Genomic DNA, 57,671 nt, shown 5'->3' with positions numbered 1-57,671 from the left:
TGGCTCAGCGATTGAATGGATACATCTAGCGACAAGGATGTCGTAGCAAATGTGGAAATTAACCAGAAAATAAGAAACAAAGACTCGAGTCTTTCGAAAAACTCTCCTGGCACACTGACCTCCCTGGCTATCTCAATGGTCGGATACAGGATGTTTTGCGTAACTTCATAAGAGAAAATGCCAATTGAAAAGATATAAACAAATACATACAAGATCGTGGCGATGAGTACCGCAAATATAGCCATTCTAGGAGCTTTGGATCGTTGGCGCAATAATCCCGAATAAAAGAGTACGATCTCAAAACCGAGAAAAGAAAAGATCGACTGCTTTGAACCCTCTAAGATTTGGCTCCAACTGGAGGAGAATATCGGGAATAACTTGCTCAATTGAAACAGATTCGTGCCCAGCAATAAAAAAACAGCTGTAACGAACACAACCACCGGAAGAAATATGACGGCTAATCGGACAAGACCTACTCTTGATCCCGACACTGCAAAAATAACGACAAGCAGAAAGCTTAATGAAATAAACTCTAGAGGTGTCTGATCGAATAGAAACTGTTTCGCAAGCTCGGCAACGGATCTCGTGATGTATGCCGTGAACGAGCAATAATATATAACATAGAAGAATGCCAAAACTACACCTGTAGGTTTGCCGCCAACATGAGCGGCAAACTCTAGATACGTGCGGTTGTGAAACTTTGTCGAAAGTCGGGCGGCCAGCCATGCGAACAACATCCCTGCAATGCCTGCTAACAGAATAGACATCCATCCGTCGGATGATTGAGTAGTTAACGCGACCGTTCTAGGCAATGTAAGAACACCGACGCCGATAATGATTGTACTAATAACGAATACGAGCTCCTTCTGACCAATCAGCTCATCACCATATTCCCATCGGTTTAAACTCATGCCCTATCCCCCTTTCTAGGTGCCATCTTCGTTTTATCCTCAGTCTGAAGCGTCCTAGGACGTTTCCTTAAATTCGTGACAGGTGCTCGCAGAATAAGATCCTTCCAGTCCTCCATGAACATCGGAGAGATAGGTGTCAAATAAGGAACGCCAAAGCTCTTTAAATTGACCAAATGGATAAATATCACGATAAACATTAGCACGATCCCAAATAAACCAAACACGGATGCGGCTATCATAATTAAAAACCGCAAAATCCGAGTTACAATCCCGAATGTATATGACGGAAGTGTGAAGGATGCGATCGCAGTAACCGCAACAATGATGACCATTACGGGACTCACTATGCCAGCAGAAACTGCGGCCTCGCCGATAACTAGACCACCTACGATTCCGATCGTCTGCCCAATTGGCTTCGGCAGCCTGACGCCCGCTTCTCTTAATATTTCGAGTGTGGACTCCATTAATATCGCCTCTATAAACACTGGAAACGGAACGCCTTCGCGCGCAGATGCGATCGAAAAAGCAATATTGGACGGAATCATGCCATGATGATATTCTGCTAGCGCAATATAGAAACCAGGCATAAACGTGGCGATAAATATGGATACGAATCGAAGGGCTCGAACCAAACTGGAAATGAGCCAATGCTGGTAATAATCCTCCGGAGAATTAAAGGCCGCAGCGATCGTAATGGGCATCACGAGTTGGAAAGGCGTACCTTCAACAAGCAAACCTACCTTTCCTTGCATCAATGCCCCGGCAAACTTATCTGGCCGCTCCGTTTCCAATATCTGTGGAAAAGGTGATAAGTAGCTATCGGCAATCCATTGCTCGATAAAACCGGAGCCTTCTGCATCATCTACGTCGATCGTAAACAATCTTCGTTTCACTTCCGCCACTAGCTTCGGATTAACGATTCCGTCCATATATGCAATCATGATTTCTTTTTTTGCTCTGGTGCCAAGGAACCACGAATCCATCCGGAGAGCCGGATCTTTAATTCTTCTGCGAATGAGCGAGCTATTGATTCGAATATCCTCCGTAAACCCGTCTTTCGGTCCCCGAATGAGTGATTCCGTCTGAGGCTCGTCTATTTGGCGTCGCATCCATCCTTTGCTTCCGACGGCTATTGCATGTTCTGTTCCCTCCAGCATTAATAATGTATCTCCGCACAAGATGACCTGCAAAGCGTTGTACATATCAAAGACGGAATGAATTTCTTCTAGCGGCAATACTTCATTCTTAAGTTTTTTGATCCATTCATCGGCATTTGGCGTCTGCTCCGACGCATGTAAGGAGGCATAGGCAACTATGGGCTTCATAAGATGTTCGTGTACAAGTGTCTTGTCGATCATGCCATCCAAATTCATAAGAACACAGCGAAACCCATTTGAACCAAGCTCAATCTCTTTGACCATCAAATCGCCTGGTGAATGCAATCGATAATAGATACAATTAACGTTTTCCTGAAGCTGTTTCGAAAGTGCTCTCGAATCCTTGCTCGTCGGATCGTCGTTAGCTTGATAATTAATCGTGGAGTTCTGCTGCGCGTAACTATTTCGCTTCAAGCTTCTTCACCGCTTTCGATGGCATTAACTACAGTTATTGCCTAGGCCGTGCACTTTGAAACGCTAATGTTCGAGCAAATCCTATATGATTCGACAAATATTTTAATATTTCTAAACGTAAAAAAAACAAACACAAACGGTCATTATGCTAACCATTCGTATTTGCCTCTTTGTTCGTGCAGGTACAGCGTTTTGTTAGTATCCCAGTTCCTTAAGCAAACGTGACAATCGGCTAAGCCGCTCGCCGTTAAGCTCTCCGTCTTCGCTCAAGGCTTGACTGAATAACTTCATATCTTCTTTGATATGATCATTATCTGTACATACAGCTACCGTCATCGCATCGCCCTGTAGTCCGATTCGTTCGATCACGGGATTCTCAGGATCATACAGATCCTTATAACGATAAGCTTCTCTGAAATGGACCATGCCGCTGCAAGCAAGGATGGCAAGATCCAGAACTCGATGGATTGGCAATTCTTCGGATTGTCTGGACCACTTCTCTCCTGTGTGCCTCCATACTTTTGCCGAAACGTCTACCTTCCCCCGATCGTTCCACTGTGCAAGACCAAGAGAAAGCCCCTTCGCATCGGACTCTCCCGCATAACGACCATCGACTTTATCGTAATCTTCCGTCACAATGACTGGCTTATGTTTTAATGTTGTTGGAATTTTCATATTATAGTTCTCCATTTCCAGTGTATTCATTTAGTCATTTACTCATTTACTCATTTACTAAATATACTATCGCAAATGATACCCTATCCATTTGTCCAAGTCAATATATTATAAATATTCCTTTACAGGAATATTCTCAATATGGTATATTGCATGTATCAACAAACAAAGGCCTACTGGAACGGAAAGGATGGCGGACGCGGATGGACATCGCAACCTTCAGCGCACTTGCAGAAGTAAACCGGTTGCGTATCGTCGAACTGCTCGCATATGGCCCGCTTACCGTAGGAGAAATTGCAGATCGACTGAGCATTCGCCAGCCGCAAGCTTCCAAGCATCTTCGTATTCTTCTTGAAGCCGGACTGCTCGAAGTTCAGCCTGACGCGAACCGTCGGCACTACCGATTGCGGTTCGATCCGCTTCAAGAGATGGATATTTGGTTAAACCATTATCGACGAATGTGGAGCGAACGGTACGACAACTTAGACGATTACTTAATGAAACTCCAGCAAGACCAACACAAATAAAACCTAATTCTTAGGAGGAATGAACAATGACAACGGCAATGACATCGAAAGTAGAAGGCAATGTATTAACTCTGGAGCGTGTGTTTGATGCCCCACCTTCCCTCGTATTCCAAGTATTCTCACAAGCCGAACATCTCAAGCACTGGTGGGGACCACGCGGCTGGGAGCTTACCTATTGTACGGTCGATTTCCGACCTGGCGGCGAGTGGCACTATTGTATGACTTGCCAGGATAAGGAGCAGGGCGACTTCTATGGCATGGAGTCATGGGGCAAAACAATCTACAGCGAGATTAAAGAAAACGAAGAGATCGTATACGTTGATTATTTCTCAGACAAAGATGGAAATATATCGCAAGAAATGCCATCTTCAAAAACGACGCTCCGTTTCGAGCCGTTTGAAGGCAAAACTAAACTAGTCAGCGTATCTGTATACGATACAGCCGCTGCGCTTCAAACCGTAATCGACATGGGCATGGAGCAAGGTATTGCCGAAACTTGGGATCGACTGGCTGATCATTTGTCTAACCTTCAACAATAAGAATCGGAATGCGTACACGCCGAACAAGGAAACTTGTTCGGCGTATTTCTGTTTATAAGCGCGCGCAAGGTGAAACGGCTACGCCGTCCTTTGGCGGCGGGGCGCGTTTCATTCCGAGAATTCTAAGTCCAGATAAGGTGCGAAACTTATAAATTCTTAGAATTCAAGGTGAAACGGCTATCGCCGTCTTTGGCGGCGCAGCGCGTTTCATTCCGAGAATTCTAAGCTCAGATAAGATGCAAAAACTTATAAATTCTTAGAATTCGAAAAAAGGCATCCTTCTGTTATCTTGAGATAACAGAAGGATGCCCCTATCTATTCATAATTTAAAATTCGTTCATACCAAGATTGAATTGCCATTGTACGCCAAATTTATCCGTCAGACTTCCATAGAGCGGAGCCCAGAAAGTCTCTTGAAGCTCCATCATTACACTACCGCCTTCCTTAAGACGATTGAATGTCGATTCGAGCACATCACGGTCATCCGTAACCACCGAAAGCGAGAAATTTGTTCCAGCCGTGAATGGCATACCAGGGAACACATCGGAAAACATCACGATACTTCCGAGAATTTCCATACGCGAATGCATGACCATGTCTTTAGCTTGTGGAGGGAGCGGATGATTCGGATCAGCAGGCACTTCCCCGAATGTCATGATTTTGGGAACTTCCTGATTAAAGGCCACAGAATAAAACTCGATAGCTTCACGCGTGTTACCATTAAAGTTTAAGTATGCATTAATTGGCATCTTCGACTCTCCTTCATTTTACCGAGATTTGAACAAAGTATAACATGTCCATATGGATAATATCTACTACTCGACGTCAAAAAAAGAAACAAATGTTCTCTTTTTTTCGGACTTCTGATTTTTCACAATCCTCGGATGGCCGTTTGCCTTGAAATTGTCGAAGCTTAACATTCTTCCTCTAATCGCTTATGGTACAATATCCAACGAAAGGTGGTAAACATTATGACGGAGAACATCTCACGCAAACTCGAACAATATATGGATAACTATATAGCCAAATGGCCATTCAGCGGTACCCTCTTAGTCGCTCGTCGAGGAGAGATTTTATTACGCGAGGCATATGGACAAGCCAATCTTGAACATGAGGTAATCAACCGGACAGACACTAAATTTGGAATCTGGTCGATCACAAAGTCCTTTACCGCTCTTGCCATTGCGATGCTCGAGCGCGAAGGCAAATTAAAGCTTGATGACCTCATCAGCACCTACATACCCGAGATGAAGTCTATGCCGCAGGTTACCATCCGGCAGGCTATGCATCATGTAACAGGGCTTCCGAATTTGACAAGCATGAAAGGGTATAACTTCGGGCTTAATAAATTGCCTTTGACCCGAGAAGAAGCCTTCGCCCTTTTGCGTGACCAACCCATTCAGTTTCACGCTGGTTCTCGATTCGAATATAACAATACGGGCTATTATTTATTAGGGCTTATCGTCGAATCAGTCGGGGGCGTTTCATATGAGCAATGGATGACGGAACGAATTCTCAAGCCTCTTGGTATGCTGAATACGGGGATATTAACGAATCGAAGCCTCATCCCAGCTTTGGCATCCGCTTATCATGCGTCTGATGATGGCTCTATTCCCGCTCCATACGTGGACATGGGTTTGCTGTTTTCCACTGGAGGTATGTATTCGTCCATTGACGATTTGTATAAATGGGCATTATCGTTTGAAACTGGCGAGCTGCTTTCGAGAGAACAGCTAAGTGGCTTCTTCGACGAACCGGAGGCGACATATGGCTTAGGCTGGTTCCTTGGTCAACAGCATGGCCGTAAGAGGATCCATCATGGCGGCGCCTATTGCGGCTTCCGCACCGAGCTGCATCGTTATCCTGAAGACGGAGTTACGATTATTGTGCTAACGAATTATGACTATGTTCCCGTGACAAAGCTCGCGGATACCCTTGCGGGAATTATGTTTGGAGAAGAATTTTCCGTTCCTGTGCTTCCTCCAACGTTCGAATTGTCTCAGGAGCAATTACAGTCATATATCGGCACCTACGAAGGTTTCGGCTGTAAGGCTGTTGTCTCTCAGGACGAAAGAGGGATTTTCTTCGAATGGAACAATCGTGAGATTCTGAGAATGTACCCCATCGGCCCCGATACCTTCCATCACCATTGGTTTCAGAGCCAATATGCGTTCAAGCGAAATGAAAACGGTGAATTAAAGTTTCTAGGCATGGAACGAACGGAGCATTAGTGCTCCATTCGTTTAGTACTTGTGCTGCTAGTCAATCCAAATAGAAATCAGGAGCAAACGATGAACATCACAACAATCAGTCACACCCTCTATACGGAAGCCGCCCAATTTCTTTCCATTTGTTACCGAGAGTTAGGTCGGAGCGATGGAGAATTACAAGCTCGTCTGGAATCTGTAATGGATGAGATAAATATCCGCGGCACATACACGCATACTGCGGCAGAGCTTGAACATGGAGCTAAGCTGGCTTGGCGCAATAGCAACAAATGTATCGGTCGTTTATTCTGGGATACGTTGACTGTAGTGGATGCCCGTGAAACGATAACCGAAGAAGCGTTCGCTGAAATGTTATTTTCGCATATAGAGAAAGCCACCGACGGTGGTTCGATCCGTCCATATATCACGATATTTGCTCCATTAATTGATCAACATGCCACTACATCTGGGCCTCGAATCTGGAATCACCAATTTATCCGATATGCCGGCTATCAAGCGGATGACGGTGTTGTTATCGGGGATCCCTCTTCAATCCTTTTTACGAAGTTCTGTGAATCCTTGGGATGGCAAAGTGCGGGTACTCCTTTTGACGTTCTACCGCTTGTATTTCAACTGCCGGGTCATGCTCCTGCGCTTCGTAAAATCCCTGAGCGGTTTCTTCTTGAAGTCCCGATCCGCCATGCTGGGTACCCTGACTTCGATAAACATGAGGTCAAGTGGTATGCGGTACCGTTCTTATCCGATATGACGTTAGAGATCGGGGGCATCCATTATTCTGCCGCACCCTTTAACGGTTGGTATATGGGGACCGAGATCGGAGCGCGCAATTTGGCCGACGAGAACCGTTATAATCTATTACCGGCAATGGCACGCGCAATGGGACAGGAGATTTCGAAATCCAATCCACTCTGGAAGGATCGAGCGTTAGTTGAGTTAAACGCCGCTGTGCTCGACTCCTTCCGCGAGCGTGGCGTCACAATCGTCGATCACCACACTGCTGCGCTTCAATTCGGCAGATTCGAGAAAAATGAACATAACGCTGGACGCGAATTAACTGGTAGATGGTCATGGCTAGTTCCTCCGCTATCACCTGCAACGACTGCAATCTTCCATTCCAGTTACAACGATACAGAACATGCGCCTCGGTTTTATGCCAGAGAAACATGCTTACCCTGACCATAGCGCAACCTAGTGCGTATCTGAAATTCTGCTACCACGGAGTATTCAGACATGCTTAACTAGACTATTTTGATAAAAATATATATATTTCTGGTCATTCCCCGTTTACACATCTGGTTCCACATGATAAATTCTTTATTGAGAACACTCTTGTTCTCTTTATCCTGTTAAAGGGAGGGGATCTCTCGTGGTTAAGTGGAAACGGGTTCTCGGTCTGACCTTGTTACTTGCGCTGCTTGCATTCCCCGCTTCTGCGTTCGCTTCCAGCTATTCGAGCAGCAAAGACAACAAAGGTAGTCCATCCTTTTTGTCAAGTTTGTTCTCGTTTTTTGGCGGCAATTCGAGCGGTTCGAGTCAATCGAGTAATTCGAATAACTCGAGTTACAACAGCGGGAACGACAAGTACAACAATGATTACAAAAACAACAAGGACTACAAAGACAACAAAGACAACAAGAACAACTACAACAATGGAAAAGACAAGGACAAGGACAAAGGAAACTTCTGGAATTGGTGCGATGATCTTTGGAACGACGACTGGTGGGAGGATTACTGCTGGTGGGAAGACAACAAAGATGATTCGCAAAAGATTTGGGAAAAATATTATTGTTATTAAACCACGATCGAGCCGTTCTCAAGCGATTATCGCATGGGAACGGCTCGATCGTTCTTAGTCGAACGGCGCAAACTTCTTAAGCCGGTATTGATAGCCGCAGAATTTGCAGCGGAAGACAATGCTATCTTCTCCGATCTCGAAGGTAAATAAGTCATCATCCTCTAGTTCAATGAACTCGCGTCCTAGCTCATCTCTGTCGCCTGTCGCGAATAAGCCCGTACGGTTGCCGCATTCGCATTCTAATACCATCTTCATTTACGTATGTTCTCCTTCCGGGTGGCTCGTCTAGCACTTCCACCAGCGAGGTTATGTTAAATATAAATCTATCTGTACGATTAACATCTTGCCTATTCAGACCACCATGCGACAAACGTTGATCATGTACTTGTGAAATAATCATACCTTTACCTGCTTGCATTCGTTGCTTACTCTTCCCCGCTTCGTTATAATAAGCGATGATATGTTAACTTTACAAGACTTTCAATAGATAAGGAATGGTTAAACTTGATGTATGTAGCGAATCAATGGTCCGATTACGAAGTGATTGATACGGGGGATGGGGATAAGCTTGAACGTTGGGGTCAATATGTGCTTCGACGCCCGGATCCTCAGATTATTTGGCCCATAACGGACGAGAACATCGAATGGAAAAGTGCGGACGGTCATTATCATCGCAGCAACTCCGGAGGCGGGCAATGGGCGATGCGCGATAGCTTGCCTGAGCGCTGGACCATCGCTTACGGCGATCTGAAATTTCATATCAAACCAACCAATTTCAAACATACTGGATTATTCCCAGAGCAAGCCGTTAACTGGAGCTGGATGATGGACAAAATCCGGAATGCTGGCAGACCGATTCGTGTATTGAATTTGTTTGCTTATTCGGGAGGAGCAACAGTTGCAGCTGCAGCTGCTGGTGCTGAGGTCTGCCACGTCGACGCTGCCAAAGGAATGGTGCAATGGGCAAAGGAAAATGCAACCTTGTCCGGCCTCGAATCTGCGCCGATTCGTTACATTACGGATGACGTTTTTAAGTTTGTTCAGCGCGAGCAGCGCCGAGGACGTCAATACGACGCGATTATTATGGATCCACCATCTTACGGCCGCGGTCCTAATGGCGAGACATGGAAGCTGGAAGAAAATCTTTATCCCTTCTTGCAGAGCTGCACAACGATCTTATCCGACAACCCCCTGTTCTTGCTAATCAACTCATATACAACTGGCTTGTCGCCGAGCGTCCTGCATAATTTATTGCATATGTCCATGAAAAATAAATATGGCGGAGCTATCCATTGCGGCGAAATCGGCTTGCCCATTACACGTTCGGGTCTCAATCTGCCATGCGGCATCTTGGGGCGCTGGGAGTCCGAATAATGTCAATCGAAGTACTGTTTGAGGACAACCATGTTCTAGTCGTCGTCAAGCCCCCTGGGATTCCGTCCCAAGAGGATGAAACCAGAGATCCTGATATGCTGACACTGCTGAAACAAGATTTGAAGATTCGTCATAACAAACCTGGCAATGTATTTCTGGGGCTCGTTCACCGCCTGGATCGTCCTGTTGGCGGTGCCATGGTTTTTGCACGCACATCCAAAGCAGCGTCGAGACTATCTGAATCGGTACGAAGCCGTGCATTTGGCAAAACGTATATGTGTATCGTGCAAGGCAGACCTTCCGTGCAATCAGCTACGTTAAAGCACTATATCCGTAAGGATACTCAGCGGAACCAAGTGACGGTCTATGATTATCAGGCACCAGAGGCGAAGGAAGCAATTCTCGAGTATTCAGTGACAGCTTCTAATCGTGACTACAGTCTTATTGCTGTTAAACTGCATACAGGTAGACCACATCAAATAAGGGCGCAGCTTGCACATATCGGTTGTGCTCTAATTGGGGATCTAAAGTACGGCGCATCAAAGCGAACAGAAGTGTCAGATATTATGTTATGGTCCACCTCGGTCTCTTTTCCCCACCCTACTACCAAAGAGACTCTGACTTTCCGTTCCCTTCCTAAGCGCAGCTCAGCCTGGGCTTGGTGGACGCAAGAGGAGCTGATATCTGCTTCTACCGCCATGCTGGAAGTCAATAATTAAAGGAAAACCCAATTGTAGTGGCAGTTCAATGAGAGGACGTCATGAACGTTGAAGCAAACTCGATCAGCTAAATCACTGTTGTATATCCTATTTATCACGTTGACTTTACTCGCGCTTGTCTTCGCAAGTATTTGGGCGTATCCCCTCCTGACCGGAGAGTCGGGAGCTTCGTCCAATGGAGCCAGCAATCTCGCAGCAGAAGCAACAGAACCAGTCGAAGCAACGCCTGCATCTACACTTGCTCCTACTCCAGAGCCGACTCCGCCTCCTCCTGTATACAACGAAGCGGTCTGGATTGGCGTAGGAGATATTATGAGCCACTCCCCTCAACTGCCCGGATCATATGATGTCGCTACGGGCAAATATGACTTCACACCTTTCTTTGAGCATGTGAAGCCGATCCTAAGCGAGGGCGATTGGGTCATGGCAAATTTGGAGACGCCGATTGCCGGTCCGGATTTCGGATACTCCGGCTATCCGACATTTAATGCGCCTACCGAGCTTGCAGAAGCACTCCGTAACGCAGGATTTAACCTCCTCTCCACCGCCAATAATCATTCGCTCGACAAAGGAGAGAAAGGACTTCTGAAGACGCTTGAGCATGTCCATGCGCTCGGATTCAAGACCGTTGGGACAGCAGCTTCGCAAGCCGATGCGGATGCTCACATCATTGTGGAACAGAATGGCATTCGAATGGGATTGTTATCCTACACCTACGGCACCAATGGAATCCCCATTCCACAAGGCAAACCTTATCTTGTCAACTTGATTGATGAAGTAAAGATCAAGAGCGATATCAAAAAGCTGCGCGAGGCCGGAGCGGATCTCGTGACAGTAGCCCTTCACTTCGGGACGGAATACCAGTTTGTACCTAACGAAACGCAGACGACGCTGGCCAGGTCTCTCGCCGCTGCAGGAGCTGATATCATTGCAGGATCCCATCCGCATGTTGTGCAGCCGTATGAGGTCGTAGAAGCGTTAGATGAGCAAGGAAGATCAAAGCAAGCACTTATCATTTATTCAATGGGCAACTTTATCTCTAACCAGCGTGGAGATTCAAAGGATTACGGTGTCATCTTTAAGGTAGGTATCAAGAAAAACATGACGGATGGTTTCACGGAGCTTACAGAAATCGAAGCGATCCCGACTTGGGTTCATCGCTACCGTCCGAATAAGTCGTACCTGTATCGGGTTCTACCAGTAGAAGCTACGATCTCCGCGCGCAATGACCAACTGCTTAGTCAAAACGATTATGCAGCATTAACAAAAGACTTCGAAATGTTATCTAAACGATTGGAATCCATGCGAGAGCAATAATCACAATACAAATGAAGGGCAGTATGGTTCGCTTCGCGCGACGCCACACTGCCCTTGTTCTTTGTATTCCAATATTTAATGATTAGCAACCTTCCCTAGCAGCAACACTAGCAATTGTTGATTATGCGCGGAGATCCGGTCCAGCGATTCCGCGATGAGCGTGCTTCTAACGGCTCTACCCCGTTCTGCTTCAGATATCCCTTGCTCAGACACCGTAATCCAGACAATTCTTCTATCCTGATTATCACGTGATCGCACGATCAGTCCGTTGCGCTCCATTCGGTCTAACAATGTTGTAACCGCCGCTGGCGTGGTGGACAAATACGGAATGAGATCGGATGGTTTCATCGGTTCCGAGTCTAATAACAGCTCCAACACGTTAAGCTGTCCTTCGGTAAGCGGAGCAAGCGATTGCTCCAGATTAATCTTCCACTCGCGCGTCAGCTTCGTCCATACCTTCGTAAAGTCCTCGGAAATCATTTCCCCACCCGCTTCCATCCAATTCGTTTCTCTTAACTCTATTATACCTATCTGCGATGTCGAATAAAAGGTTAACCCGATTAATAGTTTACGCGCTTGCTCGTCATCATTTCGAACCGTTTGACAGAAATAGACATATAATGAGGCGATAGCCCAGCAAACCGGGCTTAATCGTTCCAGTCGTCGGAGTGCTTAAGAGGGGCGTGGTTCAAGTGGAGGAGAGAAAGTCGGAAGTGATTCGAAGAATTAGATCATATGGAATCATCAAAGACCCACAATGGTTGGAACGCCCTGACGAGCTAGTGCCATTGTGGGTCATGCTGGAAGCCATGTTAGAAATTATCGAACGATTTAATCCACCGGATCAGCCTTATGATTGATGTATGGCGGATGGGGATCGAGTAAAGGTTGTTGTAATATAATCCGGTTTCTCAATTGGGAAAATAGATTTGCCCACTGATTTCCGCTCTTCGATCTGCGCCTTCTCCGAATCGGCGGTATATCTCGCGCCGGAAGATGTAAGCGCCACAATTTCGAGCGGTTTGGTACAATAATAAGCGGCCACTAGTGAGGAGCCGTTAGGTCTGACTCGCTTACCTTCTTTGAACTCAAACGTTGGCAGACCTTTGCCACCTCTGCCCTGGATCGGGTAATCAAGCAGCAGCGTTCGTTTCGCATAACCAAGATCTGAGATGACCAGCACTTCGCCTTCGTCATCGGAAACCCATAATGCCGCTGTCAGCTCATCATAGTCCTTCAGAGAGATGCCTTTGACGCCAGTTGACACTCTACCCATCGGATTTACTTCATTCTCATCAAATCGAATACTCATGCCGCTTTTCGTCACCAATACGATATGCTTGGAGCCTCCGGACTGAGTCACATTAATGATTTCGTCCCCTTCGCCAACTTTGCAGGCTGCAACAGCTGTTGAACGAGTCGTCGCGTATTCCTTTAGTTCAGTCCGCTTGACTTGTCCTCGCTTTGTCACGAAGACGAGCGACTGACCAGGCTCGTTGAGATCTTTGACCGGGAGCACACTCACAATACTGTCATCCTTGGGCAGCTGAATAATATTAACGATGGCTGTACCCGTGTCCTTCCACTTGAATTCCGGAATCTGATGAACCGGCAACAAATAGAATTGTCCTTTTCGCGTAAACAATAACAAACTCTCGATCGTATTTACGAGCAGCATGTCACGGATGACGTCTCCATCCTTCACGCCCGAGTTATCCAGCTCTCCTCCGGAACGAGTAAACGACAGCATACTTGTGCGCTTCACATAACCATCCTTGCTCAGCGTTACGAGCACATCCTCCGGCGTTACCATAACCTCAAGATTAACCTTCAGCTCTTCAACCTCACCTTGAATATCCGATCTGCGATCTAGGCCATACTTATCTCGAATTTCTGTTAATTCATCACGAATGACACCAATCAGCTTTTTCTCACTTTCCAGAATAGAACGAAGATAAGCGATTTTGCGCTGAGCTTCCTTCAATTCCTTTTCCAAAGAGGTAATTTCTAGATTGGTTAGTCTGTATAGCTGCAACGTCAAGATTGCGTCTGCTTGGCGCTCCGTGAACCCAAACTTCGCAACGAGATTGTCTTGGGCATCTCCACGGTTCTTGGAGGCTTTAATCGTCGCAATGACTTCGTCGAGCAAATTAAGCGCCTTTACGAGACCTTCGACGACATGCGCACGGTCTTCGGCCTTCTCCAGCTCATATTTGGTGCGGTGTGTGACAACTTCCTTCTGATGCTCAACGTAGGCTGCCAGCATAGGCAAGAGACCTAACTGCTGCGGCGCCTTATTAACGATCGCGACCATATTGAAGTTATAGGTTACTTGCAGATCCGTTTTCTTAAGCAGATAGGCGAGGATCCCGTTTGCATCTGCATCCTTCTTCAGCTCGACGACTATGCGTAGACCGTTGCGTCCACTCTCGTCGCGCACTTCCGCTATACCCTCGACCTTTTTCTCCAATCGAATGGTTTCCATCGCTGTAACAAGACGCGATTTGACCACTTGATATGGGATTTCGGTAATCACGATCTGTTGCTTGCCCCCGCGCATATCCTCAATAGCCGTCTTGGAGCGGATATAAATGCGCCCTTTTCCTGTTGAATACGCTTCCCGAATGCCCTCTTCGCCCATAATTAGACCGCCTGTTGGGAAGTCCGGTCCCTTTACGATCTTCATCAAATCTTCGAGAGAAACATTCGAATTGCCCATATAGGCAATACAGGCATCAATGACCTCGCGCAAATTATGAGGTGGAATCTCCGTCGCGAAGCCGGAAGAAATGCCGCTGACTCCATTCACGAGCAAGTTTGGGTAACGTGAAGGCAATACAACGGGTTCTTTGGTCGTATTGTCAAAGTTGTCCTTAAACAAGACAGTACGTTTGTCGATATCACGAAGCAGCTCCATTGCGATCTTGGACAATCTTGCTTCGGTATATCGCATTGCCGCTGCAGGATCATCGTCTTGCGAGCCCCAGTTGCCGTGACCGTCAACAAGCGGATGTCCCATCTTCCATGGCTGTGCCATCCGCACCATGCCCTCATAGATCGAGGAGTCGCCATGAGGATGGTAGTTCCCCATCACATCACCGACCGTCTTGGCGGACTTCCGGTACGGCTTGTCCGGCGTATTGCCGGCATCATACATAGCGTATAGAATTCGCCTCTGTACAGGTTTCAGACCGTCTCTCACGTCAGGAATAGCGCGGTCTTGAATAATGTATTTCGAATAACGTCCGAAGCGGTCTCCCACGACCTCCTCCAGGAACGCAGGCAGGAACTGTTCCAGGATACTCATGCGGATCCCCCCTTATTCTTCATATTCCGTAAAGTCTACATTTTCGATGATCCACCGTTTGCGAGGGTCGACCTTATCGCCCATCAACGTGGACACTCTCCGCTCAGCTTTGGCCGCGTCTTCGATCTGTACCTGCAGCAATGTACGGGATTCCGGATTCATCGTCGTTTCCCACAGCTGATCCGGATTCATCTCGCCAAGACCTTTATAACGCTGCAGCTCGTAGCCTTTGCCATTACCGTACTCTTTGAGATAATTCTGCAATTGCTCGTCCGTCCACGCATAACGCACCGTCTCCAGCTTGCCGGACTTACGTGTAATCTTGAAGAGCGGCGGCTGTGCAATGTAGATCCGACCAGTGTCTATGAGTGGTTTCATATACCGATAGAAGAACGTCAGCAGAAGCACCTGAATATGTGCGCCATCTGTATCCGCGTCGGTCATGATGATGATTTTGTTATAGTTGCTTTCATCCGCTTCGAATTCAGGACCTACACCTGCCCCAATAGCCGATATAATCGCTTTATATTCGTCATTCTTGAGGATATCGATGAGCTTAGCCTTTTCCGGATTCATCGGTTTGCCCTTGAGCGGCAAAATAGCTTGATGCTTGGAATCACGGCCTTGCTTGGCAGATCCGCCCGCGGAGTCCCCTTCGACGATAAACAGCTCGTTGCGCGTGTAGTCCTTTGACTGAGCCGGTGTCAGCTTGCCGCCAAGGTTGGAGCTTTCGCTCTTTTTCTTGCCGCTGCGAATTTCTTCGCGCGCCTTACGCGCTGCTTCGCGAGCTTTGGAAGCTTGAACAGCCTTCTTAAGTAGCGACTGGGCAACCTGAGGATTTTCTTCCAAGAATACCTGCATTTTCTCGGCGACTACAGCGTCTACTGCGCTTCGCGCCGATGCGCTGCCAAGCTGATCCTTTGTCTGGCCGACAAATTCCACCTCGGACATCTTGATATTAATGACCGCCATCATGCCTTCGCGGAGATCATTACCTTCAAGGTTTTTTTCTTTTTCCTTGATTAGTGCCGCCTTACGGGCGTAATCGTTCATGACACGGGTATATGCGGTTTTGAAGCCGGTCTCATGCGTGCCGCCGCCGCGTGTCGGAATCGAGTTAACGAACGAAGCAATCGTCTCGGTATAACCGTCATTGTATTGCAGGGCAACCTCAACCTCGATGTCGTCACGTTCGCCTGCAAAGTGGACAACATCATGCAGAACCGTCTTTCCTTCGTTCAAGAATCGAACAAATTCGCTGGCTCCGCCCTCATAATGGAAGATGTCGGACTTGCCGCTGCGATCATCCTTGATCGTCACCTTCAGACCAGAGTTCAAGAAGGCGATCTCTTGCAGTCGTTCTGCCAATGTATCGTAGTTAAACGATGTGCCGTTCTGGAATACTCTGCTGTCAGGTTTGAAGGTAACCTTTGTGCCTGTGCGGTTTGTATTGCCGACCACATCGAGCCCCGTAACAGGTTCACCCACATGCTCTTTGCCGTTATTGTCGATCCAATATTCGAATCTCATTTTATGTATCTTGCCATCGCGATAGATCTCGACTTCAAGCCACTCCGACAGCGCGTTCGTTACCGATGCGCCAACGCCATGGAGACCGCCTGATTTCTTGTATCCGCCGCCGCCAAACTTGCCGCCTGCGTGCAGAATCGTGAAGACGACTTGCGGAGTCGGAATTCCTGTCTTATGCATGCCAGTCGGAATGCCGCGACCATTATCATGAATCGTGATGGAACCATTCTTATGGAGTGTAACCTCGATTGCAGAGCAAAATTTCGCCAGATGCTCGTCCACTGCATTATCGACGATCTCCCAGACGAGATGATGCAGGCCTGATACACTCGTGCTGCCAATGTACATGCCCGGACGCTTACGAACGGCTGTCAATCCTTCAAGCACTTGTATGTCGTCAGCCTCATAATTGCGATCAGAGGCCGTTCCGTTTACGAATAAATCCATTTGCTCAGCCATGAGCTTCCCCCAGTCCGTAAAACTCGTTATATCTTCAAGCTATTTTAAAGCAAGTCTATCCTTTCGTAAAGTCAATTAGATATTTAACCATTTTATCAAATCGAACGAACGTTCGCAAAAGAAATGATTTTGGCGCTAATGCCGCTTGCAGAAGTTGTTACCATGGTGCGCAATTCCGCTCTCCCTTATGCCGTCAAGACAAAAATAACATACGATGAATTACAAAAAATGCGCCAAACAACTAACATAGTTTATTGACTATATCGGCAATTTATCGGTCGAACATCAGCCGTTTACATGAATCAGGACCGTTCAAAATAGAAAAAGGATGCCATGAAAGCATCCTTTCCTCACAAATACCATCTTCTGCCAACAATACCGCCGATTACATATATAACGCTGCGAGCATAATACCCAGCGCCGCACTGTATATCTCTTCGTATTGCGTAAGCGGCAGAGGGTTGACTCCACTTCCAAGCTCTATCGTAAATCCAGGCTCGCGGAAATCTTGTATGAACCAATCCTTGTATCCGGCAGTACTGTTAACATTACGGATGGCCTCATAGCCGCTTACCGCGGCAAATTCATTGGCCAATACTTCGGATTGTGGCGGCTCAAGACCTTGAAAGCCCCAATAAATCACCTGACCTTGCGTATGGAAAGCAAGTACGCTCTGGAATCCGGCATTTCTCGTCAACTCCGCGAGCGCAATCACCTCAGGCTCTGTTAATGGTGCCGTTCCCGAATAATCGCGAGGAGCAGGCCCCTGAGGGCCCTGCACGGCATCCTGTTCCCACAATGCAGGGAATTGCTTATTGAGATCGACACCTCGGATATTAGCTTTCCATCCAGAGAAATCATCGTCGCCCCCGTTTATGGCAAGCGTGTCGCTCCGGTAGGGCTCGTAAGTCGGAGGGCCGTTCACAACAAGATCCACGCCATCCGGATTCACCAACGGGATGATTGATAACTGCGTCGTCAAATATTGCGGATACATTGCAAGACCGCCAAGATCTTTGCTGTTTGTTAGTGCAAGCAAATAATCATTCAGAAACTGAATGAGTACCGGTGTCGTGATCCATTCATTGGCATGCATGGATCCACTAAATCCAATTTTCTTACTCCCGCTTCCGATTTTCACCTCTGGAATAGATTTGCCCATCACCGACGTACCGATCTCGGAGCGGATCAAAAAGGGGTATATGTTCAGCAGACGGTTCAAGTCCTGCAAGAGCGCACTATATCCGTACGACCTTCTGGGCTCCACAACACGGCTCGTTACACGTCTTGGCACCGCTATCTTCGTACCTATGGATAACATTTCGCCTTGCAAACCAGGATTGCTTTGCAGCAACAAATCTACAGACACGCCGTTCATCGTCGCAATTCGCCATAACGAATCGCCGGCAATGATCGTATGGTTCGCCCACACATAACCCGGTATTTGGACAGTATCGCCTACGACTAACGCTGATGGGTCTCGATCGCGGTTCGAATCCAGAATTAGCTGGTATGGGACCCCGAACAATATGCTGAATTTCCATAAGGTGTCCCCTTGCCTGACCTTCACTTGCATGCTTACGCCTCCCTATGAGTAAGCAGCACATCGCACAGCTGTTGCTGCTTGCGCATTCTAACACATCGTATGGCGAAGTTTGGCGTGAGGTTCGGCAATCCTTATTTTCTTATTTGTATTTGCTCCAGTTCGGATCGCTGTTGTCAAGAAGATAAGAGAAGTCGCTTTCCTTCTGCTTCTGCTCCCGTTTCTTCATCTCCTCGGCTTCTTTGCGATCGCGTTCCTTGCGGTCAGCTTCATCCTGCTTCATTTGATCGGATTGTGCCTTTAATTTGCACAACACATCCGCTCCGAGCAGCTCCCCGAGTGTCGCACCTTGTTGATCAGAAGTTTCGGATGAACGGTTGCCCTGTTTTTTGGGAGGCTGTCCTTTATTTTTTTTCCCCATCTTTTCGTCTCCTACTGATTATTGCCGTATTCAATATACAGTGCTTCCGCAGCTGTCCGTGCAAGATCTCTTGCCGCTTCGACGTCCGCCGCGCTCGTTAGCGCCACGGCCATACGACGCCCTACCTTTGTTTCCGGCTTGCTGAACAATCTGACCTGTGTATTCGGTACCGACAACGCTTCCTCAATGCCGCCAATAACGAATTCTGTTGCTTCTCGGTCGGCTTTGAGTGTCCGCGAAGCGCCTGGTGTTAGTAGCCTTATTGTCGGGATTGGGAATCCGAGAATGGCGCGTACATGCAGTGCAAATTCAGACAAATCCTGGGTCCCCATTGTCACCATGCCAGTGTCGTGCGGCCTTGGCGATACCTCGCTGAACAATACGCCATCCTGCGTAATAAACAGCTCTACGCCATAGATGCCGTAACCTCCAAGTTCTTCTGTAATACGAAGCGCGATCTCTTCCGCTTGGCGAATATGGGCGTCTGACATGGCATGGGGCTGCCAGGATTCGATATAGTCACCGTCCTTCTGAACATGACCTATCGGTGGACAGAAGCTCGTCCCCGACACGGAGCGTACCGTCAATAATGTAATCTCCGATTCGAAGGTAACGAAACCTTCCACGATAATTCTCGTTTTTTTGGCGCGACCGCCTTCCATTGCATATTCCCAGCAGCTTGTCAGCTCAGCTTCAGATCGACAGACGCTTTGTCCTTTTCCTGATGAACTCATAATAGGTTTGATCACACACGGGAATCCGAGTGCGGCTGCAGCCTCGCGGAGCTCCTCTAGCGAATCTGCGAAGCGGTACGGCGCTGTTGGCAGACCAAGTGTTTCTGCCGCAAGTCTGCGGATACCTTCACGATCCATCGTCAATCGAGCAGCGCGTGCCGTCGGGATGACACGATGTCCTTCTCCTTCAAGCTCAAGGAGAGTCTCTGTTGCAATGGCTTCGATTTCAGGTACGATTAAGTCGGGGCGTTCCTTCTCAATAATGGCTCGAATGGACTCACCGTCCAGCATATCTGTTACATATTTGCGGTGTGCAACTCCCATAGCTGGAGCGTTGTCGTACCGATCAACTGCAATCGTTTCTACCCCTAATCGCTGTGCCTCGATCACTACTTCCTTGCCGAGCTCTCCTGAACCTAACAACATGATTTTGCGCGCTTGCGTCGAAAAAGGTGATCCATACATAACTAAAGAACCTCCTGAGAACATGATAGTTCCCATTGTGGAGGTTCTTCACTCAAAAATCAATATGATTAGACAAACTTATATTGAGCTTCGATAAGACCGTTATAGACGCCTTGTTTTTTGACAAGCTCGGCATGATTGCCCTGTTCGACAATGACGCCATGATCGAGCACGATAATGTCGTCTGCATGACGAATAGTCGATAGCCTGTGGGCAATCATAAACGATGTTCTGTCCTTGAGCAGCGCTTTGAGCGCTTCCTGAATCTTAAGTTCCGTCTCGGTATCGATGCTCGCTGTAGCCTCATCCAGAATTAGAATTTTCGGATCTGCCAGCAATGCCCGAGCGAACGAAAGCAATTGGCGTTGACCCATGGATAAGACGTTGCCCCGCTCCTCTACTTGCGTATCGTAGCCATCAGGCAAATTCATAATGAAGTCATGAGCATGTACAGCTTGCGCAGCCTTTACGACTTCGGAATCCGTTGCATCCAGACGACCGTACCGAATGTTATCCCGAATTGAGCCCGAGAAAATAAACGTGTCTTGTAAGACGATACCCACCTGAGAGCGCAAACTCTCGATCGTAATATCACGAATATCAATGCCGTCTATTAATACGCGGCCCTGCACAGGGTCATAGAAGCGGCATAACAAGTTGATAATGGTACTCTTACCTGAGCCGGTATGACCCACTAAGGCAATGGATTGACCCGCTTTGACGGAAATACTGACATTCTTCAGCGCCGGCCTGTTTTTCTCATATTCGAACACCAGTTGATCGAACTCGACATCTCCCCGAATTGCGGGCAGCTTCTTGGCATTCTCTGCTTCAGCTACCGTCGGCTCTTCATCGATAAACTCGAAGATCCGCTCTGATGACGCCATAGCGATTAGGAGCTGTGAGTACATTTGGCCAAGACGGTTGATCGGATCCCAGAAGTTGCCGATATAGTTCGCGAATGCAACTAACAAACCAACCGTAATCGCTTTATCTTGGATCAACACGGAACCATACCAGAACAAGATACAAGTACCGATGGCAGCCGTTACTTCGATGATTGGACCAAATGCCTGGTTGAGCATAGAGGCTTTGTTCCATGATTTGATATTGTCAGTGTTCATGTTGTCGAAGAAGCCCATATTGTCCTTCTCTTGGACGTAAGCTTGTGTGACCTTCATCCCTTGAATACTTTCGTTCAAGTGGGCATTAATGCGTGATTGCTTCATCCGAACCGACTGCCATGCAAACCGAATCCGCTTCCTAAGTGACGAGGAGACAAGGAACATAAGCGGTACGGTAAGCATAACCGCCAGTCCGAGCTTCACATTGAGAGCAAGCAGAATAATGACGATTCCGACAAGCTGGATACAATCCATCAGTAAGTTGACTACGCCATTCGTGAACAGCTCTTGAAGCGCATTTACGTCATTCGTTACGCGAACAAGCACAGAACCCGCAGGCCGTTTGTCATAGAAGCGGAACGACAGCTTCTGGATATGCTGGAATAGATGTTTGCGCAGATCATAGATGACCTTTTGTCCTATGATATTCGTATATTTGATCCGATACGTATTGGACATCCACTGAATCGCATATAGAGCAAGCATGCCTGCGGCAATTAAGATCAGCTCGCCAGAGCTGCCGGAACCTTTGTCAGGATCAAGTACGTTATCGATTGCAAAATACATCAGAAGCGGATTCGTCAATCGAGTCAGCGTTCCGATAATCATCATGACAATGACAGGCATGAGTTGGCGATTATATGGTTTCATGTATTGATAAAGTCTTCTTAGCTGCGACCAGTTAAACGGTTTTTCGATTTCTTCGTCGTCCTGATAGACGAAACGTTCGTTTCTGTTTCTTGCATTCATCCCCGTTTTTGCGCTCATTACACCGAACTCCTCCGTGCTTCGTAGACTCCCGGAATTGGCGACTTGCCGCCTTCCTTCTGTAGCTTCTCGATATAATCAGCGTATTGAATGCGGTACGTATCCAAATATGGACCCCGCTGAGCAATCAATTGCTCATGTGTTCCTCGTTGAACGACACGTCCTTCATCCAGAACGATGATTTCGTCAGCGTGGCGCAGAGAGGATATCCGATGGGCAATAATAAACGTCGTACGTCCTGCCATCAGTTCTTTAAATCCAGCCTGAATTTCATGTTCCGTTTCCATGTCGACCGCACTTGTCGCATCATCAAGAATTAGAATACGCGGGTTTTTGATCAGCGCCCTGGCAATCGCGATCCTCTGCTTCTGACCGCCGGATAAGCCCATCCCTCTTTCGCCTACCACGGTGTCATATCCAAGCGGCATCTCCATGATGAAGTCATGCGCTTTGGCAAGCTTAGCTGCACGGATGATTTCCTCGTCCGATACGTCGCCCATACCGTATGCAATATTGTCTCGAATAGCTGCCGAGAACAAAAACGTTTCTTGGAAGACAGGAGCGATCTGCCGTCTCAGAGAACGCACATCAAGATTCCGGATATCCATGCCATCGAGACTGATGCTGCCCTTCTTAATGTTGTAAGCGCGCATTAGCAATTGGATAACCGTAGATTTGCCAGATCCCGTTCCGCCGAGGAATCCGATAACCGAGCCAGCAGGCGCATTCAGATTCAAGTCTATAATAGCTGGAGCTTTATCTGGATAATTGAAGGTTACACTCTCGAATTGAACATGACCCTTCACTTGGCTTTCATCGAGCTCAACAGCATCTGGAATGCTCTTAACATGAACATGTTCGTTGAGCAGGTTCAGCACACGTTCGCCAGAAGCCTTGAATTGCGTGTACGCATTAATGTGGAAACCTAATCCCCACATAGGACCGATAATGTACCATATCATACTGAAAAATGCGACGAATTGACCGAGCTTCAGCTGTTCATTAATGACCATCAATCCGCCGGCTACAAGCAGGATTACCGCGCATAAGTTAGCCGTTACCTCCATCGCCGGGAAAAATCTCGCCCAAGTGGACGACGCCCTGACTTGATTCTGCTGGTAGGCATCACTGCGGATCGCAAACTTGGATACTTCATGGCTTTCCCTAGCGAATGACTTAACGGTGCGTACGCCCGTTATATTTTCTTGCACCGCGGTTGTCAGGTCACTCATCGCTTGACGCATTTCACGGAACGCAGGATGGATAAGTCTCTCAAACTTCAAGGCTAAGAAAATCAGAATCGGAATCGGCAGCAAGACGATTAACGTCAACTGCCAGCTGTAGTACATCATCATGGCGCCGCCAAACACAACCATTAGCACCATGTTAAGAATTTGTGCGAATCCAAATCCGATAAATTGGCGAATGCCCTCTAGATCGGCCGTCAATCGGGACATGAGATCTCCCGTTTTTGCTTTGTCATAATATTGGAAGGATAAGGTCTGCAGCTTGTCGTACAAAGCATTCCGTAAACGATAAGCGATTTTGTTGCCTAATCTGCCTCCCAGAAACCCATGCAGAAATTGATTTAATGCTTTGAGTGAAATGACGCCAACAACGGTCATTGCAAGACCTGGCACAAGATCGAATCGTTCCGGTTTAATCACGTCGTCGATCAGGTAAGCAAGCAGATTCGGATATACCAGTCCAAGTGCGGTTGCAATAATCAAGAACAGAATAGAACCGAACAGAAACTTTTTATCCGGCCAATAGTAGGCCTTTAGCTGCCTCAGTACGTCCAAGTAAATCCATCTCCCTATTTAATTTCTTTAAGTATGAGTGCATATTACCAGCATCGGTATGGAGGAGCAAATTCGATAATTTTGCGAATTATTGAGTGTATCCGCTAATTATGGCGATACCGGAAATGGAAACCAACATACCTCCTAAATCATCACAAATAGATGCCATTATGTGCGTATTGCTCCATTTTTGCACATATGCACACAAAACAAAAAAATGCTTTTGCCGATTCGTAAGACATCGGCAAAAGCATTAAGCGAATAGTGATATAGATGAAACAAAAGATCAGACGTTTTGGATATGGATTAATCCGTCTCGCAGTTCCTTCAGCTGATCAACTGTCGAGCCGCCGGAGAGAGATTGACGCTTTCCTTCCGCATACGCGGAAACATCTTCACGCAAACGGAGTGTTGTCTTCTTCGCTGCCGCCGACCATTCGAGACCATAATGAAACTGCCACGCCTTGCTAGCCGAGGAGGTCCATTGCTGAATGGATGGTACGACGATGGCTTCCAGTTCTTTGCGCAGCTGCGCCTTCCCTTCGCCTTCGAAGAACTGGCGGGGCGACTTAAATCGGCTCCATAACCATTTGGCCTCCACGCTGCCTTCTTCCCATGGGGTACCTTCCGCAGGAGGCAGCAACGACATCAACTCGAATGCAGCCGCTTCGTATTCGCCAAGCAGCGCATTCAGCTGGGCTGAGCTGCTCGCATAACCTTGTTTTAGCGAACCGTTAATAGCGCGCTCGACGCGAAGCGAGGTCGCTTGCAACTCTTGCGAGAGCTCACGCTGCACCAATCGCTGGAGCTCCAGCCACGACGTCCATACGACTCGCTTCAAATCGCGCCCATCATCTTGCAGCGATGCGGGATTAAAGGCCAAATGATAAAAGTCGCCCAATCGGAATTGCAATCGCTGAGCAACATAATAAAGCAATTCGTTCATTTCCTGTTTTAGCCCTTCAGATAATGGCGTCTCGGAGAGTAGAGAGATTGGTCCCTCTACGCTTGCTAGCGCAGACTCCAGCTTAGCGAGTTCTGCTACGCGAGCCGCTTCATCGCCTTGGGCACCGCGAATCCATCCCTCGAGCTGCTGTATCGTCCGCCTGAGCTCCTGTTCAGCGGAATCGCTCGCAAGAGCGCCAAGGTCGGTTGCGATGAATGACAAGAAGTCTTGCTCGAATGCACGAATGCGCGAACGTTCCAGCATTGCTGGATTACCGTCCGCCTTGCCATCCAACGCTTCGATACTCGAGACTGGATACAAACGAGGGTGGCGGATCGAATGCTGCAGCAGGTTATGCTCGACGTGCATAAGCACATGCTGCAGCTCCTCTTCGTCTGCCGCAAGATCCGAAGCGTTAACGATAAAGAACATTTTATCTAGCTCGAATTGATCCTTAACCCGTCCCAGTTGATCTAGGAATTGTCGGTCAGCTTGAGAGAATGCATGGTTGTAATACGTGACAAAAAGAACGGCATCCGCATTCTTGATATAGTTAAAGGACACCCCGGTATGCCTTGCGTTCACCGAATCCGCACCAGGCGTATCGACGAGTACGATTCCTTCCGCAGTCAATGGACAGTTGTAGTGGAAGTCGATTTCGTTAACGAAACAAGATCGAGATTCATCCGCTACGAACTGTGCGTAAGCTTCACGATCCACATGCAGCTCTTGACCTAACAGCGCCTCATGCTCCTTCCAGCCGTTTCTCGCAGCACGAAGGAAGCTGTAATGCGGTCTTCCCCCGGCTCCAATCGCATCTGGAGAGAGTCGATCAATGACTGTCAGGATCGATGCGCCATCGGGCAACGTTTCCTTTGTCGCTCGTTCACCTAGCAGGGATAACGAATATCGCAGATCGTCCAGCATCGCTTCAGTCGATTTCATCGACACGCGTGCCGTGCCATGACCGTACTGCTCCGTTGGCGGCATTAGACGGTTGATGGCGGCTGTCGTGGGATTAGGCGATACCGGAAGAACAGCTTCTCCTATCAGCGCGTTTGCCAATGATGACTTACCCGCGCTGAATGCTCCGAATAAAGCAATCGTAAACCGGCTGTCGGATAACCGATCAGCCTTCTCGCTGAGCGATGCGGCAGAATTCTTAAGCATCCCATACGGCGCAAGCAGCTCCGCAGCTTTACGCATACGTTTTGCTGAAGCCTGCTGCTTCATGCGAATCGATGATGCCTCTCCGGCAATTGATAGCGGATCTTCAGTCGCAGCAAGCGACGTTGCTGCAACCTCACGGCTTACATGTCTAGACGTTTCTTTGTCTACAGGATTAGCAGCTAACGCCTCTATTGCAACAGCAGCTGAATCATTAGCTGTAACCGCAACATCATCTGGATGAGGCAGACGAGGTGATTCCAATGGCGCAGGCAACACGCTGTTCAGCGCTGCTTGCCTCTCTAACATCGCTTGGTCTAGTCCTCTCAGCGCATCTACCGCTGCTGTCTTCCCGCTCAGCGCGACAAGTGATTGCCTAGCTTCTACTACTGCTGCTTCACTCGAAGCCGATACGAATTCGCTCAGCACATCAATGATTGCAAGCGCGCGTCTCCGATATTCGCCTTTCACATCAGCAGCCATATCTTTGCTATAAATCATCGTGTATTCGTTACCGAATACGGCGCCTTGTTTAACACGAGACAGCAACCATTCTCCATCGGGCAGCCAACCAAGCTCTTCAGTAAGAATGGGCTCTAGCTTGTCGCTTGCGTATCCGGAATTTGAGGCAGCGCCTCTGAGCAGCTGCTTGACGTGCCAATCGATTGATGCGATGGTCAAGCTGCCAAGCTCTGTCTTAAACGTCTCCAGACGCCGTTCTTGCTCCGCAGCCGTTTTGGCGCCTGAGAACAACAAACCCGCCTTGTATCCAGGGCGACGGCTCTCTAGAAACGAATGTGCAAGATCTCGAAGCGAAGCCGGAGTAATGTTGGCATTATCTAATATGGACTGCAGCTCGATACGAAGCTTAGTGCGATATTGCTCCATTCCATGTACCAATGATTGAATAAGTCCTTCAAGACGGCTTTCTTCTGCCTTTGCGCCAGCTAACGCTTCTTCGCCTCCAGCTTCTGCAATCCAGCGTTCACGTTCCGGCATTAGGCGTTCTTCTTCCCATTTGGCATGACTATGAACCAAATGGCGAAGCGAAGCATCTACGCTGTACGCGCACAGCTCCTCCCGGTTTTGTTTCAACTCCTCGATCAAACCCAGCAACACATTCCATTGATGATGAGGATGCTCCGGTTGGCGAAGCGACAGGTAGAGAATGCCTGCCGGCTCCAAATGCCAAGCATGGAATGCCTCTTCCACACTATGCTTATAATTCTCAAAACTTAGCTCGCGGTCTCTGTGCTTATCGATCTGATTGACGATGAAATAGAGGGGCTTGCCCCAATCCTTCAAACTTTTTGCAAAAGCGAAATTAATTTCGGATTGCACATGATTATAATCCATGACGTAGAACACAACGTCAGCCAGATGCAGTGCAGACTCAGTCGCCATTCTGTGCGCATCATCTGTCGAGTCGATACCTGGCGTATCTAGCAGTGTCACCTCGAATCCTAATAGCTTGCTAGGATATTCGATGGATACGGAGAGGAATCGTTCGCCATCCTTGCAATACGTGTCCAGTTCGTCGATTGGCACCTCATGGTGAGAGATCATACCATCCGCTTCCATCTCAACTGTTGCAACAGCACGCTCGCCGCCTCGAATCGAAACGACGTTCGCGCTTGTCGGGATAGGACTTGACGGCAGCAGCTTTGCGCCGCATAGCGCATTAATGAGTGTTGATTTACCTGCCGAGAAATGTCCGCATAAAGCAACAGTAAGCCGACCCTCGGTCAGCTTACTGTTAAGCTCATGCGCTTGTACGGCTCTGACATGATCGCCTGAGGCTCCCAGTTCATTACCGATATGTTGTAACGCTTCAGCTATGTTTTGCACTTTCATTACCGTCATCTCCGATGATATTCTAATTAACTTTAACAGATTTAAGCCCATCAAGCTCGCCCATTCTTACAAGCAATGGAGTCGAGCATGATGGGCGTTTTATTAAACAGCTTTTTCTTCGTCAGTGGAAGGCAAACAAATTTCGAATACATTACCGTGCTGAAGAATCATAATATTACGTTCTTTTTCTTTCATAACGACAACTTCAGGCTTCACGCGCATACGGTCGATATATTGATCAGGCACATCTCCAGAACCACTCACCGTTACGCCTTCGATTACAATATCTTCGTTCTCTTGCGGAGGGGATTCAAGCACTTGCTCATAAATATCGGAAAACAGTTCAAAGTTATTTGTGTATACAGAGATACATTTCATCTTCATCATCCTTCAGCTCTTAATTTGGTTTTCTTCTCTTTATGTTTGGTCTTTGCCGCTGGCTTCATACGTAACTTACCTTCTTTGCATAACTCGAGCAGCGGACAGACCGGACATTGCGGATTCTGTGCCTTGCAAAAGTATCGACCGAAAAAAATTAAACGATGATGCGTCAAGGTCCACTCATCTCTTGGCACCAGCTTCATCAGTTTATGCTCAACCTCGAGGACGTTGTCATCTGACTTTGCAATGGAGAGTCTCTTCGAAACACGTTCCACATGTGTATCCACTGCGATGGCCGGTACACCAAATGCATTGGACATGACGACATTCGCTGTTTTCCTGCCTACGCCTGGAAGTTCGGTTAATCCTTCGTGAGTTCGAGGGACATCCCCGTCGTACTTGTCGATCAGTATTCGACTAAGCTTCTGAATATTCGAAGCCTTGCTGCGGAATAAACCAATTCGCCTAATGTCTTGTTCAAGCTCTTCCAGTGGTACACTTAGATAATGTTCGGGACGCTTGTATTTGCGGAACAGTTCAGCCGTCACTTTATTTACGGTTTCATCCGTGCACTGCGCCGATAGTAACACGGCAATGGTCAACTCGAACGGATTGTCGTGGTGCAGCTCGCAATGAGCATCAGGGTACATCTCGGCGATTACGTCTAATATATGACGCATCTTCTGTTTCGCATTCATCATTGGCCTCCGGTATTAACACTATCGTTCAAAGTGTAGCGAAATTTGACACGCTTCGCAACTACAAATACGCAATTTTCCATAAAAAAACTGCCCATTGGGGCAGTTTTTTCACAAATTGTTCCCGCATAGCCGCATCCTAAAGCGTCCAATCAACAATTAGCCGTTAGAAACAGTGCTAGTCGCCACTTCTCGTACCTGGATAGCAGAGCTTCCGATATAGGTCACTTCAACCTTATCCCCAGACCGGAACGCCGAAGAAAGCGCAGCTGTTCCATCCGGCTTCAGCAACTTAACACTCGAAAGTGAAACCATTACCGACTCGTTGCTGCTCGTCTTAAGTGTCATCCGTTTATTAATCAAATCGGTTGATACCACTTCATACGAGAATACCTTGTGTACGCGAATAGCGGATGCTTCAACCTTGTCGAGCTTCAGCGAAACAGATATCGTATCACCCGTTTTCAGGTCAGCTGGAACCGCATTCGGACGGCTATACCATTCGACTGTCGTGATCGCATACGGCAGCTTAACCGAATAACCTTCCGAAGTTAGAAGTGTAATGGTTTTTGCTTTGGCATCGATTTCAGTAATTGTACCCGAATAATCAAGCACAAAGTCCATAGATACCGCATTATTGCCTGTATAACGAATTAATACGTTTTTGTTCATATTGATCATGGATAAAGCAGCGTCCATTTCCAGTGTCGTGCCGCTGTAACGGAAAGTAGTTTTGTCCGTTAAGTTCAAAGCGAGAGGCTGACCGTCATTGACCTTTACAAAAATAAATTTCTCCGCTTTATCGTAAGATAGAATTTGAGCCCCCGCCAACACTTTCACATCGCGGTTCAGCACTTTGATCTTCGTGACTTGACCTTGGTCGTTCAGACTAATCTCGAGCTGATCTTCATCTTGAATGAGATCGCCCAATGTAGAATTGCTTAATCCCGAAATCTCAACGGTTACCCCAACGGCCAATGGCTTTGTCACGTATTCGTTATCAGAGATAAACCGGATTGTTTTGGCGTCATAATCATAGAAGCTGCCCTTCATCGAAGTAACCGCCTCTTTGGCCTGCACAACCATACTAATAGCTTGCGGATCATCGCCGAAGTTTTCCTGAGTTAAAGTTACGACAGCATCTGCGGGCACATCGCCAATCGCAAGCGTCTTGCCATCCGTATCCTTAATGGTCATCGCTTCGGAGTAATCGATTCCGAGCGGTTCATTGTTCACCCAGAGATAAAAGACTTTGGACGACGCATTGTATTGGGCAAATGTACCGTTAATCGTTTGGGTATGCTGGACATCGCCTTGCACTTCGATATAAAGCGCTTTGCCATCCTTACCGATGACTGTCACATCGCCATATTCTAGCAGTTGGTCTCTAGTAATCGGTTTGTCGGTGTTGAAATGATAATATAATGTATTATCGTCCAACGTGTAAGTCAAATACTCGCCAGAATCATAAACGGTAACGGAATCTGCACTCATATTTGTTGCAATACCGCTCACTTGATTCGGATAGTCAACCGGGAAACTGGATTGCGCCCTGCTGAACAGTGTCGCGAGACTTGCACGATTCACATTGCTTTTGGGAGCAAATTCGGTTTCTGTCACACCTTTGATGAGTCCAAGCTGATATGCAGCATTGACGAAGCCTAAGTAACGGCTTTGAATATCGTCCGCATCCTCGAATGTAGAAGGTGCATCCTCCAGCTGAGAAGCAGCGGCTTCTTGCCCAATCGCTTTGACGATCAGCTTGGTTACCCACTCGCGGCTGGCTGGCTTCGATCCCCACGCCGTAGACGGATCAGCTGCTGCAATCTGATATTCCTCTTCACTATCTAACAAACCTTCTGAGAACGCTAAATCGATGTATGCTTTAAAAAATTCGTCTACATTAAAACCTTCTCCGAACACGATCAGTGTATCATGATCTACTTTGTCTACCAATCCAGCGAATCGAAGCGCTAACAGAACGGCCTCTTGCTGACTAATACTTTTCTCTGGACTGAACGCAAAGGTACCGTCAGCAGGATTCTGATATCCAGTAATAATGCCTTGAAGTGAAAGCTTGGCCACATGTTTCTCCGCCCAGTGACCGTTCGGCATATCCGTGAACGGCGTCGTTCGTGCAGTTACAGCAACATCGGCCGATACGGGAACCGGGTTCGTCAGTAGGGTGGTTCCACTTCCCGCTATTAACGAAAACACGAGTGCACCGGTCATGATTTTTTTCCAAGTTTGATGCAAAACCATTATTCATTTCCCCTTCGTGTCCTAACGTTATGTATGCATAATTTCGATTTGATTGTTACTCTATTCGGCATACGACGACAGATTTCCTCTAAATCTACTACTCTCTAACCATGGGATGATCCAGCTCAACATGACCCATCACGCTTTCCACTGTTTCTCCATTCACAAGCAGCTGAATACCGTCAACAAACGAGAACTGGAACATCGATTGTTGTAGCGACTCAATCAGCATCAGTTCGCCAGGAGCGCCCAACCGCGTTTCGTCAGCAAATGAAATATCAATTGTGGCGATTCCATCTTCTAATTTGATCGATTCGACAGTAATGTCGTGCCACAGGGATACATTCGTGCCTTCGTTCTCCTGCAGCGAGCTCATCGTCTTAGCAATGAGATCTTCATCGCTTGCAAATGAAATGGTTACTTTGCGTTCGATCAACTCGGTCAACTGGCTGTCCGTAAGGAAAATCGACACCTCCTGTTCTTGCAACTGAGGTTCCGGTTCGGGCGTCTCGCTTGGTATGGGACTCGGAGTAACCGTTGGCTCGCTCTCAGGAGAAGCCGTAACTGTGGCTCCTCCGTTATGATTATCGTGTGTGTCGTTGCCGCAACCAGCCAGCAATAATGCAAATACCGAAGCTACTACGATTGTTCGAATTTTCCAAGTCGTTGTACTCATGAGGTACCTCGCTTTCTAATTCAACTTCAGATAGGCTTTAATACCTTTAGTAAGCTCTACTGCCAGCCTATCTTGTGTCTTCGCATCAAACAGTGCTGCAGCATCCGTTGTGTTCGACATATATCCCGCTTCGATCAGAATGGCGGGCATTGTTGTTTCTTTAATGACCTTATACGCAGCTTTCTTGACACCTCTGTCACGCAAGCCCATACCTGCCAGTACATGTTTGTGCATCGCATCTGCGAAAGCCTTACTGTCCGCGCGCTCGTAATACGTTTCCGAACCGCTCACGCTGGTGTTATCGTAGCTATTGGCATGGACGGAAATAAACAAGTCCGCTTTGACGGATTCAGCAAATTTAACTCGATCAAGCAGCTCTACAAATGTATCGTCGGAACGCGTCAGATGAACGCGTATTCTTGAATCCTTCTCTAGCTCGGCTTTCAATTTGAGTACGACCGACAAATTAAAATCCTTTTCCCATCGGTTCATAGGTTTGCTGAATGCGCCTGGATCTTTGGCACCGTGGCCTGCATCAAGTACGATATCATACACATTCGCCGATGGATCTGGCGGTGTTGTCGGGTTGGGATCAACAGGCACTTCTGGCTCGACAGGTTTTACTGGTTCTTCAGGTTCAGCAGGAACCTCAGCACTAGGCATTAAGGCAATTGCGATTTCGTTATCTGTCGAGGACAGCACATAGCCGGTATCTTCGCCGACTACAATAACAATTCGAGCCGTGAGCGGACTCGTCGAGAACTGCGAATAACGATATGCCGTCAGCAACTCATTATCCGTTACAGTTGTCTCGAATTGACCTTTTACGAATAAGTCCGTTAATTGTGGAATGAAAGTGGTGTAAGGAAAATTGAACACTAATCTTCTTGGATTATCGAGAATCATCGGCTTGCCAGGAAGATGTCCTCCAGCATGAGCGATTCGGATCACCGATTGTTCGTCCATCGATACAGCTGTGATGTATCCTACTTCCGGAACCTCTGGCACTTCCGGCTGCGGCTCTTCTTTTTCTTCGAACATATGTACTTCCCTGGTGTCCGCTTTCCATTCGAATGTAAGGCCGAGCAATTCTCCAACAAGTCTGACTGGTACAATTGTTCTGTTGTTAAAAATGACGGGTTTCGTATCCGTCTCTTGCGGAACGCCATTGACCCTGATTGTCGATTGATCGATGATCAACTCGATGATGGTCTGCTCCTTTTTGACGGTTACCTTTCTTAGATCAGGTTCCCATTCGACCTCATAACCCAATCCTTCTGACAGAATGGCGAGCGGCACGAGTGTTAGATTATTAACGATTCGTGGTTCAACATCCGAGTGAAGTTCAATTCCGTTCAGGAACAACTTGGGCGAATCGTTGGCGGCATGTCCTACGGACCCGAACAGCGTGAACAATAACGACATGAGCAGCAGAATGGATACAAACTTTTTCATTTCCCACCTCGATGACTGATTTGCCCGATAAGCATGACGACCTTCGACATGCCGGACAACCATTAGACGCTTTCTGACAGAAAAAGTTGCGATTAAAGGAAAAAAGAGGACATCCGATTTATGACGGATGTCCTCTCTAAACTTAGCTTGATTTTATACCAATCTAGCTAGGTGTTTTTGCTCATATGCTGTGATCTTATCTTCATGTTGAAGGGTAAGACCGATATCATCAAGCCCTTGAAGCAAGAATTGACGACGATGCTCATCCAGCTCGAATGCGAGCTCTAGACCGTATTCATCAGTCAAGAGTTTGTTCTCCAAATCAACTTTCAGCTTGTAGCCATCATGTTTAGCTGTGCGTTGGAACAGGTCTTCTACTTGCTCTTCGCTCAGCTTGATCGGCAAGATGCCGTTCTTGAAGCAGTTGTTATAGAAAATGTCGGCATAGGATGGTGCGATTACGACTTGGAAGCCGTAGTCAAGAATCGCCCAAGGCGCATGCTCACGCGAGGAGCCGCAGCCGAAGTTCGCGCGTGAGATCAGTACAGAAGCACCTTCGTAACGCGGTTTATTTGGCTCGAATTCGGCGTTTACTTCACCGTTTTCGTGGAAACGCCATTCGAAGAACAGGAATTGGCCGAAGCCGCTGCGCTCGATTCGTTTCAAGAATTGTTTTGGAATAATGGCGTCCGTATCTACGTTAACCCGGTCTACGGGAGCTACGATGCCTGTTAGCTGTTTGAATGGTTCCATGTATGTTTTCCCCTCTCTCGTTCCCTTTGGTTAGTTCAACACAGGCGCTTTGACTTCCCAGTCACGCACATCTGTGAAACGTCCGTTAACCGCTGCCGCAACTGCCATAGCCGGCGAAACCAGATGTGTTCTGCCGCCACGGCCTTGACGTCCCTCGAAGTTACGGTTGGATGTGGAAGCACAACGTTGACCTGGCTGCAATACGTCAGGGTTCATCGCTAGGCACATGGAACAGCCCGCATCACGCCATTCGAAACCTGCTTCTACGAACACTTTGTCCAGACCTTCTTTCTCCGCTTGCAGCTTAACGCGACCGGAACCTGGAACGACAATTGCTGTTACTTTCTCGCTAACTTTGTAGCCTCTCGCAATTTCTGCTGCGGCACGAAGATCTTCGATCCGACCATTCGTACAGGAGCCGATGAAGACATAATCGATTTCGATCTCGGTCATTGGCGTGCCTGGCTTCAGATCCATGTATTCAAGTGCTTTCTCAGCCGCTTTACGTTCGTTTTCGGTAGGCAGATCGGCTGGGTTAGGAACATTAGAAGTAATGTTTGTACCCATGCCTGGACTAGTGCCCCAAGTTACTTGCGGAATCAATGCGTCAACATCAAAGTCAACGATCGTATCATAAGTTGCACCTTCGTCAGTAGTCAGTTTCGACCACTCGGCAACGGCTTCATCATAGTTTTTTGGTGCATATTCGCGTCCACGCAGGTATTCGAATGTTGTTTCGTCCGGCGCGATTAGACCTGCACGTGCTCCTGCCTCGATGGACATGTTACAGACAGTCATACGCTCTTCCATTGTCAGGCTCGTAATGGCTTCACCTGTATATTCAATAACATAACCAGTCGCGAAGTCAGTACCGTATTGCGCAATAACGCCAAGGATAAGGTCCTTTGCTGTTACGCCAGGTTTGCGGGAGCCGTTGAAACGAACTTCCATTGTTTTCGCTTTGGATTGCTGCAAACATTGAGTTGCCATAACATGCTCAACTTCACTAGTTCCGATACCGAATGCCAGAGCGCCGAACGCACCGTGCGTGGATGTGTGGCTGTCGCCGCAAACGATCGTTTTGCCGGGATGCGTCAAGCCGATCTCAGGACCCATTACGTGAACGACGCCTTGATCGATGTTGTCAAGGTCGAACAGCTTAACGCCGAAGTCCTTACAGTTTTGCGTAAGTGTGTCGATCTGCTGCTTCGAAATAGGGTCCTTGATGTTGAAACGGTCTTTAGTTGGCACGTTGTGGTCCATCGTTGCAAACGTCAGATCCGGACGGCGAACCTTGCGGCCTGTCAAACGAAGTCCTTCAAAAGCTTGCGGCGAAGTTACTTCGTGTACCAGCTGAAGGTCGATATAGATAACGCTTGGTTTTCCTTCTTCTTGGTGAATAACATGGTTATCCCAAATTTTCTCGAACATTGTTTTTTTCGACATTATGCTCACCCCATGAGTTCGTAATTGCGTTTTTTCGCAACTTGTTTAATGAATTATTGTAATCATAACATGTCTTTCTTCATTGATCTAAGATATAATATCTATAACATCTATAGGTAATGACTATAAGTTTGAATCTTTAATTGAGAGGTGTACTCCTGCAATGGAATTGAGACAATTGAATTACGTGATCCAAATCGCAAGTGAAAAAAATTTCTCACGCGCAGCAGATAAGCTGCATATCGCACAGCCCTCGCTCAGTCAGCAATTATCGAAGCTTGAGCAGGAGCTGGGCGTACTCCTCTTTCGTAGAACGACCAACTCGGTCGAGCTCACGCAGGCGGGGCAAGTTTTTGTGGACAAGTCTCAAGGCATCCTGGATGCTGTCGAGCAGTTAAAGCAGGAAATGGACGACATGGCTCAGATGCGGCGAGGCCGTCTCGTTGTTGGAACGCTTCCCATTACGGGCTCGCATGTACTCCCTCTTGTGCTCCCTGTCTTCGGCTCCTCGTTCCCACAGATTGAAGTCGTCCTTGTAGAAGAAACGACGGCGAGATTGGAACAACTTACCGCAAGCGGCGGCACCGATATAAGTTTGCTTTCTCTTCCTCTTATAGACAACTCGCTTGCCTGGGAGCCGTTTCTTGAAGAAGAGATTTGCCTTGCCGTACCTCCACAACATCCTTTGGCCCAAAGCAATGAAAAGATCGATATTGCCTCGCTAAAGGACGAACCGTTTATCGGTCTCAAACGCGGACAAGGCTTTCGCCAGATTACAGTCGAGCTCTGCGAAGCTGCCGGGTTCTCGCCTAAGATCGTGTTCGAGAGCAGTAATATCGAAACCGTGCAGTCACTCGTAGCGGGCAGTATGGGCATCGCTTTTGTCCCTCAGATGCTGACTCGGCCTATGGGTGGGGACTTTGCGCCGGTTTATTTGCCGCTAATCTCCAAACCGACAAGGACGCTCGTTATTGCCAGCCGCAAGGGACGGTATCTATCCAAAGCTGCTCAATCCTTTATCACAACACTTAATGAAACGATAGGCCAGTACCACAACAAAAGGAGCTAGGACCGTATGGTTCCCTAGCTCCTCCAACATCTACGATTAATACAACTGTGGGCGTCGGTCCTCAAATACTGGAATTCGCGTCCGCACATCATCCACCAAAGACAAGTCGATATCAGCGAACAGTACCATCTCATCTTCGCCTGCTTCTGCAATAATCTCTCCCCATGGATCAATGACTATAGAATGACCAAAGAACGACGTCTCACCGCTCTGCCCCATCCGGTTGCAAGCAATGACGTACATTTGATTCTCGATCGCCCGAGCGGTCAAGAGTGTCCTCCAATGATGTAATCTCGGATTCGGCCATTCTGCAGCTACGAATAGCAGCTTGGCGCCGCCTAGCGCCAGCTTTCTCGCGAGCTCAGGGAAACGGATGTCGTAACAAATCATCATACCCGCTTCCGCATCTTCAATCGTAAGGCTGCCAGGTTTATCTCCGGCTTGCAGATGTTTTTCTTCTGCCATCAGCCTGAATAAGTGAATTTTCGAATAATCGCCAATACGATTGCCTTCTCGGTCAAACGCCAGCATCGTGTTGTAGACACCATTTTCGCGTTTCTCCGCAATTGATCCGCCTACGATATACACGCCGTGTTTTTTGCTGAAAGCAGAAAGCATCTCGACTGTGCGTGCCCCTTCGACATCCGCTAATCCTTCGATCTCCTCTAGAGCGTATCCAGTATTCCACATCTCTGGGAACAATAGTACATCAGGTTTATTAGGATCTTCCATCGTTTTTTCCATCAGCTCACGCAGCTTGCCGAAGTTTCGCTCCGGATCGCCCGCTTCGATATACATTTGCAGCAGTGCCAGCCGCAGCTTTGTTGCCATGTGCCTCATTCCTCCAGGTAACGTTATTTCCCTAATGATACCGCCTCATGCTTCTCTGTCAAGATGGACAACTTAAACAGGAAAGCAACTTTCAAGACATTACCCATTAGGAGATGATCATTTGTGCTTATTCGGTCCAATCGATTCATTATTATAGCAGCTGCCGTGCTGCTGCTAGTATCTGCATTTGTCGCTCCAACCGCTTCAGCATTTGCTGGCCTAAGCCCTGAAGCGCGTTCCGACAGTACCAATAGCTCCAGCAACAACAATCCTAATGAAGGCACGTTAAAACCCGTTCAAGCTTTTGATGTTTCGCAAGGCAAAATCGTAAAGACAGTCGCTAATGACAAAAAGTTTCAGAAAATGGCGAAATCGTGGATTAAATCCGTATCCGGGCTGTCGCCGCAAATAACGAGCGATAGTAGCTGCACTTTTGTATATCGTGTTCCGTTAGACAAGCCGACTGTCGTTACCGCAGGAGCTGTAACCGTGACAGCTCAGGATCTCTTCTTATTTTATTGCCAGGATAAACCGCCGCTTCTATTGGTGTTTGATGATGCTCGCAAACCATATTTGATGCTCTTCGACAAGGATATTAAACCTTTTATCCGCAAAGTTGGCGTTCCAGAGCTAGCCGAATAGTTGCCGTTCGTGCTACATTATTGCTAATGTCCAAGCGATTTAAGCGCTACGGATGCAGCAAGCAATGTGGAGAGTGAAGTGATGATGATGGAAGTCAAGGAAAAGCGGATTCAACCCGCGGAACGTATGTCGGCTTTGCCGACGCAATTTTTCGCCAAGTTGGTAGGTAAAGCGAATGCACAGATCGCCAAAGGGCGTGATGTCATCAACTTGGGACAAGGCAATCCGGACCAACCGACGCCTCCCCATATCGTGAAGCAACTACAGGATTCCGCGGCGAATCCTCTATACCATAAGTACCCGCCGTTTAGCGGCTACGCGTTTCTCAAAGAAGCAGTGGCGTCACGGTACAAACAAGATTACGGCGTGGAGCTAGACCCTGCCACTGAAGTGGCGATCTTGTTCGGCGGCAAGACGGGACTCGTCGAGATTAGCCAATGCCTTCTTAATCCAGGCGATGTCTGTCTTGTTCCCGATCCTGGATATCCAGACTATTGGTCAGGTGTCGCACTCGCAGGCGCCGAAATGTCTTTTTTACCACTGACCAAAGATAATGGCTTCTTGCCGGATCTTACTGCGATTAGTGACGAGATCGCTGACAAAGCCAAGCTGATGTTCATGAATTATCCGAACAATCCGACTGGCGCAGTTGCAAATGAAGATTTTTATGCTGAAGCAGTTGCCTTTGCCAAACGTCACGATATTGTGATCGCAAGCGACTTCGCATATGGCGCAATCGGATTCGACGGCAAGAAACAACTCAGTTTCCTCCAAACGCCTGGCGCCAAGGAAGTAGGCATCGAGTTCTATACCTTGTCCAAAACCTACAATATGGCGGGATGGCGCGTTGGATTTGCCCTTGGCAATCCAGAGATCATCTCCTTAATTAATCTGATCCAGGACCATTACTATTGCAGTCTGTTCGGCGGCATCCAAGAAGCTGCGGCGCTTGCCCTGACAGGCCCGCAGCAATGCGTCGAAGAACTAACCGCCATGTACGAACGTCGACGGGACGTTTTGTTCGAAGCTCTGGATGAAATCGGCTGGAAAGCCGACAAACCAGGCGGTTCCTTCTTCTGCTGGTTACCCGTACCCGAGGGCTATACATCCGAACAGTTCGCGGACAAACTTTTGTTCGAAGCTGATGTAGTCGTTGCACCAGGCATTGGATTCGGCACTCATGGCGAAGGTTATGTAAGGTTAGGTCTGCTCACGAACGAAGATCGACTTCGCGAAGCTGTCGCTCGAATCGGCAACCTAGGTATCTTCAACAAATAAGGCTATCGATATGCGGCATTAGGGTTCAAATGGTGATTTGACTTGCTTTACAGGTCCCGCTGATCATGCTATTCTAAATGTAATTGAACATGAAACGTGATGACGGGACCAGTACGCAAGCCAAGCCACGCCCAGAGAGTAAATTCCTTAGGCTGCAAGAATTTACCGATGACCGCTTGCTGAACCTATCTCCGAACGGCCGGCGACAAGCCGGACAGTGCCTCCTGTTACGAGGTTACGAAGATGGATGCGCCTGCTTGCAATCAAGCTGGCCGTCAATAAAGGTGGTACCGCGGAAGCGCAGACTTTCGTCCTTTTGATTAGGGATGAAGGTCTTTTTTTGTTGCCGCTGTCCAAGCATCCCAGCGGCACTGCGGTAAGATTAGATTCATGAATAATGGATGATAAGAACGGATGTGACGCGATGACGGATAGAATCGTTGTGAAGATTGGAAGCAGCTCCTTGACCTCGGAAGAAGGCGGCTTAAACAAAGAACGAATACGTTATTTCGCCGGGGAGCTCGCAACCCAGCACGCCGAAGGCCATGCTGTGATGCTGGTAACCTCAGGCGCGGTAGCTGCTGGCTTCCGCCGGATTGGATACCCGACGAGGCCCAAAGTCGTTCATGAGAAGCAAGCAGCTGCAGCCGTTGGTCAAGCGCTGCTCATGCAAGCTTACCAAGAGGAGCTAGGCCAATATAATATCGTAGCCGCCCAGATTCTGCTTACTCGTGCGGACTTCTCCAATCGCAGACGTATCCAGAATGCGCTTATGACGATCGAAGAGCTGTTGAAGCGCCGAATTATACCTATAATTAACGAGAATGATACTGTCGCCACCGACGAACTCGTCTTAAAGTTCGGCGACAATGACAACCTCTCTGCACTCGTAGCGGCGATGACCAAAGCCTCGAAGCTGATCATCATTACCGATATGGATGGTTTATATACAGAGGATCCACGCAAAAATCCCGAGGCTGTCAAGATCGGACGTGTGAATCAAATATCCGAAGAGATTCTCCGCCTTGCAGGCGGAGCCGGATCGGCTGTTGGTACCGGAGGCATGCGCTCCAAAATCGAGGCGGCAAGAATCGCCATGCGCGGCGGTGTCGGGGCTTTTATCGGCAAAGTGACCCATGAAGGTGATCTTACCGCTGCCGTCAACGGCACCGGCAGCGGCACGTATTTTGACACTAAGCTGCACAGCTTGTCTATGAAGAAACAATGGTTGGGCTTCCACTCGATGCCGCAAGGTCGTATTACGGTCGATGAAGGTGCTGTTAACGCTTTGCTTGCTGGGGGCAAGAGCCTGCTGCCTGCAGGGGTCATAGACAGCTCAGGGGATTTCCATCCCGGAGATGTGGTTGAGGTTGTTGACAGGAACGGTATTATCCTTGGTAGAGGCGTGGTAAATTACGCGCCATGGCAGCTGCAGGCTGCTGCAGGACTTGGCAGTGAGGAAGCGTCTCGAAGAGTAGACGTACACCGTATAGAGGTTATCCATCGCGACGAATGGGTGTCGCTACAATCATAGCATGAGCGAGGAGGATGTCAGGCATGATAAGTGAAGTAAGAACAAAGGCTGCGCTTGCGCAAGAAGCGGCGATTGCCGCAGGACGACTGACTACCGAACAGAAAAACGAAGCATTGCTTGCAATTGCGGATGCGCTTGTCGAGCGACAAGAAGAAATCATGACTGCTAATGCTGAGGATCTCCATAATGGACGAGAAAATGGAACGTCCTCATCCCTGCTGGATCGACTCGCATTGAACGCGGAACGAATCGAAGGTATAGCCGAGGGCTTGCGTCAGATCGTATCGCTTCCAGATCCGGTCGGAGAACAACTAGAAGCGATACAAAGACCAAACGGATTATCGATTCAGCAAATTCGTGTTCCGCTTGGCGTAATCGGCATGATTTATGAAGCACGTCCTAATGTAACAGTAGATGCGGCTGGGTTATGTCTCAAAACAGGTAACTGTGTCGTGCTTCGCGGCGGCTCAGCGGCCCTAGAGTCCAATCGTGTCATTGTCCGAATTATGCGGGACGCTTTACGCTCCACCGCCCTGCCGCCTGATGCCGTTCAATTAATCGAGGATTCCGACCGTGCTTCGGTCAACGAAATGCTGAAGCTTAACGGTCTGCTGGATGTCGTGATTCCGCGAGGTGGAGCGGCGCTGATCCGTAACGTCGTCGAGAATGCGACGGTCCCTGTCATCGAAACAGGCGCAGGTATATGCCATGTGTATGTGGATGAGTCCGCATCGCTAGCGATGGCTTCCGATATCGCTTATAACGCTAAAGTTCAACGTCCTTCTGTCTGTAATTCCATCGAGACATTGTTAGTACACGCCTCTTATACGAGACAGCAATTGGAAGAGATCATTGCCCCTATGGTCAAAGCGAATGTCGAATTCAAAGGCTGCGCGCGCACAGTTGCCTTGCTCTCAGGCCATATAGCTATAACAGAAGCGACCACTGAAAACTTTGCGACCGAATACAATGATTATATTTTGAACATTCGAATCGTAGACGATCTGGACGGTGCACTTGATCATATTCGACATTACGGCACCAAACATTCGGAATGTATCATCACAGAAAACGATGCGAACGCCGAACATTTCCTTCAGGCAGTCGACGCAGCTGCCGTCTATCATAATGCTTCAACCCGCTTCACGGACGGATTCGAGTTTGGGTTCGGCGCGGAAATTGGGATCAGTACGCAGAAGCTCCATGCACGCGGACCGATGGGATTGCCTGCTCTGACATCGACGAAGTATCGGATCATTGGCAATGGCCAAGTACGAGATTAATGAAAAAAGGAATTGAAGGAAACGGAATTAAAGGAGGATTCACCGATGACAATCATAACGCAAACAGGCATCGCAGCCATGAAGATTTGTTTTTTTGGAGCAGGCTCGATGGCAGAAGCCATTGCCCGCGGTCTTATTCATCGCGAACTTATATCGCCTGATCGCATTTCTATGTTAAATCGTACCAACTCGGAACGTCTGACGGAGTTAAACGGCAAATATGGCATTACAACGATTCTGCAAGGCGAAACAAACGAACATTATTTGGCCAATGCCGATATTGTTTTCCTAGCCATGAAGCCCAAAGACGCTGCGGTTGCTATAGCGGCGATTGCGCCGCTGCTATCACCTAATCAACTTATCGTCTCTGTCATTGCTGGTCTGTCGATTCGATCGATCGAGCTGCTCTTGGGCGGTAAACAAGCGATCGTCCGTACGATGCCCAATACATCAAGCACCATCGGACTAGGCGCAACGGGAATCAGTTATTCTGAATCTGTAACGGCTCAACAGCGTACCATCGCTGAAACCATGTTCCAATCGATTGGCATTAATGCGGTCGTAGAAGAATCGCTGCAAGAATCCATAACCGGAATTTCCGGCAGCGGTCCCGCTTATGTTTATTATTTTATGGAATCCATGCTGCAAGCAGCAACAGAACTTGGATTACAGCCGGATATGGCGCGTGATCTTGTCGTTCAGACCGTGCTGGGCGCAGCCGAGATGGTACGTCAGACAGGAGAAGAACCGGCAGAACTCAGACGCAAGGTAACTTCGCCTAACGGCACAACACAAGCAGCAATAGAGCTAATGTCGGAACGCGGTATGCGCGAGAGCATAATAGCCGGAGCCAAACGATCCGCGGAGCGTGCAGGCGAGATCGGCTCCGACATCGAAAGGGGCATAACGGGATGAGCATGTGTATTGCAACGTATCGTTCCTTCGACGACAAAGCAGACTTCAACAAAAAAGCAACATCCATCGCTGTTGGTTTGACGGTTGGAAGCTGGACGGAACTGCCCGAAGCTCAAAAAGCAGAAATGGAAAAACATTTGGGCAAAGTACTCTCCGTCGAAGTATTTGAACCTCAAAACGGAGTTTCTGGCGAGCGTTACGCTGATATTCGTATTGCTTATCCCGATATCAACTTTAGTCGCGATATCCCCGCCCTGCTCGTTACGGTGTTCGGTAAATTATCGATGGATGGCAAGATCAAGTTAATGGATCTAGACTTCTCCGAATCGTTCATTTCGGCATTTCCTGGTCCAAAGTTCGGTCTTTCGGGCATTCGCGATTATCTAGGCGTCCATGACCGCCCATTACTGATGAGCATATTCAAATCAGTGGTCGGACATGATCTGAACGGCTTGCGCGATCAATTCTACAAACAAGCCCTTGGCGGTGTTGATTTGATTAAGGATGACGAAATATTGTTTGAGAATCCGTTAACGCCACTGGAGAAGCGTGTAGAGACATGTATGGAAGCCGCTCGCAAGGCATCCGAAGAGACTGGACAGAAGCTGCTTTACGCCGTCAATCTGACAGGACCAACTTCCCAGCTCGCTGCCAATGCTCGCAAGGCAATTGCAGCAGGTGCTAATGCTCTTCTCTTTAACGTTCTTGCTTATGGATACGATGTCCTGCATGAGCTCAGCAGCGATTCCAGCATCAACGTGCCAATAGCTGCACATCCCGCAATGGCAGGCGCGATGTATCCGTCGCCGCATTATGGAATCTCGGCATCGCTGCTTCTAGGCAAGCTGATGCGCCTCGCAGGTGCCGATCTGGCGTTGTTCCCGTCGCCGTATGGCTCTGTGGTGATGCCCAAAGCCGAGAATCTAGCTGTTAAGGATGCGTTGCTCCAGCCGCTTCATGGACTGAAGCAAACATTCCCGGTTCCATCCGCAGGGATCCATCCTGGTCTTGTCCCATTAATCCTTCGCGACTTCGGAACAGACGTCGTCGTGAACGCCGGAGGCGGTATCCATGGTCACGCGATGGGCACAGCTGCTGGTGGACAAGCATTCCGTCAAGCGATCCAAGCAACATTAGCAGGAACTTCACTGCAAGAAGCAAGCACAAAACCTGGCCATGAAGCATTAGCGGCCGCAATTCAAGCATGGGGGATCAGAGAAGCATGACCCAATTATCGACATCTAAGAAACGCATCGTCTTCTGTGACTTTGACGGCACGATAACCGTCAATGACAATATCGTAGCCATAATCAAACATTTTGACCCGCCTGGTTGGGAAGACATCGCGACGCGTACTCTCGCAACGGAAATTTCAATTAAAGAAGGGGTGGGAGCGATGTTCCGCCTCCTCCCTTCGACGCTCAAACAGGAAGTCATCGAATACGGCATTTCCAATGCTCGGATTCGTGAGGGATTCCCTGAGTTCCTAGCCTATTGCAAAGAAAATGATATCGAATTTTATGTCACGAGCGGCGGTATCGATTTCTTCGTCCATCCGATCCTGAAACCCTATGAAATCCCTCTGGATCATATCTATTGCAACAGCAGCGATTTCAGCGGAGAACAAATCGAGATTCTTTGGCCTAATCCGTGTGATGGCCATTGCAATAATCAATGCGGCATGTGCAAAACGACGATTATGCGGCGATTTGGCGGGGATGAATATGAACGTATTATCATTGGCGATAGCGTGACTGACTTCGAAGGCGCTAAGCTTGCAGATGCTGTCTATTCTCGCTCTTACTTAACGGTCAAGTGTAACGAGCTCGGGATTGCCCATACCGAATTCGAGACATTCCACGATATTATCTCCGTCATGAAGGCTGAGCAGAAAGGATAACAACGACATGACCTTTACATCTATACGTACAGAACAGAAACAAAGCGCATTAGCCCAGCTTCGCGAGGTCAAGGAATTGTTCACATCACGCGGCTGGTTCCCCGGAACCAGCGGTAATTTATCTGTTCGCGTAGGCGATTATACGCCGGAGCAATTCCAATTCGCCATCACGGCCAGCGGCAAAGACAAGACCGTGCACACGCCTGAAGATTATCTGTTTGTTGATCAAGACGGCAAAGCATGTGAAGCTACATCACTCAAACCGTCAGCTGAGACCTTGATCCATTGCGAAATTTACCGTCTAACGGGCGCAGGTGCAATCTTCCATGTACACACCGTGTTCAATAGCGTCATTTCCGAATATTTCTGGGATCGCAAATCCGTACCTGTAGATGGCGTGGAATTGATCAAAGGATTTAACATCTGGGACGAGGAAGCACATATCGATATTCCGATCGTTTCGAACTTTGCCCATATCCCGTCTATCGTTCCCGAAATTACAGAACGTTTGACGGATCGGATCCCCGGTATCTTGCTACGCAAACATGGCATTTATGCTTGGGGTGCAAACGCCTTTGAAGCCAAACGCCATCTCGAAGCATTCGAATTTATTTTTGAATATGTTTATCGCTGGGAGCTGCTCAAGAACAGCTCGCGCAACTAATGAGATGATAGAATCATAAATTAACAAATAACCCGAATCCCGCAGAAATTTGTTCTGTAGAGATCCGGGTTATTTTTTTAGTCGTATACATTATTTGTTTCCACCATAGTACCTATCATTGCGTGCTCGCGCCTCATCTGAGTTCGTGATCCGGTTGCGCGCCCATTCGATAAGTATTCGATCGATGTAACGGAGGTTTAGCTTACCTGCGAACACAGCTTCTTTGAGTGCGAATAAAATGATCTCTTCCGTGTAACGATCCTGATCGATCCACCCGCTAATCGTCTCGCATTCGTAAGGGGACAGCAATCGTCCGAATTCCTGCTCGAAGGTTGAGAACAGATCAGTAGACGGCTGCTTTGTGCGCGGCGGCGTGCTTTGCCGCTCTGCTTTCTTAGACGACCTTCTCTCCTCCGCCCCAAGCTCAGATGCTCGCATCAACCAGCCGGTCCAATTATACCGCTCAGCTTGCATCCCGGTATCACCATCGACGTAATCATCAATTGTCAAGAAGCCGTCCTTGATAAGCCGACTGATTCGTTCACTAACGATTCGGGGCGATATTCCCATCCGATCCGCTAGTTGTTCCATCGTAGGGAAGTCCATCAGGTCACCTTGCGCGAACGACATGAGATGCATCAATAATAAGACATCGGTTTCTTTCAATCCCAATCCTGCCGCCGTACGGAACAGTACATGCGGTAGAAAAACCCCGCCTTCCGCCATCGCAGCTGCCCATCCGTGCGCGTAAGCCTTCCACAATTCGTCGCTCATACATTTGTCTCCTTTCATCCTAATATGCTTACGCCTCTACTTAAACGGCTGACGCCGTCCCTGTAGGGACGGCATCAGCTTCCTGCTTATAAACCTTTACAGCCCCAGCCGCTATTCGCCTAGTCAGTGAGTGCCATTCGTTAACGTGTACGTGTCTCTGGCAATCAGCAGCTCTTCATTGGTCGGCACAACGAGCACTTTCACACGCGAGCTCGAGGTGGAAATGTCACGTACCGTCTTATTGCGCGCGTCGTTAAGCGTATCGTCCAGCTCCAGGCCAAGAAACGTAAGGCCATCGCATACAGCTTTGCGAAGGATAGCCGAATTTTCTCCAACGCCTGCTGTGAACAGCAGCACATCGATTCCGTTCATGGCTGCCGCGTACGCGCCGATATATTTTTTGACACGATAGACGTACATATCAAACGCTAATTTGGCGTTAGAATCGCCTTCCGTCATCGCCTCTACAACCTCGCGCATATCACTGCTAAGTCCAGAAATGGCTTGCATGCCGCTGTGTTTATTAAGCATGGAGTTTACTTCGTTAAGCGTTAATTCTTCCTTGTTCATGACATATGGTACAATCGCCGGGTCAATATCTCCGCTGCGAGTGCCCATCATCAGTCCCTCCAGCGGTGTCATCCCCATGCTTGTATCGAGCGACTTGCCATCTTTAATTGCCGCACAGCTCGCTCCATTGCCAATATGGCAAGTGACCATCTTAAGCGATTCGAGTGGTTTGTTTAAGAAACGAGCCGCTGTGTCGCTCACATAAGAATGGGAAGTGCCATGGAAGCCGTATCTACGGATCTTATGTCTGCGGTAAAGCACCTTCGGAATCGGGTACAAGTAGGATGTCTCCGGCATCGTCTGATGAAATGCGGTGTCAAATACGACAACTTGCGGGATATTCGGCATGTTCGCTTCTACTGCAAGAATACCCGTCATATGAGCTGGGTTGTGCAGTGGTGCCAGATCGAACAACCGTTTAATCTCCGCCTTGACTTCCTCTGTGACAATGACCGAATTTTTGAACGCTTCGCCGCCATGAACAATTCGGTGACCGACTGCATCGATCTCGCCGATGGAAACTAATACACCGTGATCCGCATGGACGAGCATATCCAGAATACGTTTGACTGCCGTAACATGATCCAGAATTTCGCTGACATCGCGAACTTCGGGCTTGTTGACCGGCTCATGCGTAACAATGGAGGAATCCATCCCAATGCGCTCAACACGGCCACTCGCGAGCACCGATTCGTCAATCATATTGTACAACTGATATTTCAGCGATGAACTGCCTGCGTTAATGACGAGTACTTTCATGAGATACGGTCTCCGTCCTTGTCATAATGGAAAAACCCGATTCCCGACTTCACGCCTAAGTGTCCACCGCGAACCATTTTTTTGAGTACAATCGACGGACGATACTTTAACTCTCCATACTCACGGAACATACGTTCTAGCGCCGTGAGCACAGAATCCAGGCCGAACCGATCCGCCATTTCGAAGGGACCATGCTGGAATGAATAACCGATACGCATCGCGTTATCGATATCTGCTGCAGATGCGACACCTTCCTCTAACACATGAAGTGCCTCGTTGATAAACAAACAGATTAAGCGGGTCGTAACAAAGCCGGGTGATTCGAACACCATGACGCCTTTTTTCTGAATCACTTCTTCAACAAAAAACTTCGTTTGCGTGAACGTTTCCTCAGACGTCTTGAGTCCACGAACAATCTCCACAAGATCAATTTTAAATACAGGATATATAAAATGAAGGCCGATAACGCGTTCCGGATAAGTTGTCACACTAGCCAGCTCTGTTAAACTAAGCGTTGAAGTATTACTTGCGAGTAAGGTCCGTTCACCGACAGCAGCATCCAGTTTACGGAAAACATCCTTTTTGGCATCAAGGTCCTCCGATATGGTCTCAATGACTAGCTCACAATCTGCTAACACCTCGTATGTATGCACGGACTTCATTCTAGACAGAATTAACTTTTTTTCGGCGCCGGTCAGTGCCCATTTCTCGATCTGCTTATCCAAACTCATCTCTATCATCTGAAGACCGTAATTTAACCGCTCGAGCGACTGCTCCATAAGTAGAACATCCAGGCCTTTGGCAGCTAACATCTCAGCAATGCCTTGTCCCATCGTTCCAATTCCGATAACGCCAACTTTCTTAATCATCAGCTATTATGACTCCTTCTAGGTTGATCATACCCTTCTATTATAACGATTTTTGAGCAAAAGAAGAAGGCAAACCCCGAGTTTGCCTCCAATTTGTAATATTTTATGCCGCATCACAGCTGGCCATCAAGTTTCTGAATGCTTCTCCATTTACACTCTCTTCATCCAAAAGCGTTTGCAGAGCGAAATCAAATACTTCTCTTCGTGATTCCAGCATCGCTTTGGTTTTGGCCATCAATGATTCAAGAATATCATTCGTAACTGCAGACCACTTGTCAGGCGTCATCATCGTGCCGTCGATAATACCGGCGTCGGTAAGCCCGGATTCCACTAATGTTTTGACGATGCTCACCGCTTGATCGAAATCACCTCGTGAGCCCGTACTGCGTTCTCCATAGAACATTTCCTCAGCTGCTGCCCCGCCAAGCGCGATCATAATTTGACCATGCAAGAAACCTGTCGTATAGAGGTATTGATCCTGCTCCGGTTGATGACGCACATAACCGAGTGCTCCCCCTCGCGGCGACAAAGCCACCTGTGACACGCTTCCTGGACGGACCAGCTCAGCCATAATGGCATGACCGAGTTCGTGCAGCGCAACACGTTTTCTCTCTGCCGCTGACGTTTCTTTATCCGTTTTTTCCCCTAACATTACCTTATCAATCGCCATTTGAAGATGGCCCGAGGTCAATGCCTCCGAATTGTCTCTCAGAGCATAGATCGCAGCTTCGTTCATGACCGACTCTAGCTGCGCGCCTGAGAAGCTGTACGTTTGTTCAGCAATACCGTTCAAGTCCACCGTAGCGTCAACAGGCTTGTTGGCTGCATGAATGCGAAGAATATGCAATCTGCCTTTCTTGTCCGGCAAGTCAACGCCGATATGACGATCGAAGCGGCCCGGTCTTAATAATGCGCTATCGAGCATTTCTTTCCTATTGGTAGCCGCAATAATTAGAATTTGCGGTGATTCGTTACCATGAATCCCATCCATTTCCGTCAATAATTGATTCAATGTTTGATCATATTCACGATGTTGACCGCCGTCTCGTTTACCTCCGATAACCTCTATTTCATCGATAAAAATGACAGCGCTTGATTTGCCCTCTTTTTTGGCTTTGGTTCGCGCTTCTTTGAATAGATCACGAATACGTCCCGCTCCTACGCCGACGTACATCTCGACGAATTCACTGCCGGAAGCGGCCAAATAAACTGAATTTGTGTATTGCGCCGCCGCTTTCGCGAGCAGCGTCTTGCCCGTGCCCGGAGGACCAGCAAGCAAAATCCCCTTTAACGGACGAATACCCAGCTTTTCGATCAGCTCTTTTTTTACCAGGAAATCCAGCGCTTCCATCAGTTCTTGTTTCGCTCTTTCTTGTCCTCCGATCTCGTCGAACGTAAAGGAGGACGACTTTACCGCTTTACGTCTTCCGCCATTTGAGATCGTAGTCAGCTTTCCTTTTCCTCTGGAAACAAAAAACAAACCACCGCCTATCGCAGCAAGGATAACGAAAGGCAGCACATTGATCCCAATTGTTTGCAAGAAAACAAGTGCCACAACAGCAACTCCGAGTCCGATTTCAAGGCCGAATTTGCGCATTACCACACCTCCAATTGGTTCGCGATACGCGGCAACACAACAAATTTGGTTGCTCCTGCTTGCTCCGCTCTAATGGTAATATAAACATTATTTTCATCCATTTCTGTAGTTGCCGTGACGCCTTCAACCGTGTTAGCAATCTTATTCATTGCATCTGGAATAGTCGAATATGTTTTTATTTCCATCGCTTCGGCCACTTCGAACATGGCGCTATACCACAGTTGCTCTAGCGTTTCATTCGAATTGCTTTCCAGTGTAATGTTAATCTTCCGGCTGCCAGCAGCTTCGGTTGCCTGCTTCATCGCTTCATTGTATGTTTCCCTCAGGCTGGCATCAGCAGTTAATTGGAGCTTAACGTTCAAATCATCTTGACTGATAGCAGGTTTCGAAGCTGCCTCGATGCCTGGCATAGCTTCAAGCTTATCGGTCAGCGGTGCTGCAACAGCATACTGTTTATAGAGCGCAAATCCTCCGAATAAGAAGACCGCAGCCGTGACAATCGATATAACGAGCGGAATTACTTTTGGTTTTCTCATCGTCGATTTCCTCCTATGCATATATAAAGTTTATTTGTGTATATCAACTTTGCTATACGATAGTATATCATAATTCGCGATACATTTACGGGTGTAAAAACAGGAAAAGGGACCAGCTAGGTCCCTTTTCAAATTATTCAACTTGTTGTTTTCTCGCTAGTTGTTATGCAGGCAACAAATAAGTTTCCAGCAGCTTAGCTTCATCATCGAAGCTATAGAAATCGTAATATTGATATTCGATCCCGTCTGAGCTCGAAGCGTAATACACTTCCCATGCAGGAGCTCCCCTAAACATGCCTGGCTGGATTCGGATCAACTCTGCATTTGGTTTAGTGCTTTTGAACTTCGATTTGAGATTATCATGAGTCATGACATCAGATACGTTCACGCTTTGAGTTGTCTCATCGTCTTTCAGAAACACGTATTTGGACTCTTCATTGCTCGTCCCTAAACCGATCCATACGGTTTCATCCCAAATATGCTTATGAATATCATCCACAACATCAAGTTCCCCACTCGAAATCAGTTGGCTGCGAGCTGCTCCTTCTTCATTCCAGTGTGGTATCTGGACGCCTCTGTAATATAATCCCAACCAAATCGTAAACGTCAAGACAGCGGCCACGATGATCCATAACCACTTGCTCGGCGTCATATAGGATCGCCGCTTTTTCTCAATCGTCCTCATTAGCCGTTAAGCAGCCGTTCGAAGCTGGCCTGCGCCTCTCTACGAATTTTCTCTTCGTCGAGCAATGTACAGACACGATTATGGACAACCTGTGTACCGTTCACCCAAACATGGCGAACATCTCTACCGTTAGCTGCATATACAAGATGTGACACGATGTCCGTTAGCGGATAGAAGTGCGGCTGATCGATATCAATCGCCACCAGATCCGCCTTCATGCCTTCTTTCAACATGCCGATTTGCTGCGATTGCCAGATTGCAGAAGCACCTGAAGAAGTAGCCAACTTAAGCGCTTCATATGCAGGTATTGCAGTTGGATCTCCCGATACGCCTTTGTGCAACAATGCGGCCATCGTCATCTCTTGGAACAAATCGAGATTGTTGTTGCTTGCAGCGCTATCCGTTCCAAGCGCAACTTTGATGCCAGCTTTCAGCATCTCCGGCAACCTTGCCACTCCGCTTGCGAGCTTCAGATTGCTAACAGGATTATGTGCAACAGAAACATCATATTGTGCTAACATCGCAATTTCCTCATCATTAAGATGAACAGCATGTGCTACGAGCGCTGGACGCGAGAAGAAACCAAGTTTGTGCAGATGCTCGACTGGACGCATGCCGTAATCTTGAACGTTTTGCTCCACCTCGCGAAGCGATTCCGACATATGTGTATGCAAAGCGAAAGAATGATCATGAGCAGCTTGCACAAATTTCTCGATAAAAGCTGGCGGACAAGTATAGGGGGCATGCGGCGACAACATCGTAGTAATTCGCCCGTTGCCTCTTCCATTCCATTCGAGCGCGAATGCGACGGCTTCCTCCAGCTTTGCCCGCTGTTCCTCTTCTGAGCAAAGACCGATTGCGCCGCGCATGAGGACACCACGAATGCCCGATTGTTCGGTAATTTTGGCTACTTCGTCCATTCGATCATACATATCAAGGAAAGTGGTTGTCCCCGAACGGAGCATCTCCACAATGGCGAGCGCAGTTCCGGCTCTTGTATCCGCCGCAACATAACGACCCTCCATCGGCCACATTTTCTGCTCTAGCCATACCTGTAAGTTCTGATCATCCGAGTATCCTCTAAGCAATGACATTGCCGCATGACCGTGAGCATTAATAAGTCCCGGCATAAAAGCTAATCCTTTGCCATCCAGCTTCTGGACTTGCTCCGAAAGACCTTCAGGTTCTTGCTCACCGATATATGTAATTTGATCGTCAGTTACAACCATATGCCCTTTTATAACTGAAGCTTCATCGTTCATTGTGACAAATAATCCATTTCTAATCCACAGCTGGCTCATCGCTTTCTTCTCCTTCATGATTCAAATAATAGGCCAAGCTCAACAGCTCTCTCGTAAAGTCGGCGTGATGGATACGAACTTCATCAGGAACACGCAATATAGCCGGCGCGAAATTTAAGATCCCTTCTACTCCAGCAGAAACAAATTGATTGGCAACATTTTGTGCTTCAATACCTGGAACCGTTATAATGCCGATTCGGATCTTCTGCTCCGCGATCGTCGCTACTAATTCGCTCATCGGCTGTACGACCAAATTATTAATATTGGTGCCGATCTTGGATGGATGATCATCGAATACTGCTGTAATTTTCATGTTGTCTTTCGAATACTTGTTGTAATTACATAATGCATGACCAAGGTTGCCTGCTCCGACCAGAGCAACCTTAATCGTTTGATTTACTTTCAGAATTTGGCGAATGATTTCGATTAAGTACACGACATCATAACCAATTCCTTTCCGGCCAAATTCTCCGAAATAAGCAAGATCCTTACGTATTTGTGCGGGGTTCAGATCCAATTTGACGCCAAGTTCCTGTGACGACACCGTTTGAATTTCGCGGCTGTTTAGTTCGTTGAGCACTTGCAGATAGATAGGAAGACGGCGTACGACCGCTTCGGATATTTTCGCATGCTTCACGTTGTTGCCTCCCTTGTTGCCTCAAGTCCTTCTAATGCAATGACCGAATCTTCCTTCTGAAGCCATTCCCTCATTCTTCCGACCATCTGGGATGTAAACATCGTTTCGATCTTAGGGCCCGGCAATGAATACAGGAAATGTTTGCCGTAATACGCATCAATGACTCTGGTATCGTAGATAATGACGATTCCTTTGTCCTGAGAAGTACGCACCAACCGACCAAAACCTTGTTTGAAACGAATGACGGCTTGAGGGATGGATAATTTCATAAACGGATTCTGTTTCTGTCGTTGCAAGAGCTCTGCTTTCGCTTCTTGTAATGGGTGATTCGGCGGTTGGAATGGTAAACGAACGATCGCGAGACAAGTTAGTGCTTCACCTGGAATATCCACGCCTTCCCAGAAACTGCTTGTTCCAAGTAACACGGTCTCTGGTTGCTGCAAGAATCGTCTTGTTAGCTTCGTACGATTACTGCTGTCAATGCCTTGTCCAAGCAAGCCGATTCCGCTGGCCGATAAGCCATCTTTCATGAGCTCGTATACTTGCTTCAGCATCTTATAGGAAGTGAATAATACGAGCATTCGACCTTTGGTCTCGATAGCGGCGTCAACAAGCGAAGTGGCTAGTTTGCTCAAATATGCTCCGTCCACAGAAGCCCCTTTGACAACCGGGAAGTCACGCGGCACCATGACCAACGCCTGCTCTCTATATCGGAACGGAGAAGGAAGTTGCACCGCCTTAAGCCTGCCTGATGATTCGTAGCCTGTTAAGCCAAGTTGTTCTTCTGCATATTGGAACGACTTCTGTACCGTTAGAGTAGCGGAAGTCATAATGATACTGTCCTTAGCGTCAAAAAAGTACTTCTGCAGCTGCTCGCTGACATCCACGGGCGCAGCATACAATTGTATGGAACGATATCGATAGACCGCACTTGCTTCGATCCAGAATACAAAGCTGGTCTGCTCCAGCTTCATGAACATACGCAGCTCATCCTTCACGCGCGTCATATCGCGTATTGCGCCATTTAGATCGGTAAGTACAGCTTGAACAGCGATCTCATCTATACGATCCTTGACATCATTCATAAGCTTCTCGGCTGATTTGATAACCCGAGTCAACTCGACGTGAATGTTATTTTCTACTTGAACCGCTTCCTCCCAGCCGAGGGGCAGATCGGACGGTTGCAATCTTCGAACGCTAGCACCTGTTTCGCCAACTTGGTCTGGACTCTCACCGGTCAAGATATATAACATCTCGAACAGCTTGTCCCAGTGCTCCTTAATGTCTTGGAAAATCGGTATGATCGTATCAATGGTTTCCATCCAGGCTTGAACATGATCATCGCCTTCATCCTGCAGCTTGATACGCAATGAAGGTAATAAGCCAGAGCGATTATCTTTGAACAATCGTCCCACTGTCTGCACGAGCGAAAAATAATTGATGTTCATCCCCAGATGCTTGCCTGCTACTTCCTCTACATGATGTGCTTCATCTATGATGAGATGCGCATAAGTTGGCAACAAACGATTATCCGCTTGTACGTCCGTGAATAATAAAGAATGATTGGTAATCGTAACATCTGCAATATTAGATTCATGTTTCGCCCGATGATAATAACAACGTTTGAACCATGGGCAAGCGCGATTAAGACAAGAATCTGCGTCACTTGATACGGTAGACCAGAAGTCCGCACCGCGACTGCCGAGATTAAGCTCCTCTTGGTCGCCGGTTTCCGTCTCGCTTAACCAAATGACCATCTGCGAGGCTGTCACAGCATCTTCCACAGGAGAAACCATGTCCATCGTATTCACTTTGCCTTCGAATTTACGCATGCAAAGGTAATTGCCCCTGCCTTTGAATATGGAAGCACGGACAGGGAAAGGCAACACGTCAGCAATTAAAGGGAGATCGCGACTCCTAAGCTGCTCTTGCAGATTGATGGTATGTGTACTGACCACGATTTTGCTCTCATTTTTGACTCCGTAATACAGCGCAGGTATTAAGTAACCCAATGACTTCCCAGTGCCCGTGCCTGCTTCAATCATAAGATGCTGGTCCGATGCCAATGCTTGGTACACTTCATGGAACATTTGTGTTTGAGGCTCACGTTCTTCGTAATCCTGAAAGCGCTCTTGAAACTTGGCTCGCACAATATCCAGATAATCTTCGAAGGTCATATCTGCAGGAATCGGATCCGCTTGCATGTCCTGGCGGGCAGGCTTTTCTTCATTCCATTCTCCTGCTTTAAGAGCAAACTGGCGATAATAATCGAATTCGTTGGATTGAAATACAACCGTTTGCTCCATCTTCGTTAAGTTGAGACGAAGGAATTCATGCAAATCCTTCGTAGGATCAATCAACGCAACGAGCCGCTGCAAGGTGAGCAGCGGCAAGGAGCGAAGCTTGTTGACAGCTTCCATGAATATATATGCGGTAGCAAGCGCATCGCTGTCCGCGCGGTGATGTTGATCATGTTGGATACCAAACAGCTCCGCGACAGCTCCGAGTTGATAAGTCGTAATCGACGGATAGAGGATCCTCAGCAATTCGATCGTATCCAGACGATTTCCAGTAAACGGGAAATAACCGCAACGCTCCAGCGATTGATTCAAGAATCCTGCATCAAAACCGACATTATGCGCCACCAATACAGCATCGTCAAGCAGAGGAATAAGCTGAAGCAGAACGTCGCTTAGCTCTGGCGCGTCCATAACCATCTCCTCTGTAATGCCGGTTAATTGCGTAATAAAGGCTGGGATCGGCACTGTAGGCTTCACGAATGAACTAAACGTATTAACAATCGTCAAGTCATCTGAGACGATGACAACGCCGACTTGAATAATATCGTCTTCTGAGCTATGTCCCGTCGTTTCCAAATCCAGTACTGCGTATTTCATTATATCCCCGATCCTCTCACAAACAGCACAACTCCGTGCTCCCAAAATATAACGATAACTGCCCATTGGATTGCTGGCATGATTTTAGATTCGATAATGAATCCGTAAAGCTTGGATACACATCATAAGCTTTGCGGAACAGCTTCTCCGCATATGCCATATTCATCTGTACGGCATGAATACACCCAAGGGCATTATATCCTAAAGCGATCCACTTCGGAAAGTCCGATAACACGATCAGCAGCTGAAAGTGGCGCTGAGCTTCGTTCCAGTTCTGCTGATGCATCAAGCTCATCCCCAAAAATAAACGGGCCAGATTACATTCTGGCGCTACTGCAACGGCTTCCTGAAACAACTTTGCTGCTTCTGCGAACATAAACAATTTATAATAGCCTTGACCTTTGTAAACCAATGCTTCTGCCTCTTCAGGCACTTCCATATCGTTGTAGCTGCATGGCTGCTTCTCACTGATTGTAATGGGATAACTTGCAGCCGGCGCATTCGGAGCTCCGACATTCGTTGTGGATGGGCCAGTTTTTGGACCTTCAGAACTGTATAAGCTATTGCTACTAACAGTCTGGCTTCCGAAGTCAATTGGACCACATTCATCCTGTACGTCAGTAAATTTTTCTTCGAATTGCAGCCATTCTTCGATAAAAGCGTCGCTCACCTTCTTGAGCTCACGCAGTTGATCGTGATACAGTCCACGTTCCTGCTCTGTCGCCGATTGGTAACGCTCCCTGATGCCATCTAGCCATTCTTTCATCGAAACAAACATATGCTGTATCATACCGCATCCCGCCTTCGCTTTGGAGTAAGGAGTGATACGGTCATTTTTTGTTTGAACGGCGTTTTTCATACGGCATGCCAGCCGTTACATAATCGAGCCACTAACAAGTGCGAGTATAGCTTTACATGACTGTGGCATGCAATTCTTCCGTCAATATTTTAAGCGGTTTATTCTCATCGTTAAGAATCGTAACGACCGGTTTATGGGCACGCGCTTCTTCTGTCGTCATCGCGGCGTACGAAATAATAATAACTTTATCACCTGGCTGTACTTGTCTTGCTGCCGCTCCGTTCAAGCAGATTACGCCGGATCCGCGTGGTCCTGTAATCACATAGGTTTCAAATCTGGCGCCATTATTGTTGTTGACGATTTGTACCTTCTCGTTTTCCAATAAATCCGCCGCATCCATTAGATCCTCATCAATCGTAATGCTTCCAACATAGTTCAAATTTGCTTCCGTTACGGTTGCGCGGTGCAGCTTTGATTTCATCATCGTTCTAATCATCGTTCTCCACCTCCAACTGGTTCCTTGAATGAAATAAGTACATTATCAATTAAGCGGGTCGCTCCGAATTTAACTGCTACAGCCATGATCAAAGTCCCACTCCAATCGACGGCGCGCGATGAATCGTCAATTGGAGTAAGTCTCGGATAGGACAGCCATTCGACATAATCGATCTCAGCTTGCTCAGC

Annotated in this window: 52 protein-coding genes (2 of these 52 cut by a window edge); 18 read left to right on the top strand and 34 right to left on the bottom strand. The window is 47.8% G+C overall.

Going from position 1 to position 57,671, the window contains the following annotated elements:
- The 3 genes from ACX1C1_RS18970 to ACX1C1_RS18960 form a co-directional block, all read right to left on the bottom strand.
- Positions 1–911, bottom strand: the 5' portion of a protein-coding gene (locus ACX1C1_RS18970) for a GerAB/ArcD/ProY family transporter (protein WP_458953738.1). 199 nt of this gene lie to the left of the window's left edge; only the first 911 of its 1,110 coding nucleotides appear in the window; it begins with the start codon at positions 909–911; its stop codon lies beyond the left edge, outside the window.
- Positions 908–2,482, bottom strand: a complete 1,575-nt coding sequence (locus ACX1C1_RS18965; protein WP_458953737.1) for a spore germination protein — start codon at positions 2,480–2,482, stop codon at positions 908–910. The genes ACX1C1_RS18970 and ACX1C1_RS18965 overlap by 4 nt, the downstream gene beginning before the upstream one ends.
- A gap of 195 nt (positions 2,483–2,677) precedes the next feature.
- The gene (locus ACX1C1_RS18960; RefSeq protein WP_458953736.1) at positions 2,678–3,157 is read right to left on the bottom strand and encodes a DUF6530 family protein; all 480 of its coding nucleotides are present in this window, start codon (positions 3,155–3,157) and stop codon (positions 2,678–2,680) included.
- A gap of 203 nt (positions 3,158–3,360) precedes the next feature.
- On the opposite strand from ACX1C1_RS18960, the gene ACX1C1_RS18955 reads away from it, so the two are divergent.
- Positions 3,361–3,684: an ArsR/SmtB family transcription factor gene (locus ACX1C1_RS18955; protein WP_458953735.1), complete on the top strand. Its 324-nt coding sequence runs from the start codon at positions 3,361–3,363 to the stop codon at positions 3,682–3,684.
- A gap of 26 nt (positions 3,685–3,710) precedes the next feature.
- Complete coding sequence (locus tag ACX1C1_RS18950; RefSeq protein ID WP_458953734.1) at positions 3,711–4,223, top strand: SRPBCC domain-containing protein; 513 nt, start codon at positions 3,711–3,713, stop codon at positions 4,221–4,223.
- Positions 4,224–4,549: 326 nt separating this feature from the next.
- On the opposite strand, the gene ACX1C1_RS18945 is transcribed toward ACX1C1_RS18950, so the two are convergent.
- Entirely contained in the window at positions 4,550–4,972 is a 423-nt protein-coding gene (locus ACX1C1_RS18945) for a VOC family protein (RefSeq protein WP_458953733.1), read from the bottom strand.
- Between the two features lie 222 nt (positions 4,973–5,194).
- On the opposite strand from ACX1C1_RS18945, the gene ACX1C1_RS18940 reads away from it, so the two are divergent.
- The 3 genes from ACX1C1_RS18940 to ACX1C1_RS18930 all read left to right on the top strand — a co-directional run bounded on the left by ACX1C1_RS18940 (position 5,195) and on the right by ACX1C1_RS18930 (position 8,246).
- The gene (locus tag ACX1C1_RS18940) at positions 5,195–6,454 is read left to right on the top strand and encodes a serine hydrolase domain-containing protein (RefSeq protein WP_458953732.1); all 1,260 of its coding nucleotides are present in this window, start codon (positions 5,195–5,197) and stop codon (positions 6,452–6,454) included.
- 60 nt (positions 6,455–6,514) lie between these two features.
- Entirely contained in the window at positions 6,515–7,627 is a 1,113-nt protein-coding gene (locus ACX1C1_RS18935) for a nitric oxide synthase oxygenase (protein WP_458953731.1), read from the top strand.
- A gap of 190 nt (positions 7,628–7,817) precedes the next feature.
- Entirely contained in the window at positions 7,818–8,246 is a 429-nt protein-coding gene (locus ACX1C1_RS18930) for a hypothetical protein (RefSeq protein ID WP_458953730.1), read from the top strand.
- Between the two features lie 54 nt (positions 8,247–8,300).
- Here the strand turns inward: ACX1C1_RS18930 and ACX1C1_RS18925 are convergent, their stop codons facing one another.
- Positions 8,301–8,501, bottom strand: coding sequence for a hypothetical protein (locus tag ACX1C1_RS18925; RefSeq protein ID WP_458953729.1), 201 nt, complete (start codon positions 8,499–8,501; stop codon positions 8,301–8,303).
- A 252-nt stretch (positions 8,502–8,753) separates the two neighbouring features.
- Between ACX1C1_RS18925 and ACX1C1_RS18920 the strand changes: the two genes are divergently transcribed.
- From ACX1C1_RS18920 to ACX1C1_RS18910, 3 genes are read left to right on the top strand one after another with little or no spacing between them, the layout of a single operon-like run.
- On the top strand, positions 8,754–9,620 hold the full coding sequence (locus ACX1C1_RS18920; protein ID WP_458957724.1) for a class I SAM-dependent methyltransferase: 867 nt from the start codon (positions 8,754–8,756) through the stop codon (positions 9,618–9,620).
- Positions 9,620–10,339 (top strand): RluA family pseudouridine synthase, encoded by a 720-nt coding sequence (locus ACX1C1_RS18915; protein WP_458953728.1) that lies wholly within the window; start codon positions 9,620–9,622, stop codon positions 10,337–10,339. Before ACX1C1_RS18920 ends, ACX1C1_RS18915 begins: the two co-directional genes overlap by 1 nt.
- 48 nt (positions 10,340–10,387) lie before the next feature.
- A complete protein-coding gene (locus ACX1C1_RS18910; RefSeq protein ID WP_458953727.1) occupies positions 10,388–11,656 on the top strand; it encodes a CapA family protein in 1,269 nt (422 codons plus the stop codon).
- A 75-nt stretch (positions 11,657–11,731) separates the two neighbouring features.
- Here the strand turns inward: ACX1C1_RS18910 and ACX1C1_RS18905 are convergent, their stop codons facing one another.
- Positions 11,732–12,136, bottom strand: coding sequence for a MarR family winged helix-turn-helix transcriptional regulator (locus tag ACX1C1_RS18905; protein ID WP_458957723.1), 405 nt, complete (start codon positions 12,134–12,136; stop codon positions 11,732–11,734).
- A gap of 233 nt (positions 12,137–12,369) precedes the next feature.
- Here ACX1C1_RS18905 and ACX1C1_RS18900 point away from each other — a divergent pair, with 233 nt between their 5' ends.
- Positions 12,370–12,516, top strand: coding sequence for a hypothetical protein (locus ACX1C1_RS18900; protein WP_458953726.1), 147 nt, complete (start codon positions 12,370–12,372; stop codon positions 12,514–12,516).
- On the opposite strand, the gene gyrA is transcribed toward ACX1C1_RS18900, so the two are convergent.
- The 15 genes from gyrA to leuC form a co-directional block, all read right to left on the bottom strand.
- On the bottom strand, positions 12,507–14,963 hold the full coding sequence (gene gyrA, locus ACX1C1_RS18895) for a DNA gyrase subunit A (protein WP_458953725.1): 2,457 nt from the start codon (positions 14,961–14,963) through the stop codon (positions 12,507–12,509). The two genes, ACX1C1_RS18900 and gyrA, sit on opposite strands and share 10 nt — an antisense overlap.
- A gap of 12 nt (positions 14,964–14,975) precedes the next feature.
- Positions 14,976–16,952, bottom strand: a complete 1,977-nt coding sequence (gene parE / locus ACX1C1_RS18890) for a DNA topoisomerase IV subunit B (RefSeq protein WP_458953724.1) — start codon at positions 16,950–16,952, stop codon at positions 14,976–14,978.
- A gap of 385 nt (positions 16,953–17,337) precedes the next feature.
- Complete coding sequence (locus ACX1C1_RS18885; RefSeq protein ID WP_458953723.1) at positions 17,338–18,528, bottom strand: M14 family zinc carboxypeptidase; 1,191 nt, start codon at positions 18,526–18,528, stop codon at positions 17,338–17,340.
- 109 nt (positions 18,529–18,637) lie between these two features.
- On the bottom strand, positions 18,638–18,916 hold the full coding sequence (locus ACX1C1_RS18880; RefSeq protein ID WP_458953722.1) for a YqkE family protein: 279 nt from the start codon (positions 18,914–18,916) through the stop codon (positions 18,638–18,640).
- Between the two features lie 11 nt (positions 18,917–18,927).
- Complete coding sequence (purT, locus tag ACX1C1_RS18875) at positions 18,928–20,115, bottom strand: formate-dependent phosphoribosylglycinamide formyltransferase (protein WP_458953721.1); 1,188 nt, start codon at positions 20,113–20,115, stop codon at positions 18,928–18,930.
- A gap of 68 nt (positions 20,116–20,183) precedes the next feature.
- Entirely contained in the window at positions 20,184–22,007 is a 1,824-nt protein-coding gene (locus tag ACX1C1_RS18870; RefSeq protein WP_458953720.1) for an ABC transporter ATP-binding protein, read from the bottom strand.
- Complete coding sequence (locus ACX1C1_RS18865; RefSeq protein WP_458953719.1) at positions 22,007–23,809, bottom strand: ABC transporter ATP-binding protein; 1,803 nt, start codon at positions 23,807–23,809, stop codon at positions 22,007–22,009. The genes ACX1C1_RS18870 and ACX1C1_RS18865 overlap by 1 nt, the downstream gene beginning before the upstream one ends.
- A 286-nt stretch (positions 23,810–24,095) precedes the next feature.
- Entirely contained in the window at positions 24,096–27,776 is a 3,681-nt protein-coding gene (locus tag ACX1C1_RS18860; protein WP_458953718.1) for a dynamin family protein, read from the bottom strand.
- A 102-nt stretch (positions 27,777–27,878) separates the two neighbouring features.
- Entirely contained in the window at positions 27,879–28,154 is a 276-nt protein-coding gene (locus tag ACX1C1_RS18855) for an NAD/NADP transhydrogenase alpha subunit (protein ID WP_458957722.1), read from the bottom strand.
- 5 nt (positions 28,155–28,159) lie between these two features.
- Positions 28,160–28,855 carry an endonuclease III gene (nth, locus tag ACX1C1_RS18850; protein WP_458957721.1) on the bottom strand — a complete coding sequence of 232 codons (696 nt, stop codon included), beginning with the start codon at positions 28,853–28,855 and terminating at the stop codon, positions 28,160–28,162.
- A gap of 159 nt (positions 28,856–29,014) precedes the next feature.
- A complete protein-coding gene (locus tag ACX1C1_RS18845) occupies positions 29,015–31,117 on the bottom strand; it encodes an S-layer homology domain-containing protein (protein WP_458953717.1) in 2,103 nt (700 codons plus the stop codon).
- Between the two features lie 97 nt (positions 31,118–31,214).
- The gene (locus ACX1C1_RS18840) at positions 31,215–31,793 is read right to left on the bottom strand and encodes a GerMN domain-containing protein (protein WP_458953716.1); all 579 of its coding nucleotides are present in this window, start codon (positions 31,791–31,793) and stop codon (positions 31,215–31,217) included.
- A 15-nt stretch (positions 31,794–31,808) separates the two neighbouring features.
- A complete protein-coding gene (locus tag ACX1C1_RS18835; RefSeq protein WP_458953715.1) occupies positions 31,809–33,248 on the bottom strand; it encodes an N-acetylmuramoyl-L-alanine amidase in 1,440 nt (479 codons plus the stop codon).
- Positions 33,249–33,401: 153 nt separating this feature from the next.
- The gene (gene leuD, locus ACX1C1_RS18830) at positions 33,402–34,001 is read right to left on the bottom strand and encodes a 3-isopropylmalate dehydratase small subunit (RefSeq protein ID WP_458953714.1); all 600 of its coding nucleotides are present in this window, start codon (positions 33,999–34,001) and stop codon (positions 33,402–33,404) included.
- Positions 34,002–34,031: 30 nt separating this feature from the next.
- On the bottom strand, positions 34,032–35,447 hold the full coding sequence (leuC, locus tag ACX1C1_RS18825; protein ID WP_458953713.1) for a 3-isopropylmalate dehydratase large subunit: 1,416 nt from the start codon (positions 35,445–35,447) through the stop codon (positions 34,032–34,034).
- A 163-nt stretch (positions 35,448–35,610) separates the two neighbouring features.
- Between leuC and ACX1C1_RS18820 the strand changes: the two genes are divergently transcribed.
- Entirely contained in the window at positions 35,611–36,516 is a 906-nt protein-coding gene (locus ACX1C1_RS18820) for a LysR family transcriptional regulator (protein ID WP_458953712.1), read from the top strand.
- Between the two features lie 36 nt (positions 36,517–36,552).
- On the opposite strand, the gene ACX1C1_RS18815 is transcribed toward ACX1C1_RS18820, so the two are convergent.
- Positions 36,553–37,347, bottom strand: coding sequence for a carbon-nitrogen family hydrolase (locus tag ACX1C1_RS18815; protein WP_458953711.1), 795 nt, complete (start codon positions 37,345–37,347; stop codon positions 36,553–36,555).
- A 123-nt stretch (positions 37,348–37,470) separates the two neighbouring features.
- Here ACX1C1_RS18815 and ACX1C1_RS18810 point away from each other — a divergent pair, with 123 nt between their 5' ends.
- The 8 genes from ACX1C1_RS18810 to mtnB all read left to right on the top strand — a co-directional run bounded on the left by ACX1C1_RS18810 (position 37,471) and on the right by mtnB (position 45,563).
- Positions 37,471–37,989 (top strand): hypothetical protein, encoded by a 519-nt coding sequence (locus ACX1C1_RS18810; RefSeq protein ID WP_458953710.1) that lies wholly within the window; start codon positions 37,471–37,473, stop codon positions 37,987–37,989.
- A gap of 81 nt (positions 37,990–38,070) precedes the next feature.
- Positions 38,071–39,267, top strand: a complete 1,197-nt coding sequence (locus ACX1C1_RS18805; RefSeq protein WP_458953709.1) for an aminotransferase class I/II-fold pyridoxal phosphate-dependent enzyme — start codon at positions 38,071–38,073, stop codon at positions 39,265–39,267.
- 424 nt (positions 39,268–39,691) lie between these two features.
- Entirely contained in the window at positions 39,692–40,801 is a 1,110-nt protein-coding gene (gene proB, locus ACX1C1_RS18800; protein ID WP_458953708.1) for a glutamate 5-kinase, read from the top strand.
- 26 nt (positions 40,802–40,827) lie between these two features.
- Entirely contained in the window at positions 40,828–42,084 is a 1,257-nt protein-coding gene (locus ACX1C1_RS18795) for a glutamate-5-semialdehyde dehydrogenase (RefSeq protein ID WP_458957720.1), read from the top strand.
- Between the two features lie 45 nt (positions 42,085–42,129).
- A complete protein-coding gene (gene proC, locus ACX1C1_RS18790; RefSeq protein ID WP_458953707.1) occupies positions 42,130–42,999 on the top strand; it encodes a pyrroline-5-carboxylate reductase in 870 nt (289 codons plus the stop codon).
- Positions 42,996–44,225 (top strand): 2,3-diketo-5-methylthiopentyl-1-phosphate enolase, encoded by a 1,230-nt coding sequence (locus tag ACX1C1_RS18785; RefSeq protein WP_458953706.1) that lies wholly within the window; start codon positions 42,996–42,998, stop codon positions 44,223–44,225. Before proC ends, ACX1C1_RS18785 begins: the two co-directional genes overlap by 4 nt.
- Positions 44,222–44,899 carry a 2-hydroxy-3-keto-5-methylthiopentenyl-1-phosphate phosphatase gene (locus tag ACX1C1_RS18780; protein WP_458953705.1) on the top strand — a complete coding sequence of 226 codons (678 nt, stop codon included), beginning with the start codon at positions 44,222–44,224 and terminating at the stop codon, positions 44,897–44,899. The genes ACX1C1_RS18785 and ACX1C1_RS18780 overlap by 4 nt, the downstream gene beginning before the upstream one ends.
- A gap of 7 nt (positions 44,900–44,906) precedes the next feature.
- Complete coding sequence (gene mtnB, locus ACX1C1_RS18775; RefSeq protein WP_458953704.1) at positions 44,907–45,563, top strand: methylthioribulose 1-phosphate dehydratase; 657 nt, start codon at positions 44,907–44,909, stop codon at positions 45,561–45,563.
- Positions 45,564–45,653: 90 nt separating this feature from the next.
- Here the strand turns inward: mtnB and ACX1C1_RS18770 are convergent, their stop codons facing one another.
- The 12 genes from ACX1C1_RS18770 to panC all read right to left on the bottom strand — a co-directional run.
- The gene (locus ACX1C1_RS18770; RefSeq protein WP_458953703.1) at positions 45,654–46,337 is read right to left on the bottom strand and encodes a DnaD domain protein; all 684 of its coding nucleotides are present in this window, start codon (positions 46,335–46,337) and stop codon (positions 45,654–45,656) included.
- A 123-nt stretch (positions 46,338–46,460) separates the two neighbouring features.
- Positions 46,461–47,666 (bottom strand): acetate kinase, encoded by a 1,206-nt coding sequence (locus ACX1C1_RS18765; RefSeq protein ID WP_458953702.1) that lies wholly within the window; start codon positions 47,664–47,666, stop codon positions 46,461–46,463.
- A complete protein-coding gene (locus ACX1C1_RS18760; protein WP_458957719.1) occupies positions 47,663–48,538 on the bottom strand; it encodes a 3-hydroxyacyl-CoA dehydrogenase family protein in 876 nt (291 codons plus the stop codon). The genes ACX1C1_RS18765 and ACX1C1_RS18760 overlap by 4 nt, the downstream gene beginning before the upstream one ends.
- A gap of 100 nt (positions 48,539–48,638) precedes the next feature.
- Entirely contained in the window at positions 48,639–50,132 is a 1,494-nt protein-coding gene (locus tag ACX1C1_RS18755) for an AAA family ATPase (RefSeq protein ID WP_458953701.1), read from the bottom strand.
- Positions 50,132–50,668: a hypothetical protein gene (locus ACX1C1_RS18750; RefSeq protein WP_458953700.1), complete on the bottom strand. Its 537-nt coding sequence runs from the start codon at positions 50,666–50,668 to the stop codon at positions 50,132–50,134. The genes ACX1C1_RS18755 and ACX1C1_RS18750 overlap by 1 nt, the downstream gene beginning before the upstream one ends.
- A 163-nt stretch (positions 50,669–50,831) precedes the next feature.
- On the bottom strand, positions 50,832–51,320 hold the full coding sequence (locus ACX1C1_RS18745; RefSeq protein WP_458953699.1) for a hypothetical protein: 489 nt from the start codon (positions 51,318–51,320) through the stop codon (positions 50,832–50,834).
- A 32-nt stretch (positions 51,321–51,352) separates the two neighbouring features.
- Positions 51,353–52,654: an amidohydrolase gene (locus tag ACX1C1_RS18740; RefSeq protein WP_458953698.1), complete on the bottom strand. Its 1,302-nt coding sequence runs from the start codon at positions 52,652–52,654 to the stop codon at positions 51,353–51,355.
- Positions 52,635–53,291 (bottom strand): redox-sensing transcriptional repressor Rex, encoded by a 657-nt coding sequence (locus ACX1C1_RS18735; protein ID WP_458953697.1) that lies wholly within the window; start codon positions 53,289–53,291, stop codon positions 52,635–52,637. Before ACX1C1_RS18735 ends, ACX1C1_RS18740 begins: the two co-directional genes overlap by 20 nt.
- A complete protein-coding gene (gene dinG, locus ACX1C1_RS18730; RefSeq protein ID WP_458953696.1) occupies positions 53,288–56,188 on the bottom strand; it encodes an ATP-dependent DNA helicase DinG in 2,901 nt (966 codons plus the stop codon). Before dinG ends, ACX1C1_RS18735 begins: the two co-directional genes overlap by 4 nt.
- Positions 56,189–56,204: 16 nt before the next feature.
- A complete protein-coding gene (locus tag ACX1C1_RS18725; protein WP_458953695.1) occupies positions 56,205–56,978 on the bottom strand; it encodes a tetratricopeptide repeat protein in 774 nt (257 codons plus the stop codon).
- Between the two features lie 121 nt (positions 56,979–57,099).
- Positions 57,100–57,483, bottom strand: coding sequence for an aspartate 1-decarboxylase (gene panD, locus ACX1C1_RS18720; RefSeq protein WP_458953694.1), 384 nt, complete (start codon positions 57,481–57,483; stop codon positions 57,100–57,102).
- Positions 57,480–57,671 carry the end of a pantoate--beta-alanine ligase gene (panC, locus tag ACX1C1_RS18715; RefSeq protein WP_458953693.1) on the bottom strand. Its footprint extends 699 nt past the window's final position, so only the last 192 of its 891 coding nucleotides appear in the window; the start codon falls outside the window, past its right edge; the stop codon is at positions 57,480–57,482. Before panC ends, panD begins: the two co-directional genes overlap by 4 nt.

This window comes from Paenibacillus sp. strain BS8-2 (genome assembly GCF_054483835.1).
This window is presented reverse-complemented; position numbering and strand designations above follow the sequence as displayed.

Coding starts and splice junctions, on each gene's coding strand:
- ACX1C1_RS18960 (WP_458953736.1), bottom strand. CDS start 3,157: ATGAAAATTCCAACAACATTAAAACATAAGCCAGTCATTGTGACGGAA.
- ACX1C1_RS18955 (WP_458953735.1), top strand. CDS start 3,361: ATGGACATCGCAACCTTCAGCGCACTTGCAGAAGTAAACCGGTTGCGT.
- ACX1C1_RS18950 (WP_458953734.1), top strand. CDS start 3,711: ATGACAACGGCAATGACATCGAAAGTAGAAGGCAATGTATTAACTCTG.
- ACX1C1_RS18945 (WP_458953733.1), bottom strand. CDS start 4,972: ATGCCAATTAATGCATACTTAAACTTTAATGGTAACACGCGTGAAGCT.
- ACX1C1_RS18940 (WP_458953732.1), top strand. CDS start 5,195: ATGACGGAGAACATCTCACGCAAACTCGAACAATATATGGATAACTAT.
- ACX1C1_RS18935 (WP_458953731.1), top strand. CDS start 6,515: ATGAACATCACAACAATCAGTCACACCCTCTATACGGAAGCCGCCCAA.
- ACX1C1_RS18925 (WP_458953729.1), bottom strand. CDS start 8,501: ATGAAGATGGTATTAGAATGCGAATGCGGCAACCGTACGGGCTTATTC.
- ACX1C1_RS18920 (WP_458957724.1), top strand. CDS start 8,754: ATGTATGTAGCGAATCAATGGTCCGATTACGAAGTGATTGATACGGGG.
- ACX1C1_RS18915 (WP_458953728.1), top strand. CDS start 9,620: ATGTCAATCGAAGTACTGTTTGAGGACAACCATGTTCTAGTCGTCGTC.
- ACX1C1_RS18905 (WP_458957723.1), bottom strand. CDS start 12,136: ATGATTTCCGAGGACTTTACGAAGGTATGGACGAAGCTGACGCGCGAG.
- gyrA (WP_458953725.1), bottom strand. CDS start 14,963: ATGAGTATCCTGGAACAGTTCCTGCCTGCGTTCCTGGAGGAGGTCGTG.
- parE (WP_458953724.1), bottom strand. CDS start 16,952: ATGGCTGAGCAAATGGATTTATTCGTAAACGGAACGGCCTCTGATCGC.
- ACX1C1_RS18885 (WP_458953723.1), bottom strand. CDS start 18,528: ATGCAAGTGAAGGTCAGGCAAGGGGACACCTTATGGAAATTCAGCATA.
- ACX1C1_RS18880 (WP_458953722.1), bottom strand. CDS start 18,916: ATGGGGAAAAAAAATAAAGGACAGCCTCCCAAAAAACAGGGCAACCGT.
- purT (WP_458953721.1), bottom strand. CDS start 20,115: ATGTATGGATCACCTTTTTCGACGCAAGCGCGCAAAATCATGTTGTTA.
- ACX1C1_RS18870 (WP_458953720.1), bottom strand. CDS start 22,007: ATGAGCGCAAAAACGGGGATGAATGCAAGAAACAGAAACGAACGTTTC.
- ACX1C1_RS18860 (WP_458953718.1), bottom strand. CDS start 27,776: ATGAAAGTGCAAAACATAGCTGAAGCGTTACAACATATCGGTAATGAA.
- ACX1C1_RS18855 (WP_458957722.1), bottom strand. CDS start 28,154: ATGAAATGTATCTCTGTATACACAAATAACTTTGAACTGTTTTCCGAT.
- nth (WP_458957721.1), bottom strand. CDS start 28,855: ATGAATGCGAAACAGAAGATGCGTCATATATTAGACGTAATCGCCGAG.
- ACX1C1_RS18845 (WP_458953717.1), bottom strand. CDS start 31,117: ATGGTTTTGCATCAAACTTGGAAAAAAATCATGACCGGTGCACTCGTG.
- ACX1C1_RS18840 (WP_458953716.1), bottom strand. CDS start 31,793: ATGAGTACAACGACTTGGAAAATTCGAACAATCGTAGTAGCTTCGGTA.
- ACX1C1_RS18835 (WP_458953715.1), bottom strand. CDS start 33,248: ATGAAAAAGTTTGTATCCATTCTGCTGCTCATGTCGTTATTGTTCACG.
- leuD (WP_458953714.1), bottom strand. CDS start 34,001: ATGGAACCATTCAAACAGCTAACAGGCATCGTAGCTCCCGTAGACCGG.
- leuC (WP_458953713.1), bottom strand. CDS start 35,447: ATGTCGAAAAAAACAATGTTCGAGAAAATTTGGGATAACCATGTTATT.
- ACX1C1_RS18820 (WP_458953712.1), top strand. CDS start 35,611: ATGGAATTGAGACAATTGAATTACGTGATCCAAATCGCAAGTGAAAAA.
- ACX1C1_RS18815 (WP_458953711.1), bottom strand. CDS start 37,347: ATGGCAACAAAGCTGCGGCTGGCACTGCTGCAAATGTATATCGAAGCG.
- ACX1C1_RS18805 (WP_458953709.1), top strand. CDS start 38,071: ATGATGATGGAAGTCAAGGAAAAGCGGATTCAACCCGCGGAACGTATG.
- proB (WP_458953708.1), top strand. CDS start 39,692: ATGACGGATAGAATCGTTGTGAAGATTGGAAGCAGCTCCTTGACCTCG.
- proC (WP_458953707.1), top strand. CDS start 42,130: ATGACAATCATAACGCAAACAGGCATCGCAGCCATGAAGATTTGTTTT.
- ACX1C1_RS18785 (WP_458953706.1), top strand. CDS start 42,996: ATGAGCATGTGTATTGCAACGTATCGTTCCTTCGACGACAAAGCAGAC.
- ACX1C1_RS18780 (WP_458953705.1), top strand. CDS start 44,222: ATGACCCAATTATCGACATCTAAGAAACGCATCGTCTTCTGTGACTTT.
- mtnB (WP_458953704.1), top strand. CDS start 44,907: ATGACCTTTACATCTATACGTACAGAACAGAAACAAAGCGCATTAGCC.
- ACX1C1_RS18770 (WP_458953703.1), bottom strand. CDS start 46,337: ATGAGCGACGAATTGTGGAAGGCTTACGCGCACGGATGGGCAGCTGCG.
- ACX1C1_RS18765 (WP_458953702.1), bottom strand. CDS start 47,666: ATGAAAGTACTCGTCATTAACGCAGGCAGTTCATCGCTGAAATATCAG.
- ACX1C1_RS18755 (WP_458953701.1), bottom strand. CDS start 50,132: ATGCGCAAATTCGGCCTTGAAATCGGACTCGGAGTTGCTGTTGTGGCA.
- ACX1C1_RS18750 (WP_458953700.1), bottom strand. CDS start 50,668: ATGAGAAAACCAAAAGTAATTCCGCTCGTTATATCGATTGTCACGGCT.
- ACX1C1_RS18745 (WP_458953699.1), bottom strand. CDS start 51,320: ATGACGCCGAGCAAGTGGTTATGGATCATCGTGGCCGCTGTCTTGACG.
- ACX1C1_RS18740 (WP_458953698.1), bottom strand. CDS start 52,654: ATGAGCCAGCTGTGGATTAGAAATGGATTATTTGTCACAATGAACGAT.
- dinG (WP_458953696.1), bottom strand. CDS start 56,188: ATGAAATACGCAGTACTGGATTTGGAAACGACGGGACATAGCTCAGAA.
- ACX1C1_RS18725 (WP_458953695.1), bottom strand. CDS start 56,978: ATGATACAGCATATGTTTGTTTCGATGAAAGAATGGCTAGATGGCATC.
- panD (WP_458953694.1), bottom strand. CDS start 57,483: ATGATTAGAACGATGATGAAATCAAAGCTGCACCGCGCAACCGTAACG.